Source organism: Hyphomonas sp. GM-8P, from assembly GCF_003263315.1.
Taxonomy (GTDB): Bacteria; Pseudomonadota; Alphaproteobacteria; order Caulobacterales; family Hyphomonadaceae; genus Hyphomonas.
The window spans coordinates 1-54,933 of the sequence record NZ_AWFE01000064.1; the positions used below are offsets into that span (position 1 = coordinate 1).

The window sequence follows — 54,933 nt, forward strand, 5'->3', positions numbered from 1 at the left end:
GCGGCAGGATCAGATGGCTGAAGTGGTGGATGGCTTTCCGCCATCGGGCGTGACGCCTGAGGGGGATACCGCATGACCAAACCGGACCGCGCCATGATCATGGACAACGACCCATGATCATACAGGACTATAACGGACTAAACCGGATCAGCCCTTCGCCCAGAGCGCTTTCAGGACGCCTGCAAACTGCTCGGCCCGTTCAGCACAGGCCCAGTGGCCCGCGCCATTTTCGACATGGAGCGGGACATTGTGGTTCTTCGAGAACCGTTCGGCGACGGAGAGGTCGACATAGGGGTCGGTCTCTCCCCAGAAGAGCTGGCCGGGACTGGGCAGGTTCGCAAGGTCGCTGACCCATGGGCCCGAGAAGCGCAGGCCAATGGCGGAGCGGTAGAGCTTCAGGATCGACTGGCGCATCGTCTTGTCTATCAGCGGCACTTCCTCCTTCGCGAGGTCTGCCGGCATGCCGCCCTGGACGAGGGAGGCTTCGAGGCGCGGTTTGTTGCGCATGTTCAGCATGACAAATTCGCCCATCAGGGGCGTTGCCCACATGCGCGCTGTCTGGTGGCCGCGATACTCCGGGTCGATCACGGCATTGGTGACACACCATGTGCGGATCAGGTCCGGCCGGAGGCTGGCGATGCGCAGCGAGAGGAGCGCGCCCCAGTCGTGGCCGACAAGGTCAATCTTCTGCCCTAGCTTCTCGATCTCTCCGATCAGGTGCGCGGTATAGGCATCCTTGGTACAGGAAAAGCCCTTCGGCAGGGGTGTGCCGAAGCCGGGCAGGGCAGGCGCGAAATACTCAGACGGCTGAAGGCCGAGCGCCGCGACGAGCGGCTTCCAGAGGTGGGGCGTGTCCGGCACGCCGTGGATGAAGACTTTCATGGCCTATTCCTCTGCAGGTGGAGGAGCAGTCGGGGGCGCCCAGTCCGTTTCGGGCGGGAACACCTCTTCCATCGATCCGGCCAGCGACGGGCCGTAAACCGGGTTCGGCAGGATGAACCAGCCATTGCCCCACATCGGGTCGAAGGCTGGGGCGGCGGTCAGCGCCTTGCGCTCCGGCGGGGTGAGCGCCTTGTCATTGAAGAGGTCGGCGATGTCGCCCAGCTGGTCACCCGCCAGGGCGATGACGCAGTAATCGTCAGAGATCATGTAGCGGCGCCCGTCCTTGCCGCTGCCTCCGGGGGCGTCGCCGCGCAGGTAAAGTGTCCGGCCGTGGGCGAACTCGCCGAGGCCGGCGGATTTCAGCGTGTCGGCGGAACCCTGGATGTTCGCATTGGAGCGGTTCGTGTTGACGATGATCTCCACCCCGGCATCACGGATGCGCTTAAAAGCATCCTTCACGCCGGGAATGGCGACCGCCTTGCCCGAGCCGGTTTTTTCCCATTCGTCCCAGATGGCGGGATCGAAGCCGACACCGATCCGGGTGAAATAGCCCATGGAGCCGAGGTTCCAGATCAGCGTCTCGTCGGCATCGAAGACGGCGGCGAGCGGCTGGTCGGCATCGCAGGCGAGGAAGTCGGCGGCCTCGGCCGTCGCGCCAGGCGCCAGCACGACGCTGGTATTCGGGCGGTTCGCGGCCTTCGCCGCGACATAGGACGCGATGGCGTTCCAGTCCTGCTTCAGCGCGATGCGGGATTCCGCCGAGCCATAGAGCCATTGCTGGCCCTGGGTGGGGGCGGCAGGGGCCGGTTCCGGGGCCGTCTCGATCACCTTTACGATGACCTTTTCCGTTGGGGCAGGCTCCGGCGGAGCGGTCTGGCAGGCGGCGAGAAAGGCGATGGTACTGAGGAGAATGCGATGTTTCATGGCGCATTTGTCCTTCAATCCGGCGGAGAAGTCTATCGCGCTCTCGCGACAATGGGCCGGGAAGGTTCCCTTTCGTCACTCTTGCCGGGGCGGGCCCGTTCGGCCATGGATATTGGCAAACCGTGACCGGAGGAGACGATCCATGAAAACCAAGATCACTGAAATGTTCGGCATCGAACGCCCCATCGTCCAGGGCGGCATGCACTATGTCGGCTTTGCCGAAATGGCAGCCGCTGTGTCCAATGCCGGCGGCCTCGGCATCATCACCGCGCTGACGCAGAAGACCCCGGCGGACCTCGCCAACGAGATCGCCCGCTGCAAGGACATGACCGACAAGCCGTTCGGCGTGAACATCACCTTCCTGCCGTCGACCACGCCGCCGGACTATCCGGGCATCGTCGAGGCCGTGATCAAGGGCGGCGTCAAAGTGGTTGAGACGGCTGGCAACAACCCCTCCGCCGTTCTGCCCGCGCTTCAGGGCGCCGGCATCAAGGTGATCCACAAATGTACAGCCGTGCGCCACGCGCTGAAGGCCCAGTCGATCGGCTGTGATGCCGTGTCAGTGGATGGCTTCGAGTGCGGCGGCCACCCGGGCGAAGACGATGTGCCGAACTTCATCCTGCTGCCGCGCGCAGCCGATGAGCTGGAAATCCCGTTCATCTCTTCCGGCGGCATGGCCGATGGCCGCTCGCTGGTCGCTTCGCTCGCCATGGGCGCGCAGGGCATGAACATGGGCACGCGCTTCATCGCCACGAAAGAAGCGCCGGTGCACGAGAACGTGAAACAGGCCATCGTTGCCGCGTCCGAGCTCGACACGCGCCTCGTCATGCGCCCGCTGCGCAACACCGAACGTGTGCTGAACAATGCCGGCGTCGAGCGACTGCTGGCAAAAGAGAAGGAACTCGGTTCCAACATCAAGTTCGAGGATATCATCGCCGAAGTCGCCGGTGTCTATCCGAAGATCATGGTGGAAGGCGAAATGGATGCCGGTGCGTGGAGCTGCGGCATGGTCGCAGGCCTGATCCACGACATCCCGACTGTCCAGGAACTGATGGACCGGATCATGAAGGAAGCCGAAGACATCATCTCCGGCACGCTCGCCGGCATGCTGGCAGGCAAGGTTCCGGCCTGATCCGCATGGGGTGGGGAAAATTGAAAACATCCGCCAGCCTGTTGGCCGGGCTCGCACTTGCGGCCTGTGCCAGCACGCCGGTGGAGGAACCGGCCAGGCAGACAGACAACGTGCTTGCCATCTGTCAGAAGATGACCGCGGATGATGTGGGCCTGACCGAGCGATTGGCCCGGGGCGGCGCTGACCTCGATGATTTCTGCGCCTGCTTCGTCACCTTAGAGGCCGGTCTCGACGGGGAAACGCGTCTCCATACAATTGCGCTGATGACGAAGATCATCGAGATGCGGGACGGGACAGATCTCACCACCGAGGATGTCGCCGAACTGATTGAGGATGATCGGGACGGCAGCCTCTATGGCTTTCCGGAAGAATTCCTGAAACAGGGCGCTCAACCGCTTGAGGATTCGCTGACCAAGGCGAGGCGAAACCCGGAGAGTTGCCGCGCGTCCTAGACGACGCTCACGCCCGGTGCGCCACCTTCTACCCGCCCGACAATGGCGGCGCCGTCATGGCCGTGGCGGGCGAAGAGGGCGAGCACATCGTCTGCCGTATCCGGCGCGCAGGAGACGAGCAGGCCGCCGCTTGTCTGCGGGTCGCAGAGCAGGTCGCGCTCGGTCTCTGACATCTCGCCGCTGACCATGTGTTTCACTGAGTCCCAGTTGCGGTCCGAGGCGCCGGTCTTCACGCCGTCTTCGGCAAGTTTCCGCGCGCCGTCGAACATGGGTACCTTCGCCTTCTCGATCACCAGCGACACGCCTGCGCCGCGCGCCATTTCGCTGCCATGGCCGAGGAGGCCGAAGCCCGTCACGTCCGTGGCGGCGTGCACGCCGTCCATGGCGGAAAGGTCCGTACCCGGCGTGTTGAGGCGTGTCGTTGAGGCGATCATTTCCTCATAGTGCGCGGGTTCCAGGATCTCCCGCTTCAGGGCCGCGGAATAGATGCCGATGCCGAGCGGCTTGCCGAGGATCAGCACGTCACCTGCTTTTGCATTCGAGTTCATCAGGATGCGGGCCGGGTCGACAAGTCCCATGGCGACGAGGCCATAAATCGGTTCGGCCGCGTCGATGGAATGCCCGCCCGCGATAGGCGCACCGGCTGTCTCAGCAACGGACTGCCCACCTGCGAGGATGGCGCGGATCGTCTCCGGTGAGATCTGCCCGATGGGCATACCGACAATGGCGAGCGAAAAGATCGGTTTGGCCCCCATGGCGAACACATCAGAGAGCGCATTCGTGGCGGCGATACGCCCGAACGTGTGCGGGTCGTCCACGATGGGGGTGAAGAAGTCCGTCGTCGCGACGAGCGCTGTCGTCTCGTTGATCTTGTAGACGGCCGCATCATCGCTGGTGCCTGCGTCCACCAGCAAATCCTTCGAGCCGATGGCGAGCGGCATTTCGGAGAGGATGTCGGCCAGCACGTTGGGCGCGAGCTTGCAGCCGCACCCGCCGCCATGGGCGAGGGAGGTGAGGCGGGGCTCAACAAGTGTATCGGCCATTCTGTTTTCTCCTGCTTTCCTCGCACTCTAGCGCTCTGGTGCGCCGGGGAAAACCTGATAGGTCTGTGACCGATGCCCTATCTTGAAACCGTCTCCGATCTCAGCCCGGAAAACCTGGCCCGCTATGACGACATCGTGGATGTGCGTTCGCCGGCCGAATTCGCGGACGACCACATGCCAGGCGCGATCAGCCTGCCTGTGCTGTCGAATGACGAGCGGGCGAAGGTCGGCACGATCTACAAGCAGGAGAGCCCGTTCCGGGCGAACCGCGTGGGCGGCGCCATTGTGGCCCGAAATATCGCCCAGCATCTGGAAACGGCGCTGGCCGACAAGCCGAAAAGCTGGCGGCCGCTCATCTATTGCTGGCGCGGTGGCATGCGGTCGAACGCGATGGCGACGATCCTGTCTTCGGTCGGCTGGCCGACGGGCGTGGTGAAGGGCGGTTACCGCACCTGGCGCCGGGAAGTGGTCGAAGGGCTCGATTGCGACGAACCGCTCTTGCCGGTGCACCTCATCGACGGGCAGACCGGCACGGGAAAGACGGCGCTGCTTCATGCGCTGGCGGAGCAGGGCGGGCAGGTGCTGGACCTTGAAGGCATCGCCAATCATCGCGGCTCCGCCTTCGGCGATGTGGACGGGGCACAGCCTGCCCAACGCTTGTTTGAGACGGAGATCTGGGATGCACTCCGCCGGATGGACCTGACGAAACCGGTCTTTGTGGAAGCGGAGTCGGCCCTTGTCGGCCGCCGCCGCGTGCCAAGGCGCCTGTGGCGCTCCATGCTGGCCGCGCCGCGCATCGAGATGCATATGAGTCTCGACGTGCGGGCGGATTATCTTTTTCGAACGTATGCGGACATTATCGCGGAGGCACCGCGACTCTCAGCGGCCATCGGCAAACTGAAGGGCATCCAGTCCAAGGAAACCATTGAGGACTGGCTGGCGCTTGCAGCGCAGAAGAACTTCACCGAACTCGCACGCCAGCTGATGCAGCAGCATTACGACCCGCTCTACGCCCGCAGCCGCAAGCGGCGGGAGGACAAGCCGGAAACGGTGATCGAGATGGCGGGAACCGGCAAGGAAGATTTCAGCGCCGCCGCCGCGCAATTGCTGGCGTGATTGAAAGATCCCGGGTCAGCCTGATTTCAACGCCGATACCTGGGCCGTGGCCCGGCGCAGGACAGTGAGGCCGCTGCCAAGGGCGATGACAAGCAGGGCGATCTGCAGGCTCTCGCCCTGCCAGTTCCAGAAAGGCTCAATCGCGGAGACGGCAAGGGCCGCACACAAAAGGGCCATGCGGTGCTGTTTGGCCATCGGTCCGCGATAGTCCGCAGGCGCGCCGACGGCCCGGCCAAGTTCGCGGACATAGGCGGTGGCGATGGCGAGCGCGGCGGCCGCCCAGCCGAGCGCGAGACTGCCAGCTGCGTATCCTGCTGCGACGAGGATGAGGGTGTCAGACACACGGTCCGGGAATTCGTTCCAGAACGGGCCGTCCTTTGCGGCCAGGCCACCTTCAATCGCCACCATCCCGTCAAAGAGATTGCACAGCAGGCGGCCCTGGCAGGCCACAATAGCGCCAATCAGCAATCCGGCCCGCAGACCGCCCAGCGTGTGGGCCGCGCCGTAAAGCAGGGCGGCGGCCAGCGCTGCGCAGACCATGCTGGCGACGGAAATCTGGTTTGGCGTCACGCCGGTGCGGGCCAGCCAGGCGGCGGTGCGCTTGGACCAGGCGGCGTCTCGTGAGGCGATTGGCCTGCGGGCGTCCGGTTCAGTCATGATTCCTGGGTCTCCTGGCGCCACAATCCGAACGTGTATAGGCACGCATAGGTGAATGCTACGCTAAATGGAACAGCGATCGTCGCAGCGATTTCGGGCGTTCCGGCCGCCACATGGCAGCCGATCAGCACGGACAAGGAAACGGCGCAGACGGTGAGCGGCGGAGCGATCAGCGCCAATATTCTGTTGTTATTGCGGAAAAAATAGGAAGACAGCGCTTCCAGGGACTTCTTCATGACCAGGGTGATGGTCGCGGAAAGGGTACCCTGAACCACGCCGGCGATCAGGGGATCCGGAAAGGCATGAGTGCGATTGGCGAACACGGCCCAACTTCCCATTGCAAGGAATGCGAAACCAACATGCACTAGCGTGTGGCTGAAAATGGATGGTCTGACGGACATGGTTGGCACTTGCCTTGCTAAGTAAGTTAGTGTTTACTCACATTCATATGCAAGAGATACGGTGATGTTGTCAACTCTGCCTTTGCCCCTGACCGTCGGATTTGCCGGCCTGCTTGTCCTGCTCGTACTGGGCAGTGTCGCGGCGATCGTGCTGCCTCGCATCAAGCCCGGTAAATGGGATGACCTGGTGCCCCGCATGCGCAGCTGGTGGGTCATCTGCCTGCTGGTCGGGGGGGCGCTTATCCTTGGCTGGCAGGTCTTCACCATCCTGTTTGCCTTCATCAGCTTCATTGCGTTGAAGGAGTTCATGACCCTCGCCCCGACGCGGCGGGAAGACCGGCTTGTCGTCCTGTTTGCCTATATTGCGCTGGTGGCGAGCTATTTCGCCGTCTGGATCAACAATTACGCCTATTTCCTCGTCACAATCCCGGTTTACGTCTTCCTGCTGACGGCTTTGCTGCTCACCTTGTCAGGCCGGACGGAAGGCTTCCTCGCGACGGCGGGGATCATGCAGTGGGCGATGGTGGTCTGTGTCTTCAATTTGGGACATGTCGCATTCCTGATGCGCGTTCCGGCAGAGGAAGTGCCGCAGGCCGGCCCGGCGGGCCTGGTCTTCCTGCTGATCCTGATCACGCAGCTCAACGATGTGACCCAGTATGTCTGGGGAAAACTGCTCGGCCGGCACAAGATCAGTCCACGCATCAGCCCCAACAAGACATGGGAAGGGGCGATCGGTGGCTTCCTGACAACGGCGCTCGTGTTCGTTTGCCTTGCGCCTTACTTCACACCGCTGACCCTGTGGCCCAGCATCTGGGTTGGCCTGACCCTGCCGGTGTTCGGCTTCTTCGGTGACATCACCATGTCGGCGATCAAGCGGGACCTGGGCGTCAAGGATACGAGCCGCCTGATCCCCGGCCATGGCGGCGCGCTGGACCGGCTGGACAGCCTGATGTTCACGGCGCCCTGGTATTTCCACATGCTCGCTTACTTTGCCCTGGAGCGCTTCTGATGATCCAGTTACTGCGCCGTCTCGTCCTTGTGCTGATTGCAAAGCCGTTTGCGCGGCTGGTCATCGGTCTTGATGTCCATGGTGAGGAGAACCTGCCGAAAAATGGTCCGGCCATCATTGCGGCCAATCACAACAGCCACATCGATACACTGATCCTGATCTGCCTGTTCCATTCCCGTCTGTTGCCGAAGATCCGGCCGGTGGCCGCGGCCGATCATTTCCTGTCCACACCGGTCTCGAGCTGGTTCTACAGGAAAGTCGTCGGCATTCTGCCGGTGAACCGCAAGGGCGGTGGGCGCGGTGAAGACGTGCTGGCCGGCTGCAAGGAGGCGCTCGCCCGGGGCGAGATCCTGATCATTTTCCCGGAAGGCTCCCGCGGCAAGGCAGAAGAGATGGGCGCGTTCAAGTCTGGCGTTGCGCGGCTTGCCGAGACCTTTCCGGAAGTGCCGGTCGTGCCGGTCTACATTCAGGGCGCAGGCAGGGTGCTGCCGCGCGGCGCGAAAGTCCTCGTGCCGTTCAATTGCAGTGCAATTGTCGGGTCGGCCTTCAAATGGTCCGGCAACAAGGCGGGTTTCATGGACCAGCTGAGATCCACAGTGGAGACTTTGCGCTCCGACGCGCCGCCGCTTCGCTGGCTCTAGCGGCCGCGGGCTTCTTCGGTACCGCGGCGGGCGAGTTCGTCAGCCTTTTCGTTGCCGGGGTCGCCGTCATGGCCCTTCACCCATTTCCAGGTAATATCGTGGCGCTGGCAGGCTTCGTCCATCGCCATCCAGAGGTCCTGGTTCTTGACCGGCTTCTTGGCAGCCGTCTTCCAACCATTGCGTTTCCAGCCATGGATCCATTTGGTCAGGCCGTCTTTCACATAGGTGGAATCGACGTGCAGCGTGATCTTTGACGGCTTCTTCAGCGCGTTCAGCGCCTCGATCACGGCCTGCATTTCCATCCGGTTATTGGTGGTGGCGCTGTCGCCGCCCCACAGTTCTTTCTCATGGCCGTTCCAGCGCATCAGCGCGCCCCAGCCGCCGGGGCCGGGATTGCCGCTGCAGGCGCCATCGGTCCAGATTTCGATCATATCGGTCATGGCTTTTCAGGTGGTTGGCTTCGGGACAGGCGTCAAGCGTCAGAAGACGTCGATGTCCACATCGGCAAGCTGGTTGGCGGGTTTCACGATGGCGTAGAAAAGCAGGCCGCAGAGCGCGCCTGCTATGGCACCGATAAAGGCGCCGCCAAGGAGGGCGCCGGTGCCGCTGACAAAGCCCGCCAGGAAACCGAACAGGCTTGTCGTGCCGCCGACAAGAATCGCACCCCAGATACTGCCCCAGCGGACGTAAGGCTTGCGGTGCATAATGCCGCGATAGGGCAGGCGACCGATGGAGAGGCCGAGCGCCAGCCAGGCGGCTGGCACGTTGATAAAAAAGAGCAGAAAATTATAGCTCGCCAGCTGGAACGCGCCGCTCATCCCGCCGAGAAAGCCACCGCCGCTCAGCATGCTGTAATTGGTCGCCGCGCCGGTGATGCCCATAGCCAGCATCAGAATGCGTGTGCAGACGACGCCGATAAGGGTGACGAACAGGCAGGCCGCCATCGAAGACAGGAATAGGGCGAGCTTGATGCGCCTGAAGCTGCGCCGCGCAGCCGGTCCGGCATAGCTGGGAAGCTCGGCGGGTTCGGGCGCCGGTGTCATGGCGCCGGGATTCGGCCGGGTAGGCGGATCAGCCAGAACAGGCTCGCAGCGAGGAAGCCAGTCAGCGGCCCGGACATTAGAAGCGGGCCGACATCCAGCGCCCGCAACGGATCCTGCAAGCTGCCCGTGGCAAGGAGATAGATCAGCATGGTGATTGTTCCGACGCCGAGGCCGATCAAGGCGTAGGGCATCCAGTCCGTCCGGCCCTTGCGAATCAGCCAGGCATGCACTGGCAGGCCGCCAAGGATCATGGCAGGCCAGCCGAGGACAATGCCAAGCGCCCCACCAATGGCACCGAAGCCGAACAGGCTGGCCATGATTTCGGGAGCCGTGGCCGGGCGGTAAGTTGCGGAATTGATCTCGGTCTGGAACACGAGTTCAGGCACCATGATCATAGCGAGGAGCGCCGCGACGAGGCCTGCAGCGAGGATGGGGGCAAACACGACGGCGAGGGTGAGCCTAAGCCACTGTTTCCAGTCTCGTGTCATGCACCATAGCCTTCCGCCGTTTCCACTTTGCGATGGAAGGCGAGGCGTCCGGCATATTCGAGGGGGTTTTTGGGCTTTACGAGGGCACCTTCCGGTGTCGACGACCAGTCGACGAGACGGGTGAGGAAGAAGCGCAGCGCCGCGCCGCGGGCTAGCACGGGCAGGGCATCGCGCTCCGAGGCCTCCAGCGGGCGCATGCTTTCATAGCCGGCGATCAGGGCCGCGCCCTTGGAGAAATTATAGTCGAGCGAGGCGCCGCCGCCATCTTCGAACGCCCAGGCATTGAGGCAGATGGCGAGGTCATAGGCGAGGGCATCGGTGCAGGCGAAGTAGAAGTCGATGGCGCCGGAAAACGTATCGCCGAGGAAGAAGGCATTGTCGGGGAAGAGATCCGCATGGATCGTGCCGCGTGGCAGGTCCAGCGAAGCGGGCTTCGCCGCGGCGGTGGCGGCAAGGTCGCCTGCGATGGCGTCCGCGAGACCGGGCTGCAATGCGTCGGCATCGGCTTCGCGTCCAGCCCAGAGCCGCGGCCAGGATGCCGGGCCAAGGCTGTTTGCGCGCTCCATGTCAAAGTCAGCGAGGGCGAGGTGCATGCGCGCCATGCCGGCGCCGAGTTCGCGGCACTGGGAGACGTTCGGTCTGCGGGGAGAGAGACCATCGATGAAGGTGACGACCAGCGCCGGGCGGCCTTCCAGTTCGCGCAGGGCCTTTCCGTCCCGCGCGGTGATGGGCGAGGGGCAGGGATAGCCCTTGGCGGCAAGGTGCTGTTTCAGAGCGACGAAATAAGGCAGCTCGTCCGCATTCACCCGCTTCTCGAACAGGGTGAGGATGTAGCGGCCTTTTTCGGTCTCAAGATAATAGTTGGAGTTCTCGACGCCCTCCGCGATCCCTTTGAAGGAAAGCGGGGCGCCGAGATCGTATTCGGTCAGGAAGGCGGCGAGCGCCTCGTCGGAAACCTGAGTGTAGACAGCCATACAGCCGGATTAAGCTGCCCGAGTGATCATGTCACGCTGGAGTGTCTTGCCGGCCCACAGATAATGCAGGGCCGCCCAGCCATACAGCGTGGCGAAGATGATGATCGACCATTGCAGGCCGCGGGCATTGGCGCTGTTGCAGGCCGCTGCCTGGGCGTCCGGCAGGCCGGTGACGTCCTTGCAGATTTCCAGCGTCAGGCCGAGATCGTGCCCGCCCAGCATCATCGTCTTCAGGACAGTCGACAGGATTCCGATCAGGGTCGGGCCGAGGCCGATGCCGATCAGGTTCACGGCAAACAGGGTGAGGGCGACGGCCGTGGCCCGGGTGCGGGCGTCAGCCACGCCGGTGGACACCGCATACATCGGGCCGAGATAGAAATAGTGCAGCGTTGCAGCCGCCATCAGCGGCGGCAGCATCAGCGGCACGGTCGGGGCAAGGTAGCCCAGCCAGTAAAGCGGGACGGACAAGCCCATGCCGAGCGCCGGCATCCAGGACAGGGCCTTCGGATGGCGCACCGACATCTTGTCGGCCAGGAAACCGGACAGGAAGACGCCGATGGCCGCCATCAGACCGATGACGAGGCTGAAGATCAGCGCTGCTTCCGTCAGGCTGAGGCCGTGCGTACGGCGCAGGAAGGAGGTCGAGAACTGTGCGATGCCGTAGCCGGCGAAGGAGGCTATGGCCGCGCCGGCGACGACATGTACATAGGTCGGCTTCTTCATCAGCGTCTTGAAGGCAGATACGAAGCTTGAGCGCTCTGTCGGCATGCCGGAAGCGTTGGGCGGGTCTGTATAGCCGCGCGGCGGTTCCTTGATGGTGAAGCCGATGATCGCGGCGATCAGCACGCCCGGCAAGCCGACGGCGACAAAGGCGATGCGCCAGCCTTCCATGCTTTGCCAGTCGATGGCGTCACGCGCCCAGGTCCAGCCCCAGCCATCCAGCAGATTGTGGACATTGTGGCCGGTGACATAGTCGTTGATCGGACCACCGGCGAGGCCGGCGACCATGCCGCCCAGCGGCACGCCGAGGGCGTAGATGGAAGCCGCGGTCGCCCGGCTGGAGGGCTTGAAATAGTCGGCAATGACGGACTGGGCCGGCGGGGTGCAGCCCGCTTCGCCGACGCCCACCATGAGGCGGAACATGAACAGCGACATGAAGCCCATGGCAAAGCCGCACAGCACGGTCATCAGGCTCCACAGGGTGAGTGCCACCACGATGATGCCGATGCGGCTGCGCCGTTCGGCAAGGCGCGCAATTGGAATGCCGAGCGTAGTGTAGAAGATCGCAAAGGCGAGGCCGCCCAACACGCCCATGTGCCAGTCTTCCAGCTGCAGCGAAGTCTTCATCGGCTCGGTCAGGATCGCGAAGATCGACCGGTCAATGAAATTGAAGATGTAGACAACGAGCAGAGCGCTGAGGACATAGGCACGGTATCCGGAGGATCCGTATCCCGTTTCGTGTCCCGGTCGGGTCAAGGCGGCGTCAGTCATGGGCGTCTCCTGTTATTGGGCCGGGTTCGAAATCATCCTTGTCCGGAAGGTGCGGCCGGATCGTAGCGGTCCCGCATGAAGGTGCGAGCAGCAAGGAAATAGAATGCGGCTGCGATGATGAAGATCATGACCGTGGCGACCATGGAATGGCGCAGGCCTTCGGCATAGGCCGAGCAGAGGGCCGGGCCGTCCGCGCCGAGCTGGTCGACATTCACGCCGCAGAATTTTGGCTCGAAGGTAGCGAACTGGTCCGAAAGGCCCTGGGCCGCCAGGCTCGAAGACATGAAATGCGTGCTCATCCAGCCGGTGAACATGGGGCCGATGCCGTTGCCGATCAGGGCCACGATGAACAGCAGCACCGAAATGGTGGTTGCGCGGGCGCGCGGGCTGACGATGCCAGTGCCCACCGTGTACTGGGCGCCGAGATAGGCATAGTGCGTGACGGCCGCGATGACCCAGAAGAAGATCGCCAGGGTCAGCGACGAGGTCAGGAACGCGAAGGAATAGGCCGGCACAGCGATCAGCAGGCCGACACCGGGCAGCCATGCCGAAACGGCCGGGAATCGGTGTGACAGTTTTTCGGACAGGTAACCGCCAAGGAATGTCCCGCCTGCGGCAACTGCGGACAGCGGCGCGCCGAACTTCACGGCGGCATCATGCAGGCTGACCCCGTGCACGCGCATCAGGAACGGCGTCTGGAAGGCAAACAGGCCATAGCCGACAAAGGCCACAAAGGCGGCGCCGAGCGATAGCGTCCAGAAGGTCGGCTTGCGCCCGAATTCCTTGAAGGCCTCCAGAATGCCGGCCTTCTCAATATGGAGTGACGGCGCGTCGGAGTGTCCGCGCGGCGGCTCCCTCATCGTGAACCAGATCAGCGCTGCGATGAGGACGCCGGGCGTGCCGATGACGACAAAGGCAATGCGCCAGCCTTCAACCGTTTCCCAGTTCAGGTGGTCGAACATGAAGCCGAGGCCGAGGGAATGCAGCCAGTCGCCCATGTCGGGGCCCTTGATGGAGGCGATCGTGCCGCCGAACAGCTGCGCCAGGACGCCGCCGATGGTGACGCCCATTGAATAGATGCCGAGCGCGTTGGCGCGGCTCTTCGGCGGGTAGTAATCTGTGATCAGCGAGTTGGCAGGCGGCGTACAGCCGGCTTCACCGATAGCCACGCCAACGCGGAAGAGGAGCAGCCAGATAAAGCCCGCGGCCAGGCCACAAAGCGCCGTCATGATCGACCAGATGATGATGCAGAGACCGATGATGAACACGCGGTTGCCGCGGTCGGCCCACATGGCGATCGGAATGCCCATCAGGGCATAGAAGAGGGCAAAGGGCGGGCCGTTCAGCAGGCCCCATTGCGCGTCGCTGAGGCCGAAGGAATCCATGATCGGCTGGCCGACCACGCCGATCAGCGACCGGTCGATGAAGTTCAGCGTGTAAACCAGCATGAGCGACATCAGGACGTACGTCCTGTAGCCACGAGAGCCAAAACCGGTGATGTGGCCAGGCTGTGCTGCCTGGCCGGCTGTCGTATCGCTCATGTAGTCTCCTCCGATGCAGCGTTGCCCTTCTGATCGGAGCATTTGCTGGCGATGTCACCACGGTAGTGCCCCGCGCGCCCGCTGCAAGCCTTATCGTAAGGGAACGGTCATATCAGCCCGGCCGAGCGGAAGCTGGTCACACAGCCCATTCCGGCGGTCAGATGTTCATGAACCTCAATCTCGAAGGGAATGCGTGCGTCGATGATTTCGCGTGTCATGTCGATGTCGGCGCGGGAGAACGTCGTGTCACCCGAAGGGTGGTTGTGCACCAGGATCAGACTGGACGCCGCCAGCTCCAGCGCACGCCGGGCGATCTCGCGCTGATAGACCGGCGCATGGTCGATGTGTGCCCTGGCTCATCACCTCATCGGCAATCAGCTGATGTTTTCCATCGAGGAAAAGCACGCGGAACTGTTCGCGCGTTTCGTGCGGCATCTCGCGGCGGACATGTTCCAGCAGGGCAGACCAGGACGAGATCACCTCGCGCCTGCGGATTTCCTGAAGACTGGCGCGGCTCTGCAGTTCGGCAACGGCTTTCAGATAGGCGGCAACGGTCTCACCGCTCCCATCTACCTTGACGAGATCGGCAGCTGGCGCAGCAAGGACACCGGAGAGACTGCCAAATTTCGCTTCCGGCGCCTTGGCGATGGCTTCACGTCCCGCCGGGGGAGGAAGGCTATCAGCAGGACTTCGAGAATCTCATATGCGTCGAGCGCCGCGGCCCCGCGCGCCAGCAGCTTGCCACGCAGGCGCTCGCGATGGCCCTGCCAGTGAGGTTTGTCTGTTCCGGTTTTCATCCTTAGCGGAGAAACCACGAAAATTCGTTTCGACAAAGTGGGTTTGGCGCGCTTGCCGGAGCCGGAATCCTGTGGAAGCGTCAAGCGCATGGCCCGCCAAGAGGCCTGTAGAAAAGAGAAAAAGGGGACACCAGCATGAAACTGACAAATGCAATCCTGCCAGCACTGGCCTTTGGTCTCGCCGCCTGTGCACACGGCACCCACCCGCACACGCATGCGGATGATGATGCCATGACCATAACGGACCATGCCGACCATCCCGACAAGCTGGTCCGGGCCGCCACCGGCGAAATGGTCGACAATCCGTTCCATCCGATCCGGCTCCTGCTGTCGAACGAGGAATCGTCTGGCGAGGTGACGATCTACGAATTCCTGCTGCCGCCGAAGAGCCCGGGCTCGCCGCCGCACACCCATAGCTTGGAAGACGAGTATTTCTACGTCCTCTCCGGCACGCTCGACGTGCTGTCGAATGGTGAGACGCTGCGCCTCAATCCGGGGGACTTCGCCGCCCTGAACCGGGGGCATGCCCACATGTTCTGGAATGGCAGCGATACGCCGACCGAACTGATCATGACCACGACCGGCAGCTCGTTCGAAGCGTTCATGAAGACCGCCGCACCGCGCATCGCTGAAGCGAAGCCAGCCAATGCGGAAGAGGCCGGCGCCGTCATCGGCCAGCTCGCCGCAGAGCACGGCATCATCATATCAATGGAACAGATGCCCGCCGAGGCCGCGCCGTACTATGCGCCGCCGCCGCCGCCGCCTCCGCCGGAACAGGAATAGGGGCCTAGAGCACCACCTTGTGCGGCTGGTGCCAGCCTTTCGGGCTGGCCGTGAAGATCTCCACGCCGTCTTCGGTGACACCGACCGAATGCTCGTATTGGGCCGAGAGCTGGCGGTCGCGCGTCACGGCCGTCCAGCCGTCCGGCAGGATGGCCGCGTCCTTGCGGCCGAGGTTCAGCATCGGCTCGATCGTGAAGAACATGCCAGGCTTCAGTTCCGGGCCGGTATTGTAGTCGGCGGAGTGGATCACGTTCGGCTCGTCATGGAAGAGACGGCCAAGGCCGTGGCCGCAGAAATCCTCGACCACGGACATGCGGTTCTTGCGGGCGATTTCGCTGATCGCGCCGCCGATGTCGCCGAAGCGATTGCCCGGCTTCACCTGGGCGATGCCGGCCATCATGGCTTCATAGGTGACGTCCATCAGGCGCTCGGCCTTCCGCTTCACTTCGCCGACGCCGTACATGCGGGAATGGTCGCCGTGCCAGCCATCGATGATGAGGGTCACGTCGATATTGGCGATGTCGCCTTCCTTCAGCGGCTTCGGCCCTGGAATGCCGTGGCAGATGACGTGGTTCAGCGAGATGCAGGAGGCGTGGCGGTAGCCGCGATAACCGATCGTCGCGGAGGTCGCGCCATGGTCCAGCACGAAGTCGCGGATCAGGTTGTCGAGGTGCTCGGTCGTCACGCCCGGCTTCACCTCCGGCACCAGCATGTCGAGGCATTCCGCGACGAGGCGCCCGGCCTTGCGCATGCCTGCGAAGCCTTCAGCATCATGGATGCGGATTTCGCCCGTGCGCATGGGCAGGAGGAGGTTTGTATCGGTCATCAGGAAACTTTCTGCTTAAGCGCTGCAATGTGGCAGCAAACAGGGGAAATTTCCACCCTTGCTCAGCTGTCGAGCTTCATCTCGAGCGTGATGTCGATGGCGCCAAGCGCAACGGAGACGGGACATCCGGCCTTGGCCTTGCCAGCGATCGCGTCGAACACGTCGGATTCAATGCCCGGGACCTTCGCCTCAAGCCCAAGCTCGCTGCGCGTAATCTGGAAGCCGCCGCCATCCTTGGGCTCGACCGAGACGGTGGCCTCGGTAAGCAACCGTTCCGCCGGATGACCCGCCTCGGCCAGCAGGTGGGAGAGCTGCATGGTGAAACAGCCGGCATGTGCGGCGGCCAGCAATTCCTCCGGATTGGTGCCGGACTTGCCGCTTTCATCCTCGAACCGCGCCTTGAAGGAATAGGGGTGGTCGGCAAGGGCGCCGCTCTGCGTGCCGAGCGTGCCGGTGCCTTCGCGCAGGTTGCTTTTCCAGACGGCGGTGGCGGTGCGTTTCATGGGGATCTCCTTTCGTTGCAGGATCTGGGGAAACAATGCGTGACATGCCGCAACGTTCCGGCTTGGCGCGCGGCGTCCGATTTCTGTAGGGTGCCCGCAACCAAGGAAAAAAGTCTCCGATGAGGGGCTGGGAGGAGCATCCTGTGAACTGGCGTCCAAGTGTCTTTCTGTCGTCTCTGGCCATTTTGAGCCTGACGGCCTGTCCCACCGCCGGGGCGGAGGAACCGGACGCCATCACGTTTGGCCAGCTGGAGGCAACGGAATCTCCAGCCGGATTTTCCGCCAGCGGACTGGCCGAGCTGGATGGCGCCATGCGTCAGGCGGTTGATGACGGGATGGTGCGGGGCGTTTCCACCCTGCTGGTGAAGGATGGACAGGTCATCAATTACGACCAGTACGGCATCCGGCGGGCCGCCGACGAGGCGCCGATTACCGAGGACACGATCTTCCGGATCTATTCCATGTCGAAGCCGGTCACCGGCGTGGCGCTGATGACGCTCTATGATGACGGCGCGTTCAGCCTGGATGATCCGATCACGAAATTCATTCCCGAACTGGCCGGCCTGAAAGTGTTCGAAGGTTTCGATGAGGCCGGGGAGCCTATCCTCGTCAATGCCGACCGGCCGGCAACGATGCGTGAACTGATGAGCCACACGGCGGGGTTCGCCTATGGCCTGTTCAGCGACGACCCGGTCAATAACATGTTCGCGGAGGCGGACGTGCTGGGGTCGCCGGATCTTGAGACCTACATCTCGCGGCTCGCCACCGTGCCGCTGCTCTACCAGCCAGGCACCAACTGGGCCTACAGCACGGCCGTCGATGTGCAGGGCTATATCGTCCAGAAGCTGAGCGGGAAGCCGCTGGGCCAATACCTTCAGGATGAAGTCTTTGCGCCGCTCGGTATGGTGGATACCGGCTTCTATGTGCCGGAGGAGAAACGCGACCGCTTCTCCGAAGTCTTCACGCCGGATGATGAGACCGGCAAGCTGGTGCCGCTGGAGGCGCCGGGCTTCGCATTCCGGGAAGGCGAGATCGGCATGGAAAAAGGCGGGCATGGCCTCGTCTCGACCATGGGTGACTATGCCCGTTTCTGCCAGATGCTGGTCAATGACGGCGAGTTGAACGGCGCCCGTATCCTGAAGCCGGAGACGGTGAAGCTGATGCGCACCGATGTCCTGCCGGATGGTGTGAGCCTGTTTTCCGATGGCGTCAGCCCCAATCCGGATATGGCCGGGATTGGATTCGGGCTGGACTTTGCCGTCTTTGTCGACCCGTCGCTAACCGGGGCCAGCCAGCCGCAGGGCGTCTATTACTGGGGCGGCGCGGCCGGGACGTGGTTCTGGATCGATCCGGAAAACGACCTCTTTTTTATCGGCATGATCCAGCGGTTTCCGGGCGGTCTCGACCGGTCCATGCGGGCGCAATCGGCGGATCTCGTTTATCGCGCGCTTGCAGAGTGACGCTGCTTGGGAGATGGAATGGCATGACTGAGCATAGTTCACCCACCGCCGCCGTCCTCCTGATCGGAGATGAAATCCTGTCCGGGCGGACCCGCGACATCAATCTCCAGCAGATCGCGACCTATCTGGCCCCGCTCGGCATCCCGGTGCGGGAAAGCCGCACGGTGGGCGATACCGAAGAGGAAATCGTTGCGGCGGTGAACGAGCTGCGGGTGAAATACACCTATGTCTTCACCACGGGCGGGATCGGCCCGACGCATGATGACATCACGGCGGACGCCATCGCCAAGGCTTTCGGGGTCGGCATTTCGGAGCATCCGGAAGTCACCGCCATGCTGGCCGAACGCTACAAGGCCATGGGCACCGAATACACGCCGGCCCGTCGGCGCATGGCGCGCATCCCGCACGGGGCGTCGGTCGTTGCCAATCCGGTGTCCGGCGCGCCAGGCTTCCAGACGGGCAATGTGTTCACGCTGGCCGGCGTCCCGCAAGTGGCCCGCGCCATGCTGGAAGACATCGGCCCTCGTCTCGAAACCGGCGCCGTCGTTCACAAGATCACGATCCGCGGCACGGGCCTCAGGGAAGGGGACATTGCCGAGCCGCTGGGCGCGCTGGCCAAGGAAATGCCGCAGGTCTCCTTCGGCTCCTATCCCTGGTTCCGGACCGTTGGCGACAATGGGGTCCACCTCGTTGCCTCCACCCTCCATGAAGAGCTGATTGAAGAGGTCGCCGCGAAACTGTCGGCGATCATCGAACAAGCGGGCGTAAGACCCGAACGGCTGGAGGATGCCAATACATGACACAATTCCTGAAGAGAACACCGGTCATCTGGACGCTGTTCGTCCTGATGCTCGCGATCGGTGCCGGATTCGGTGTGTTCAAGGAGGCCGTCGGCGGCACCTATCTCGACATGTCGTCATCCGCCGTGCAGGCGCGCGAGATCGTGGCGGGCATCACCGCAGAACAGCGCGATGTGCATTTCTGGGTGACCGTGTTGCTGGATACGGCTTACCCGCTGGCCTATGGCGGCTTCCTTGCCGGAATGGCGCTGCGTTTCTTCGGCAGCCTCGGTACCGCCGCCGCCATGCCGGCCTTTGCGACCATCATTGTGGACTTGACCGAAAACACGGTGCAGGCGCTGGCCCTGAAAGGCTCTGCCGACGTGCTGGACGCCAAGGAGTGGCTGACGCCGCTGAAGTTCGGTCTATTCTTCCTGGCTGCGGCGATAGCGCTCGTTGCCCTGATCATCGCCATCGTGAACCTGTTTCGCCGGAAGCAGGCCTGAATATTCCCAGACTGACGAACAAAGGAGGCCATCTTGGCTGACGACATCATTCTTGTTGAGCGCGACGGACCGGTTGCGCTCGTGACCCTCAACCGGCCGGACGCGTTGAATGCGCTCAGCCGCGCGCTGCGCGCCGAAATCGTGCGCGTGTTCACCGAGCTGAAGGACGATCCGGAGATCCGCGCTGTCGTGCTGACCGGTGCTGGCCGGGCCTTCACCGCGGGCGTCGACCTGAAAGAGGCTGGCCAGACCGGCTTCGCCCTTGGCGCGGATGAAGACTCCAAGGCGATCAATATCCTCGCTGCCATGGAAGCCTATCCGTGGCCAATCATTGGCGCGATCAACGGCTTTGCCATCACCGGCGGATTTGAACTCGCCTTGATGTGTGACGTGTTGCTCGCCTCCGAGAATGCGAAATTCGCTGACACGCATGCCCGCGTCGGCATCGTGCCGGGCTGGGGCCTGTCGCAGAAACTCTCGCGCCTCATCGGCATCAGCCGCGCCAAGGAACTCTCCTTCACCGGCAATTTCATCGATGCGGAAATGTCGGAACGCTGGGGCCTCGTGAATCGCGTCTACAAGGCAGACGAACTCGTGCCGGCGGCGATGAAGCTCGCCCATGAAATGTGTGGCACGCAGCCGGTGCTGCTGAAGAAATACAAAGCGCTGATCGATGACGGCTTCGGCATGCCGTTCGCTGATGCGATGAAGGAAGAAGTGCGCCGCTCGATCGAGCACGCAAATTCCGTCACCGCCGATTCCGTTGAAGAAGCCCGTAAACAGGTCACCGCCCGTGGCCGCGACCAGCAAGGATAGTTCCGATGAGAGACGTTGTAATCTGTGAGCCCGTACGTACCGCGGTCGGCGGCTTTGGCGGCAGCTTCAAGACCGTGCATGCCCATGAGATGGCGAGCCATGTCATCAGCGAGCTGATGAAGCGCACCGGCCTGCCGGCAGAGGCGGTCGAAGACTGCATTTTTGCGCAATGCTACCCGACCATGGAGGCCCCGGCCTTCGGACGCATGGTGGCGCTGGACGCTGGTCTTGCCACGACGACTGGCGGCTACCAGATCGACCGTCGCTGCGGATCAGGCCTGCAGGCGGTGATCAATGCGATCATGCAGGTCGGGTCCGGCGCAAACGACCTCGTCATCGCGGGCGGGGCAGAGAGCATGTCGAATGCGCCCTTCTTCTCCATTGATATGCGCTGGGACATCAAGGGCGACGGCCTGATGCTGCATGACGGCCTTTCCCGCGGGCGTTACACGGCGGGCGGCAAGTACCACCCGGTGCCGGGCGGCATGATCGAGACGGCAGAGAACCTGCGCCGTGACTACCAGATCACCCGCGAAGCACAGGACGAGTTCGCCTTCAACTCGCACCAGAAAGCCGCCGCCGCTCAGGCCGCTGGAAAGTTCGATGACGAGATCATTCCGTTCACGGTGAAAGGTCGCAAGTCCGATACGGTGGTGGACAAGGACGAGCATATCCGCGCCGATTCCACGCTGGAAAAACTTTCCTCTCTCCGCGCCATTCGCGGCAAGGCGGATCCGGACGCCACGGTCACGGCAGGTAACGCTTCCGGCCAGAACGATGGCGCGGCGGCCTGTATCGTCTGTACGCGCGAAGCGGCTGACAAGTATGGCCTGAAACCGCTCGGCCGGATGCTGTCCTGGCAGGTGGCCGGTGTCGGCCCGGAAGTCATGGGCATTGGCCCGGTTCCGTCTTCGGAGAAAGCCATGACGCGTGCCGGCCTGGAACTGAAGGACATCGACCTGTTCGAGCTGAATGAAGCCTTCGCTTCGCAGGTGCTTGCCTGCACCAAGGCGCTGAACTTCAGCGACGACGACATGACCCGCCTGAACGTCAACGGCTCCGGCATCTCGCTGGGCCACCCGGTTGGCTGTACGGGCGTGCGCATCCTGACCACGCTGCTGCGTGAGATGGACCGCCGCGAAGCCCGCTATGGCGTCGAGACCATGTGTATCGGCGGCGGGCAGGGACTGGCTGCTGTCTTCGAGCGCGTCGTCTAGAATATATCCTCAAGGCGTTCGTGGCGCGTGTTCAGCGCCACGATCAGCGCCAGGATGAAGACAATGCCGGCCAGCAGGTTGGCAAGGCCGCTGGCGGTGTAAGCAAAGCTGGCGGCCGTCATGTCTCCTGTGCCGGACAGGTACCGGTTGCGCTCCAGCGTGCCGACCGTCTGGCCGACATAAGCGGCGCTCGCCAGGAAGAAATGGCTGTAGCCGATAATCGCCACGGACAGCGAAGGCCGCGTGCGCAGGATCAGCAGGTAGACCAGTGCCATGCCGATCGTGCTGACGGTTGTGATAAGGACTGTGGACGCGGCGCTGATCAGCATTGTGCCCATGGCGTCTCCGCCCGCCATGCGTGCCACGAACAGCTGCGCGGCTGCGCCTAATGCTGCGAGCAGGAACCACAGGAAGGGCAGGGCTTTCAGCATCGTCTCCTCCTGCCGGCGGGGTGCGGCGTTCTTCGCGCAGCATCGCCCGGCAAGGTCCGCCAAGTCCACCCCCGGCCGGAAGGATTCCTTGACGGTGCGATGAAGCGGCCGGATTGACCTGTGGAAGCTGAATTTTGCGGGGATTATCCGGGCTTTGTCATTCTGAGACATGCTCAAAGTTCATGATGACACATGGTGTTGTCGCGGATTGGGCGTGTATGCCAGAAAGGCAACCACAAGGGTTCGCGCGCTTGGTGGAATGGTAGACACAGGGGACTTAAAATCCCCATCCTTCGGGAGTGTGGGTTCGAGTCCCACAGCGCGCACCACCCCGTTTTCCCGGTTTATTTTTTCAAAGCCTGATCTCCGCACGTTTGGCCCGGCTGCAGGCGGCTGTTTGGACGTTCTTTTTGTGGTTACCGGCCGGTTTACCAAAAACTCTTTTAGGCGCAGGGGCTTGTGACCGGAAAAACACAAGCAGGTCCGTATCGCTTCAGCCTGAAACAGAACTGTTTCGATGTGGCACAAAAGCCGCGCCTGATTCGGATTCGGCCGTTTCAAGAGGGCGGGTTCATGCGCAATCCGCATGATTACTATATAGTTACTCGGGGAACTCAGCGGGGTGGCACGCCATATGTAGTGTGTCGTTCAACCTGAAGGATTGAGTTTCATGATCCGCACGCTCATCGCATCCGCCGTCATCGCCCTGGCGCCGCTGCCGGCGCTGGCAGGCCCAGAGGCCGAGGCGCTGATTGCAGGCGCTGCGGCCGACATTTCCGATCCGGTGAAAGGCGAAGAAGCCTTTACCCGTTCGATCGATATCGCCGCCGTCGCCCGCTTCGCCCTCGGAAAGCACGCCCGCCGTGTCAGTGCAGACGAACAAGCCCGCTTCACCGAGGCGCTCAGCGTGTTCCTGTCAGACACGTTCCGGGATAATGCCGACAAGTTCCAGGAAGCCGAAATCGTTGTGCTTGGGTCCAAGGACCGCAGCGCGACCGACTCCATCGTCGCAACCCGGGTCACGCCAAAGGGCGAAGACCCGATGACCGTGCGCTGGCGCGTGATCGAGCGGAACGGCGAATGGCGCGTCGTGGACGTCGAAGTGCTCGGCCTGTGGCTGGCCATCGAACAGCGCGCCCAGATCAGCGCGATCCTTGATCGTCCCCGCGCCACGATCGATGACGCCATTGCGGCGCTGTCCTGACTTTGATTTGGTCTGTGTAAAAATTAAAAGCCGTCCGGTGCGTCCGGACGGCTTTTGCTTGTTTCCAGTCGGCTTCGGCCGGGATCAGGCTTTCAGCCAGGCCGGGCGGACATAGTCTTCCCCGAGATCATGGGCGACAGCCTCATGCGCGATCTTGCCGGCGTCGACCGTCAGGCCGTTGGCGAGGTGCGGGTTCGCATTGATCGCCTCACGCGCGCCGAGGTTCGCAATCTGCATCACGAAGGGCAGGGTGGCGTTGTTCAGGGCGTAGGTGGATGTGCGCGGCACGGCGCCCGGCATGTTGGCCACGCAATAGTGCAGCACGCCGTCGACCTCATAGATCGGGTCTTCGTGCGTGGTGGCGTGGCTGGTCTCGAAACAGCCGCCCTGGTCGATCGCGATATCGACGAGCACGGCGCCCGGCTTCATGGTCTTCAGCTGCGCTTTCGTGACCAGTTTCGGGGCGGCCGCGCCGGGGATCAGCACGGCGCCGATAACAAGATCGGCTTCCTTGATGGCTTCGGCGAGGGAATGGGCCGTGGAGTACATCGTCTTCAGGCTGCCGCGAAATTCACTGTCGAGCTCGTCGAGGCGGCGATTGTTGCGGTCGAACACGGTCACGTCTGCGCGCATGCCGACCGCGATCTCTGCCGCGTGGGTGCCGGAGACACCGCCGCCGATGATGACGACTTTGGAGGGCATGACCCCTGGCACGCCGCCCAGCAGGATGCCGCGGCCACGCTTGGTGCGCATCAGGGCCCAGGCCGCGACCTGCATCGACATGCGGCCGGCCACCTGGCTCATCGGGCGCAGTAGCGGCAGGCCGCCCTGCGCATCGGTGACGGTCTCATAGGCGATAGCGAGGCAGCCGGACTTTTTGAGGCCTTCGGCCTGCACGGGGTCCGGCGCGAGGTGGAGATAGGTGAAGAGCGTGTGCTCCGGCGTGAGGCGCGCGGTCTCTTCCGGCTGCGGTTCTTTCACCTTCACAATCAGTTCGGCGTCTTTGAAAACGGCGTCTGCGTCTGGCAGGATCTTGCCGCCGACCCTGGTGTAATCCTCATTTGGGAAACCGGACCCGAGGCCTGCGCCATCCTGAATGACGACCACGTGGCCAGCCCGGACCAGCTCGCCAACGCTTTCCGGTGTCAGGCCGACACGAGATTCCTGTTTCTTGATTTCTGTTGGAACACCAATGCGCATTTCAGCCTCCTGAGGGGAATGATGGTGCCTATAGACCTCATTTTACGCAATTTCCAGCCCGCACTTCCTCCGGGCGCCAGGCGCGCGCGTCAGGCGGCCTTGTCGAGGTCCGGCTCCGCGGGATCGAGGTCGTCATCATCCTCGTCAGACTTGGCTTCGCCAATCGCGAAGCGTTCGGTTTCGTAGCTGATCCAGGCGCTGACCTTTTCTTCAGGCACGCCAAGCGCGTTCAGCATGTCGATCACCATTTCGATGCCGCGCGGTTCGCCCATCGCGAAATGGGTGCGGATGCCGAGATTCGAAAACCGCTCCATGTCCTCGCCATTGTCGACGGTGACAAAACGTTTGAGATCCGGGAATCGCCGCTTCACGACCGGTGTCACTTCAAGCGAGACTTCGTAGCGCGGAATGCCGAGCACCATGGCACGGGCCTGGTTGCCGCCGATCGCCTCGATCAGCTTGTGGTTCGACGCGTCGCCGAATGAGACGCGGTATCCGTCCGCAACAGCAGACAGAAGCCGGTCCGGGTCGAACTCCGTCGCAAGATAGGGGATGCCGTGATCTTCCAGCGCGTCGACGGCGAGGCGGCCGGTCTGCGTCATGCCAACGATGATGACCGGGCGGTCGAGCAGCGGAGTGCTGGCCGGCGCCGCCTCCGTTCGGGACTGGGTCCGGCGCACGATCTCGCGGGAGAGGCGCGCGCCGAGGTCCGCCCAGACCGGCGCGATGGCCAGCGACAGCGCAACGGCGGCGACCACGCTGCTCATCAGCGGGCCGGGCATGCCGGTGACGATGGCGCCGAGCGACAGCACGACGAGCGTAAATTCCGACCCTTGCGCCAGCAGGAAGGCCATCTGCGTTGCGCCCGGCACGCTCCAGCCATTGAGACGCGCGGCGGCAAAGCCCAGCGCGGTCTTGAAGCCGATCAGGCCGCCGGCGGCCAGCAGGACCAGCGGCAGGTTGCGGAGGAGGGCAGGCACGTCGATGGACAGGCCCACGCTGATGAAGAAGAAGGAGAGGAGCAGGCTGCGGAAAGGGGCCATCTCGGTCTGCACTTCGTGGCGGTAGGGCGTGCCGGACACGGCGAGGCCGGCCAGGAAGGCGCCAAGCGTCAGCGACAGGCCGCTCATGGCCGTTGCGCAGGCGGCGGCCAGCACGAACAGCAGGGTAAAGGCCGTGAAGGCTTCCTCGTTGCGGATCGCCACCAGCGTGCGGAAGATCGGATTGATCAGGAACTTGCCGGCCAGCACCGCGGCATAGAAGGCGAGCCCCGCCTGCACCAGCGAGAGGGCCAAGGAGCCAATCAGCGGCAGGTCGGCCCCGGCAAGGAGGTGGGTGGAGATGACGCCCGCAAGGCCGGAGGCGCCGGTTTCCGCGCCGCCCAGCGATGTGGCGTAGATCATCAGGAAGATCGCCACCATGTCCTGGAAGATCAGGACATGCGTGGCGGCGCGCCCGATGGGGCAGGAATTCTGTTCCCGCTCTGTCAGGATACGGGCAACAACGGCCGTGGAGGACAGGCCAAGGCTGAGCCCGACGGCCAGCGCAATTGGCCAGGCGATCCCGATCATCCAGAGCGCGCCGGCGCTCATCAGGCCGGTCAGCATCAGGTGTGCCGGGGCAAGGCCCAGCAGGTCCCGCCGGCTTTCCTTCAGCTCGCGCATGGAGACATGCATGCCGATGTCGAACAGCAGGAACACAACGCCGAGTTCAGCAAGCAGGTGCGTGGCCGAACTTTCGTGAATCAGGTCCAGACCGTATTGCCCGATCAGTATGCCAACAATGAGGTAGCCAACGATGGGGCTCAGCCGCGCGGCTTTCGTCACCAGTGCGGATGCCGCGCCGAAACCCAGCAGCGTGATCGCCGGGACGAGCGCATCCACAGCTTGCACAGGGGTGAACTCGGCTGCCACGCAATCGTCTCCTTCTGGCCAATCTGGTTTTGGGGTACCCCCGTTATGCTACAGATAGGAAGGGAATGGGGTAAAACAAAGGCCGCCAGTTCCGGCGGGAACCAGCGGCCTTCACCTTGCTGCGCGTGGAGGAGGGCATGATCCCCGCGCAGTTGGAGGAATTCGAAGCCTTAGAGGGACTTCGCCAGTGTCAGGACAACGCGCTCGTCAGAGATGCCGACACCGTCCACATCCGTATCCCAGTAACGCACGTCGACATCGATGCCGATCGGCAGGGAGTAGGTGCCGCCGAGCGACCAGTTGGTGTAGTCGCCGCCAGCATCGAAGCTGTAGTTGCCGACCGTTGCATCCATCGAGAAGTTGTCGGTGAAGGAGTAACCGGCAGACCCTTCGACATAGATGTTCTCATTGTCCGGATCCCAGTACACGGCGCCGCCGACGGATACGCCGCCGGTGAATGTGTAGCCGAGCGCACCCTGCAGTTCGACGAAGTCGTAGTCTGCTTCTTCCGTGTCCGGATAGGCGTAGTAGATGAAGCCGACGTCCCAGCTGATCCCGCTTTCAGTCTCCCCCGCGAGACCTCCATACAGGTCCAGTTCCAGGTTGGCGTCTTCCGGCTCGTCGCCGAAATCAACGTTCGACGCCCAAGTGCCGGCGTAGAACATGCCATTGGAGTAATCGAAGCCGCCCTGGATGGCGAAATCTTCGTTGGACTGCGAAACCCCGCGCCAGACATAGTCAGTCGTCAGCGCGACATTGCCCGACCATTCGCCTTCCGCATAGGCGCCGCCGGCTGCGGCGGCGAGTGCTGCGAGGGCGACCCCCGCCCGTGTAAACTTGGATACCATTTTGAACTTCCCCGTTCTTGATAAGCGCGCTTCGTTGAGCGCCGGGGTCAGATTGCCGCGCCTTTGTGCAGCGGCGGACTGAAAAAGAAGTTATCCGGGTACCGAGTTAAGGATCGCCGCTGAATTGAGCAGACTTGAGGCAGTGCTGCCTCGAATTTGGGCGTCACGAATGGGTTAGCGAGCCGCCAAAGGTGCGTAACCGAGATGCATTCCGGCATCCACAAGCAGCGTTTCGCCGGTTACATGCCGACTCGCATCCGTGCAGAAGAAAACGGCCGAATCTGCAATATCATCGGGGCCACTGGCCACATTGAGCGGGACTGACGCGGCGACACCCGCCTCCATTTTCCGGTACTGTTCCTCACCCATCTGATCCTTGAACCAGCGCGTGCCGATGAATCCCGGACAGATTGCGTTAACCCTGATCGCCGGGGCGAGTGCCCGGGCCAAAGACAGCGTCATCGTGTTGAAAGCGCCTTTGGAGGCAGCATAGGCGACCGAAGAGCCGACCCCGGTGACGCCTGCAATGGAGGACACGTTCAGCACTGCGGCCGCCCGGCCCGTTTCCTCATGGCATTTCACCAGAAGCGACTTGCAGGCCTGCATCATCAGGAAGGGGCCTGCGACGTTGACGGCGTAGATGTCCAGAAAATCCTGCCGGGAGAGGGCGTCAAGGTCCGCATGATCGCGGGCGTGACGGGTGATTCCCGCATTATTGACCAGAATATCCAGCCGGCCCCAGGTGCTGGCGGCATCCGCAAGGGCCTTGCAGCCTTCTTCGGTGGAGACATCCGCCTGCACCAGCCGGGCCTGCGCGCCGGCAGCCTGGCAATCGGAAACAGTCTGTTCGGCATCGGTGACGGACTTGGTGCAGTTGATGATCACATCGGCACCGCGCTCGGCCAGCCGCAGGGCAATCGAACGTCCAAGCCCGGTGGCCGACCCTGTGACGATCGCCTTGCGCCCTGCGAGATCCTTGCTGTCTGCCATGTCCGGCCTCCCTGCCTGTTTTTGTGTGTCTTCTGCTGTGACTGCGCTTGTGGCGGCAGATTTTCGCTCCGTCAACGAAAGCTAAATGGCTGTTGGGTAAACAGGCGTGTACTTATGGAGGCTCAGGACATGATCCTGTTCCAGAATCTGGCTGTGGCGACAGTCATGGTCGCTATCACGTTCTCGATCCACTTTGCCGGGCTGGTCGGCCTGACAGCCCTGTTGCGCCAGCGGGGGCGGGAATTCCGGCGCCGGACGTCGAAAATGGGCGAAACCCTGGGCCAGGGGATTGGTATCCTGATCGTCGTGTTCAGCCTGTTTGCGCTGCATTCGTTGCAGATCTGGCTCTATGCCTTCGCCTATCTTTTCCTGGGTGAACTGCACCAGATCGAAACGGCGGTCTATTTCTCCACCTCGACCTTCACCACCGTCGGCTTTGGCGACGTGATCCTGTCGCACAAATGGCGGATGCTGGGCGTGGCGGAATCCATGAACGGCTTCCTGCTGATCAGCTGGTCGACCGCCTTCCTTGTCTCCCTGACAGCCCGCGTGCGGGCATTCGAAGCCAAGATCGAGGGTCTGGACGACTAGGTGTTCGCTGGCAGTTTCATAAGCTTCGCTGCGCCGACCGCCAGGCCCACCAGGACAATCCCGCCAACCAGCAGCGTCCACGGGTGGGCGCCGAACGTCTCGAAATACTGCGTATAAGCGTGGATCGCGAGGAAAACGGTCGATGTCACCGACAGGAAACCGCCATTCCGGCTGCGCGCCATGATCGCGACCAGCAGGACGGGCCAACCGATGGAAAACACGGCTTCAGGCACATGTGTGGTGGCCGCGCGCCAGGTTTCCCAGTCGGTCTCATCGGAATAGCGGTAGGCCGGGCCGAGGTCGTCGCCCCAGAGCGAACCGACCCAGAAGGCGAAATTGACAAGGAAGAAGGCTGTGCGGGCAGCGACGCTGGCCAGATTCTTCCAGGTTTCGGCGATCCGGCTGCGCAGCGCGTAAAGACCAGCCGTCAACGCGCCGAACACGGCGATTGTCATGATCGGCTCTTCGACGAACAGGCCGTAACAGGCATGCCAGTAGCCGGTACCGGTGCCGAAGACGGCGCCGAAGGCCAGGACGGACAGGACCATAAGGAACGCCGAGCGGAACCAGACGGCCCCGGCGCCCAGCAACAAGGTGATGAGCAGGGCCGGCATTGTTGTGTCGGGGGCGTCTTCATATTGCCAGCCGATCCAGCCGGCGAGGCCCAGAACCCCCATCAGCGCCAGACCCGCTGATAGCACCTTCAGAGACGCGCCGGGCGCGAACCGGCGAGTGATTTCGGCTGCGGCAACGGCCACGATGGCGAGCAGCAGACCTGTCGTAGCGTCAGGCACAAGGGCAATTGTCCCCGCCGCCACGGCCAGCGCGCCCATGATCAGGGACAGGTTCACGAACAGGCCGAACCGGGAATCCGGCAAGGCGTGCGCCGCAATCAGCTGGGCCATTTCGGCATCAATCAGGCCCGCGGCCTGTAATTGCTGCGGATCAATCCGGATCGTAGCCATGGCAGCCTCCTTTTCAATAGTGAGCGTTCACTAACATAAATCGCTGCAATTCTCAAGGCCTTTTGTCGCTCCGTCATGTGTGGACAAGTTCCGGTGTGCGGCGTAACTGCGGCAAGCTGTAAGTTTCAACAGGCCTGCCGGGGTAGAGATGTTCAAGAAGATCCTGATTGCAAACCGGGGCGAAATCGCCGTCCGTGTCATCAAGACTTGCCGCCGTTTGGGCGTGCAGACGGTGGTCGTCTATTCAGACGCCGATGCTGGCTCCATGGCGGTCGAAATGGCGGACGAAGCCGTTCATATCGGACCGTCCCCGGCTGCGGAATCCTACCTGGTTGCCGACAAGATCATCGAGGCCGTGAAGGCCACCGGCGCTGAAGCGATCCATCCGGGCTTCGGCTTCCTGTCCGAGAACCCCGGCTTTGCTAAGCGCCTCGAAGAAGAGGGGATCGGCTGGATCGGCCCGAACGCCTTCGCCATCGATGCGATGGGCGACAAGATCAGCTCCAAGAAACTCGCTGCCGAAGCCGGCGTGAGCACGGTGCCGGGCCATATGGGCCTGATCGAGGACACGAAAGAGGCCGTGAAGATCTCCAAGGACATCGGCTATCCGGTCATGATCAAGGCCTCGGCCGGCGGCGGCGGCAAGGGCATCCGCGTCGCCTATAATGACAAGGAAGTCGAAGAGGGCTTCCCGGCCGTGAAGGCGGAGGCGAAATCCTCCTTTGGCGACGACCGCGTCTTCATCGAGAAATTCATCCTCGAGCCGCGCCACATCGAGATCCAGGTGCTGGGCGACAAGCACGGCAACTGCATCTACCTGAATGAGCGCGAGTGCTCGATCCAGCGCCGGAACCAGAAGGTTATCGAGGAAGCGCCGTCGCCGCTGCTTGATCCGGAAACCCGCAAGAAGATGGGCGAACAGGCTGTCGCCCTTGCCAAGGCTGTGAACTATGACAGCGCCGGCACCGTTGAGTTCGTTGCGTCCGGCAAGGACAAGGGCTTCTACTTCCTTGAAATGAACACCCGCCTGCAGGTGGAGCACCCGGTCACCGAAATGATCACCGGCGTCGACCTCGTGGAGCAGATGCTCCGCGTCGCTTATGGCGAAAAGCTCAAGCTCAAGCAGTCGGATATCGGCATCAATGGCTGGGCAGTCGAAAGCCGTGTGTATGCAGAAGATCCGTATCGCAACTTCCTGCCGTCTATCGGCCGCCTGAAGCGCTTCCACCCGCCGGGTGAGGGTAAGCTGGGCGAAGGCGAAGTGCGCATGGACAGCGGCGTCCGCGAAGGCGACGAGATTTCCATGTTCTACGACCCGATGATCGCCAAGCTGATCACCTGGGGCAAGGACCGCGACACGGCCCTCGATGTCCATGGGGAAGCACTGGACCGGTTCCACATCGAAGGCATTCAGGACAACATCCCGTTCATCGCCGCCGTGATGGACGAGAAGCGATTCCGCTCTGGCAACATCACCACGGCCTATATCAAGGACGAGTTCCCGGACGGCTTTGACGGTGTGCCGCCGACGAAGGCGCAGGAAACCCAGCTGGTCTGTGCTGCTGCCTATGTACACGGCTTCCTGTCCCGCCGCGCGGCGCTGACGTCCGGCCGCATGGCGCCGGTGCCGGAAGCGCGCCGCGAGTGGATCGTCATTCTTGGCGACAAGCAATATCCCGTCACGCTGGATCTCGGCGGTGACGGCGATGCAGAAATCTCCATCAATGGCGGCAAGCCGCACGCGCTGGTTACCGACTGGGTGCCCGGCCAGCACCTCGTCGAAGGCACGCTGGACGGCAAGGCATTCGCCGTGAAGTTTGCGGACCGGACCGAAGGCTATGTCTTCCGTCATCGCGGTGTGTCTCTGCGTGCGCTGGTCTGCACGCCGCAGATCGCCGAGCTCCATGCCCGCCTGCCTGAGAAACCGAAGCCTGACACGTCGAAGTTGATTATTTCGCCAATGCCCGGCCTGGTTGTGTCCATCGATGTGGAGCTCGATCAGGAAGTGCAGGAAGGCGAAGCTGTCTGCGTTGTCGAAGCCATGAAAATGCAGAATATTATCAGGGCTGAAGCAACCGGAACGGTCAAAGCGATCAACGTGGCGGCGGGTGACAGCGTCGCGGCCGACGAAATTATGGTCGAGTTCTCCTAAATCGGGGGCGAATTAACCTCCCAATAATCAAATTGCCGCGCTATCCTGCCGCAGGGATGTCCGGGCTGGCCTAGATTGCCGCCCGGCAAGTCCTGCGGGGGGAGGGCAGATTTCCCCCTGTATCGAAAGATCATATCGGGGACCGGCAATGGAACTTCTTTTCAGTCCGAATGGACGCATCGACCAGCCCACCTATTGGCGGGCTGTCCTGATCCTGTTCGGCATCAGCGCGGTGCTGACGGTCGTTTCGGCCTATGTGTCGCCGTTCCTGGGCTTTGCGAGCATCATCTTCATCTGGCCGTGGATCGCCGTACACGTGAAACGCTTCCACGATGCCGGCAAGACCGGCTGGCTGACACTGGCCATGATCGTGCTCGGCATCGTCGTTTCCGCCGTCGCCAGTTTTATCCTGCCGGGCCTGTTCGGCGTGGATGTCGCCTCCATGCAGCGCGAAATGGAAGAGAACATGGAGGATTATCTCTCCTCCAATGATCCGGGTGCGGCGATGGCTTACGTCATGCAGGAATCCAAGCGGATGTCCCAGGCGCAGCTGCTGCCATCGATCCTGTCCACCGGCATTGTAACGGGTGTGGTCGGTTTTGTGATGAGCCTGTTCAAGACCGACCCGAACGACAACCAGTACGGCCCGGGTCCGGGCGGTGCAGCCACCAGTTTCAGTTAGTCAGTAGAGTTCTGCCGGCCCTTGGCGGGCGGCACCGAGTCAGAATGATCAACCGTACGGGTGCTTCAGAGGGGGGCCCGGCAACACAAGGAGACCTGAAATGGTCAGCTTTCCCGACGCAGTAAAAATGTTCTTTGCACGTTATGTCGACTTCCAGGGACGCTCGATGCGTTCGGAATACTGGTGGGTCTACCTGTTCAACCTCATCATCGGCATCGTCTGGGCGGTCCTGTTCTTCGGTCTGGGCGGCATCAATATGCGCACCGAGGAAGTCTCGCCGATCGGCTTCATCCTGATCGCGCTGATCGCCATCTATGGTCTCGCCATTGTCATTCCCAGCATCGCACTCTTTGTGCGTCGCCTGCACGACATCAACCAGACTGGCTGGATCTATCTCGGCCTTGTCGTTGCCAGCGTGATCCCGGTGGTTGGCTTTATCGCTTCCATCGCCATGATCGTCATCGCCTGTATCCCGGGCACCAAGGGCCCGAACAAGTATGGTCCGGATCCGGCGAACCCGACCGCTGGCGCTGCTGACACGTTCGTCTGATCGCGGCTTTCGCTTCGATCCCGGCCGCGGCCGGACGTAACCTTCCGAGCCGGGCCCTTTCGTGGTCCGGCTCTTTATTGTGCGGGTTTCTCTTGCGTAAATTTATCGTTTATTGATAAGAACGCGCCAGACGACCCGACCTGACGACAGGAGAATTACAAGTTATGGACATTTCCCATGTCCTGCTGAACCCGAGAGGCCGGATCGGCTCGCGCGACTTCCTGCGTGGCCTGATCCTGCTGACGGGTGCCGGAACGGTCATCCAGGTCCTGACAGTCGTTGCCTCTATCGGTGTGGCGATCCTGCAATATCCGATGTTGTGGGCCTATTTCTGCGTATTCGGAAAACGGCTGCACGATGCCGGACAGACGGCCTGGTTCAACCTGCTGTTCCTGTTCGGGTTCGTCGTGGCGTCATCCATCCTGAACGCGGTGCTGCTGCCGGTCCTGTCACCCGGCATGATGCCACTGATGACCCAGATCCAGGAGATTGGGCTGAAGGACGGTTTCAGCGGCATGTTGCAGGCCCAGCAGGAGCATGCCCTGCAGATCGCCCGCGGCACCGCCCTGACAACGCTCGCCAGTTTTCTGCTTACCAGCGCCGGCCTCGCCCTGGTCGGTGCCCGCCTGCCATCCGATCCGGATACCAACGCGCACGGACCGGCAACCGGCCGCTCTGACGCCCCCTGACTCCCCGCGCAAGGACCTGCCCACGCATGAAACCCTACTATCCCGACGCGATTGATCCGCACCGTCCCTGGATCAAGGATGCCCGTGACAACCCCCATGACATGAATTGGGGACAGGTCCTGTTCAATCCGCTCGGCTCCAGCCCGAAGCTGCATTTCACGCGCGCGTGGACCTTGATGTTTATGGGACGGCTCCTGTTGTTCATCGTGCCGGTGTTCGCCGTTTTTGTTGCGTCGCTCGCCGGGGCGAATTTGAGTGGTCTCTGGAAGCCGGTCGAAGCCCTGGTTCTTCCGATCCCGGAACTGCTGCTGCCGTTCTTTGTGTTCACGCTAGTGACGGAGCTGACCTCCTGGGTCGCGCATGTGCGCCGTTTCAACGAGGCACATAAATCCCCGATCTGGGCGATGATCGTCCTGCTGCCCCTGATGCTCGGTCTGGTAGGCTTTTATCTGGGGGCTCAGGGCGGCATCAAGAAGTACGAGGAAATGCATGCACCGAAGCCTGCCGTGACGGCTGAAGCCCCTGCCGGGGAAAGCGCCGCGGCTGCGAATACCGAGGCGAAGCCACAACAGCAGCAACAGCGCCGCCGGCCTGGTCCGCCGCCAAGCGAGCGGGACATGGCGGCCAGCAGCGGGTTCGGCTTTGCCACGATGCTCTGGGTGCCTACCTCTTTCCTTGTGATGTTGTGGTCGTTGCTCTATGTCGCCCGCATTCCGAATGGAGGCGTCGGCCGGTTCCGGACCGGCAGCGACATCGCACAGGGTGAGGAAGAGCTACCGCCGGCTTACGCGGCGGGCTGAAGCGGGCAGGGCACCGGCACGAGCTGGCTGCCGAACACCGTCTCGAACGCGTCGCGCAGGGCGATGTCGGCGTCCGCCATCGCGGCCGGGATGCCGAGGTCGGCGAGACTCGTCACGCCATAGCGCGGATCGGCGATGCCGCAGGGCGTGATGCCGGTGAAGTGCTCAAGGTCCGGTTCCACATTCAGGCTGATGCCGTGGAAGCTGACCCAGCGCTTCAGCCGGATGCCGATGGCGGCGATCTTGTCCTCGCGCGGCGGACCGCCAGCCTGCGTCCGGTCGACCCAGACACCGATACGGCCGTCGCGGGGGCCGGCTTCGATGTTGAAACTCTGCAGCGCCGTGATGATCCACTTTTCCAGGTTCTGGACGAAGGCGCGCACATCCTTGCCACGTTTGCCGACATCCAGCATCACATAGGCCACCCGCTGGCCGGGGCCGTGATAGGTGTATTGCCCGCCGCGTCCGGCATCGAAAACCGGGAAGCGGGACGGATCCCGAAGGTCGTCCAGCTTCGCTGAAGTGCCCGCCGTATAAAGCGGCGGATGCTCCAGGAACCAGACAAGTTCCGGCGCACTGTCATCATGAATTGCCCGCGCCCGCGCCTCCATGAAGGCCAGTGCATCTTCGTACGGAACCGGCCGATCAGACACGGCCCATTGGACAGGAGGAAAATTGTGCATCACGCCCCGCATATAGGGTGTATTCGGGGCTTCACAAAGCGGCAGGTGGGCCTTATACGGCGCCTTCGCCTCGAATGAGACAAGTGCGGTCGTGGCGGAATTGGTAGACGCGCAGCGTTGAGGTCGCTGTGGGGCAACCCGTGGAGGTTCGAGTCCTCTCGACCGCACCATTCATTCGCGATTGGCGCTCCGCGCCAAAAAATCGATCGAGGATCGGTTTTCGCGAATGAATGAATCCATTGATGTTTCCCGCTTCACTGCGTTCCGCGATGAAACAGGCTCAAGGCTGCTCGATCACCCAATTCGATCCGGTGGACCAATTTGAGTGATCGAATGAATCTTCGCGGTATGCTTGCTCACTCCACTGAAGCCACCTTGAACTGCCCGAGCGCTTCCTCGGCAGGCGCGAATCCCGGCTTGAGGGCAGCACTGGTGTAGAAGTCCCGATAGGCTTCTTCGGTCTCTTCCAGCGCCCAGTAGGCCAGCGCGCGGTTGTAGTAGGCGATGTGCTGGTTTTCCGGCGATACGGCATCGATGTCCGACAGTGCAGCAACCGCTTCTTCCGGCCGTCCGAGCCGGATCAGCGTGGCCGCCAGGCTGACCGACACGTCGCCGCGCTTCGGGCCGAGGTCGGAGGCTTCCTTCAGGCGGGTGAGTGCGGGCTCGAAGTCGCCGAGACGCAGGCTGACGATCCCGGAATTGGCGAGCGTGGCTGTCTTGTCCGCAAGCGTCAGGGAATCGTCCTTGAGGGCGTCCTCACAGATCCGTTTCAGTTCCGGAGAGGCTGCGCCGGGGATCGCCACGCCATCGGCGCAGGCTTCGGCGGGAGCAGGTCCATTGTAATAGATGTCCGGGGCGGCAAAAGCGGGGTCGGCGGCAAAGCCGAGAGCGAGCAGGCCGGCGGTGATGTTTCGGGAGGAGAACATGGGATGTGCCTTTCAGCGGCTATTTTAGTGTATATGCACGATACCAGCTGAGCCGGAGCGTGCGGGGAAAGATCCCGTCCGGCCGAGGAAAGCCGGACGGGGTGAGAGTGAGGCCGGCATACGGAGGTGTCTGAAAGGGTGATGCCGAACCTGTAAGTAGTGTATATGCACTATATTGAGTTTTCCAGATATGGCCTCTAAAGCGTGACCATAGTAAAACTAGGCGTGATTGGACTTCTTTTTAAAAGACTGCATATACACGGCATGATGCCCGGGAAGATCGACTCAGATGAACTCCTGTCCGAAGTGACGGGGACGTGCGTGGCGGGCCGCGTGCTACGCGCAGCACGCCTGATCACCCGTCATTATGACGATGCGCTGCGCCCGACCGGGTTGACCATCACCCAGTTTGGCCTGCTGCATGTGATCGGCCGGTACGAGCCGGACTCGATTTCGCGCGTGGCCGAATTGATGAATCTGGACCGGACGTCCCTGTCCCGGAACCTGAAGCCGCTGGAAAAGGCGGGCTACGTCCACCGCGGCAATGAAGGGACGGGCCGCAAGCGCCGCGTCCTGCTTACCACGCTCGGCCTCAAGAAACTGGAAGAAGCGCGGCCCTACTGGAAAGCCGCTCAGGCAAAGATGGAGGCTGTGCTGGGCGACACCCATCTCGGTAATCTGACAGAGGCCTTGCGGGAAGTCCGCCCGGACGTGTTGTCGGCCTGACCCGAAACAAACTGTCCGCATTGGCGACGTTGCGACAGGTCTTGTCCTCTGCTGACCTGACCGGCAGATACGCCGCGAGAGATCCAGTGCAGAGGTAACCCATGTCCTATCCCGATCAGGCGTTGGCCGAGGAAATCGGCGAGCGCGTCGAACGCTTCGTCCGCGAAACCGTTGCCAGCTATGAGCGTGACCCGCGTCTGGAGGATCATGGCCCTTCGGAGGACCTGGTCCGGGAACTCCGCGCCAAGGCCCGCGAGGCCGGCGTGATGACGCCGCACATCCTGCCTGACCACACGCACCTCACCCAGCGGGGCACGGCACACGTGCTGAAGAAGTCCGGCCTGTCGCCCCTCGGTCCGGTCGCTTGCAACACCGGCGCACCGGATGAAGGCAACATGTTCCTGTTGGGCAAGGTGGCCACCGACGCCCAGCGTGCCCGTTTTCTCGACAAGCTGCTGACCGGTGAAGCGCGCTCGGCTTTCTTCATGACCGAGCCGTCGGCCGACAACGGCGCCGGGTCGGACCCGTCCATGATGAAGACTGTCTGCATGCAGGATGGCGACGCGTGGGTGATCAACGGCCACAAGACCTACATCACCGGGGCGGAAGGCGCCTCCGTCGGTATCGTCATGGCGAAGGCGGAAGAGGGGGCCTGCATGTTCCTCGTCGACCTGCCGCACCCCGCCATCAAGATCGTCCGCCTGCTGGATACGATCGACTCCTCGATGCCCGGCGGCCATGCCGAAATCCGCATCGAGAATTTACGCGTCCCGGCGAGCGACATGCTGGGCAATCCCGGCGAAGGCTTTCGCTATGCGCAGATCCGTCTGGCCCCGGCGCGCCTGTCGCACTGCATGCGCTGGCACGGCGTCGCAACGCGTGCCCACGAAATTGCCACCACTTATGCCTGCCGCCGTCAGGCGTTCGGCAAGCTGCTGGTCGATCATGAAGGCGTCGGCTTCATGCTGGCCGAGAACCAGATTGACCTGAAACAGGCCGAGCTGATGATCGACTGGTGCGCCGACGCACTGGATGCCGGCGAGAACGGCAATGTCGAAAGCTCGATGGCGAAGGTTGCGGTGTCTGAGGCACTGTTCCGCGTGGCCGACCGCTGTGTGCAGGTCATGGGCGCCATGGGCGTGACCCGTGACACGATCGTGGAGCAATTGTTCCGCGAGGTCCGCGCCTTCCGCATCTATGACGGGCCGACCGAAGTGCACAAATGGTCGCTCGCCAAGAAGATCAAGAAGGCAGAACTCAGCCGGTCTGCCTGACGCCCTCTTGCCGCGGCGCAGCAACAGCGGCAAGACAGGCGCCATGACCGATGTGTCCACGCCTCCCAATCCGGCGCCAGAGCCGCCGAATGTCGATCCGGATCTGCTGGACGACCTCATCGACGCCATCGATGAGAAGGATACGCGCTGGCTGGCGCGGACACTGCAGCGTATGCACCCGGCCGACGCGGCCGACCTGCTGGAAGCACTACCATTCGACACCTTCTCTGAAGCGGTCGAACTGCTCGGTGGGGAGCTGCCCTCCGACATCCTGATCGAACTGCGCGATTCCTATCGCGAAGAGGCTGTCGACGTCCTGCCGGACACCGCCGTTGCGAGCGCCCTCGACGAACTCGATTCCGATGATGCAACCGTCATCCTGGAAGACCTTGAGGACGAGCGCCGCGAACGCATCCTCGAGGACCTGGAGCCGTTCGACCGGGCCCAGCTGGAACGCGGCCTGGCCTATGAAGAGGAATCGGCCGGCCGTCTCATGCAGACGGAATTCGTGGCCGTGCCGGAATACTGGACCGTCGGCCACGCCATCGACCATGCCCGCGAGCTCGGCGAGGAGCTGCCGGAAGTCTTCTACGAGATCTATGTCATCGACCCGGCCTACCGGCTGCAGGGCATCGTCCAGCTGGCGACGCTGATGCGCACGCCGCGCGAGGTACAGCTTTCCGACATCATGACCGATCCGCTGTCGGACATACGCACAGACATGGACCAGGAAGAAGTGGCCTTCCAGTTCCAGAAATACTCGCTGGCGTCTGCGCCGGTGAAGGACACTGCCGGGCGCCTCGTCGGGATGATCACGGTCGACGACATGGTCGACGTTATCCAGGAAGAGGCCGAGGAAGACCTGTTCTCGCTGCTCAACGTCAGCTCCGCTGACGGCGCAGACTCCGTCGTCGATACAGTGCGCGCGCGGGCGCCGTGGCTGGCTGTGAATCTCGTCACGGCGTTCATCGCTTCCGGTATTATCTCGCTGTTCGAAGGTACGCTGAACCAGGTCGTCCAGCTGGCGATCCTGATGCCAGTCGTCGCAGCGCTGGGCGGGAATGCCGGCAGCCAGGGCCTTGTGGTGGCCGTGCGCGCCATCGCCGAACGCCAGCTGGAAGGCGATGCCGTGCGCCGGGCCATCCTGCGGGAAGCGCTGAGCGGGGTGGTGAACGGCCTGCTGTTCGCCGTGGGCGTCGGACTGGTGGCGCTTGTCTGGTTCCACGATGTGGAACTGTCGATTGTATTGGGGATCGCCATGCTGGCGACGTTCCTGTGGGCGGCCTTCTCGGGCATCCTCGTGCCGCTCGGACTCAAGAAGCTGGGCGCCGACCCGGCGGTGGCCTCCTCGGTCTTCGTGTTGACGCTGACCGATGTGATGGCATTTTTCTCCTTCCTGGGGCTGGCGACACTGGTTCTGCTCTGACGTCCTGCAAAGGCGACGGACTCCCGCCTCAGGGGAAAAGGCGCGCTATTTGCACGGGTGCGGCATAGAAAAACACCAACTGTTTCAATACGGGAGCCACGTCTCTTGGCCCTGCCAATTCGCACGTCTGGAGCCGGGGTCGAGCTTATCAAGAGCTTCGAGGGCTTCCGCGCGCGCGCAACCCGCCTGCCGGATGGCACCTGGATCGTCGGATACGGACACACAGCCGGGGCCCGCGAAGGCCTGCGGGTCACCCGCGCGGACGCTGAACTCGTCCTGCGCCACCATGACCTGAAGCCGATCGAAACGCTGATCGGCGAGTCCGTCCTGACACCGCTGACCCAGAACGAATTTGATGCTCTGGTCTCCTTTGCGTTCAATATCGGGCCAAAGGCCTTTCTCGAATCCAATGTGCTGGCGCTGCTGAACAGCGGCGAGCGCCTGCAGGCCGCCGAAGGCATGTCGGCCTGGCGCAAAGGCCGGGTCGATGGCGAAGTCCGCGTGGTGGATGCGCTGGTGCGCCGGCGTGCGGCCGAGAAAGCCCTGTTCCTGGAACACCCATCGGGCCGTATCCCGGTGCCCGGCGCGCTGTTGCGCCCGCAATTCGACCCGGGCGCCGCACTGGCCATGTCCCGCGAGCGGGCCGTGGTGATCGAAGCCCGTACCGAAGATGGCCGCACATCTGCTGCGCCTCCGAGACCTGTCTCCGAATCCGCAGCGCAAGCCGCTGCCCGCGCCGTGGGCGAGCGTATGACGAAACTGCTCGGCGACGAAGCGGAACGCACGGCGTCTCCGGAAGCCACCGACACGAGTGTACCTACAGCCGACGAGATTACCCGCGCCGTCTCCGCTCTGGCAGAGCCGGACGGGGTAGGGGAAGAGCTCCCGGACGATACCGTGATCGAAGCCCGCCCGGCCCCTGCTGCGCCGCCGCGCCATCCGGCAAGGCCCGCGCCGGCTCGCCCTGTGCCCGTGCCGTCAGAAGGCCGCCGGGAAATCCTGCGTCCGCCGGCGCTTCCGCCATCGCGCAGCAATGGCCTGAATGGCGACATCAGCGTCATGCGCTGGCTGCCGTATGCGCTGCTGTCCGGGCTGGGCCTGTGGGGTGTGTTCGAAGGTGTGCGCCGTACGGCCCTGCCGGCTGCCCAGCGCTTTCCGGCCGGTGAAGGCGAGGCCTTTGTCGGGCCGCTTCTGGCCTTTGGCTCGGCCCTCCTGAGCGTGCTGGCCATCTACTATCTCTATCGCGCGATCACCCGGCAGGATTGACTGCTGACAGGCCGGGAACGGCCTGCTAGTCAGTCGCCATGATTGCGAACACATATCCCACCTTGAACTTCGACCTCGGCGAAACCGCCGACATGATCCGTGAAACCGTGGCAAGTTTTGCCCAGAACGAGATCGCGCCCCGCGCCGCCGAGATCGACCGGACGGACACGTTTCCACGTGACCTTTTGCCCAAGATGGGCGAGCTCGGCCTGCTTGGCATTACGGTTGAAGAGGAATGGGGCGGCACCGGCCTCGGCTATCTCGAGCATGTCGTCGCGATGGAGGAAATCTCCCGCGCGTCCGCGTCCGTCGGCCTCTCCTATGGTGCCCATTCGAACCTCTGCGTGAACCAGATCCGCCGCTGGGCCTCTGACGCCCAGAAGGCGCGCTACCTGCCGAAACTGATGACCGGCGAGCACCTCGGCTCCCTCGCCATGAGTGAGAGCGGGGCAGGGTCAGATGTCGTCTCGATGAAGCTGCGCGCAGACAAGAAGGGCGACCGTTATGTGCTGAACGGCACCAAGATGTGGATCACCAATGCGCCGGATGCAGATGTCCTCGTGGTCTATGCCAAGACGGAGCCTGAGGCTGGCTCGAAAGGCATCACCGCCTTCCTGATCGAGCGGGACATGAAAGGCTTTTCCGTCGCGCAGAAGCTCGACAAGCTGGGTATGCGCGGCTCGGAGACGGGTGAGCTTGTCTTCGAGGATTGCGAAGTGCCGGAAGAGAACATCATGGGGCCGCTGAATGGCGGTGTCCGTGTGCTGATGAGCGGGCTCGACTACGAACGCGCCGTGCTGTCGGCCGGGCCGACCGGCATCATGCAGGCCTGCATGGACGTCGTGATCCCCTACATTCACGACCGCAAACAGTTCGGCCAGTCGATCGGCGAGTTCCAGCTGATCCAGGGCAAAGTCGCAGACATGTATGTCCAGATGAACGCGGCCAAGGCCTATGTCTACGCCGTCGCCAAATCCTGCGACCGGGGCGAGACCACCCGCAAGGATGCCGCTGGCGCGATCCTCTATGCGGCTGAGACGGCAACGAAACTCGCGCTCGATGCGATCCAGATCCTCGGCGGGAATGGCTATATCAACGAATATCCGACCGGCCGCTTGCTGCGCGACGCGAAGCTTTACGAGATCGGGGCAGGGACGTCCGAGATCCGCCGCTGGCTGATCGGACGGGAGCTGTTCGGCGAAACCGCATGAGCCTGAAGATCCGCCTGGCGACGTCTGACGACGCCGGATGGATCGCCGGCATCTACGCGCCCTATGTGCGTGAAACGGTCATTTCGTTCGAGATGGAGCCACCTTCTGCGGAAGAGATGGCTCAGCGTATTGAATCCACACTGAAGACCTACCCCTGGCTCGTTGGGGAAGAAGGCGGCACGCCGCTTGGATATGCCTATGCCTCCCAGCACAGGGCGCGGGCGGCCTATCGCTGGTCCTGCGATGTCAGCGTCTATGTCGCGCCGGACGCCCAGCGCAAAGGCGCCGGGATGCAGCTCTATGTCCGTCTGCTGGACATGCTGGAAGGGCAGGGCTTCCGGAACGCCTTTGCCGGGATCGCCCTGCCGAATGACGCCAGCATTGCGCTGCATGAGCGTCTCGGCTTCACGCATCTCGGGACTTACCGGGATGTCGGCTACAAGCTTGGCGCCTGGCACGATGTCGGCTGGTGGCAGAAAATCCTGACCGACGCGCCCGGAATACCGGGCGATCCCGTGGCGCTGCCGGAATTCTTGAAGCGATAGAGAGCCGCCCCGTCAGGCCCGTGCGCGGCGTTCCTCGAATTCGGTTGGAACGCTCAGCACCTGTCCGATCACCGTGACGAGCGACCGCTCATCAATCGGCTTGGCGACGTAACCGTCAAAGCCTTTGGCGAGATACTTTTCCCGGTCGCCGCGCATGGAGTCCGCGGTCAGGGCAATGACCGGCACGACGCGGTTCAGGCTGGCGGAATTGCGCAGGCGCTTGAAGGCTTCCGCGCCATCGAGGCCCGGCATGTGAATGTCCATTAGGACGATGTCAAACGGTTCGTAATCAAGCGCTTCGAGCGCTTCGTTGCCGTCCCCGGCTTCCGATACGACGAGGCCATAATGCTCAAGGAAGGTACGCGCGACCCGGCGGTTGATGCCATTGTCGTCCACGACCAGAGCGCGGCGGCCGCCAAGGCCGACCTGTTTGGTCTGCGGCGCAGCAGGCTTCGGCAGCACGGCTTCGTGCAGATGGACCACTTCGCCGGCTTCCGCTTCGAACTTCAGGGTAAAGACAGATCCGCGGCCAGGTTCGCTGACAACCGTAACGTCGCCGCCCATCATCCGGGCCAGTTTCCGTGTGATCGGCAGGCCGAGGCCGGTGCCGCCAAAGCGGCGCGTTGTGGACCCGTCGGCTTGCGAGAAGCTTTCAAAGACACGGTCCATTTTCTCTGCCGGGATACCGCAACCGGAGTCGGACACGTGAACGATCACGCGCGTATGTCCGTTCTCGGTTGGTTCACAGGTGACCACGACCATCACTTCACCTTTTTCCGTGAATTTGATGGCATTGGAAACAAGGTTGCCGACACATTGGCGCACACGTACGGGGTCGAACTTCATTCGGGACGGCACGCTTGGGTCGATGAACAACTGGAGCTGGATGCCCTTTTCCTCAGCCGTTGCTGCATGCAGCTTGATCATGCGGCTCAACTTGTGGCGCAAGTCCCCGTTCACCGGCGTGACTTCCAGTTTGCCGGCTTCGATTTTCGACAGGTCCAGAATGTCGTTCAGGATCGACATCAGCGTCTTGCCGGAATCGAGGATCGTGGCGACCTGCTCGCGCTGGTCCGGCGTCAGGCTGGTGTGCGCCAGAACCTGCGTCATACCGAGCACGCCATTCAGCGGCGTACGGATTTCATGGCTCATATTGGCCAGGAATTCGGATTTCAGCCGGGTCGCCTGTTCGGCGCGGTGCAGGGCATCGCGCAGTTCGTGCCCCTGACGGCGTTCCTCGCGGATATCGCGGACATAGGTGATGAAGACGCGTTCGCCTTTTTTGCCCCAGCGGGCGCTGGTGAGCGATAGTTCCACCTGGTTGGTGCCGCCGGACTTTGTCGGCGTCTCAGCCTGGGTGACGTGACGCAGGACTTCGCCGCTGGCGAGTTTCATCGCCAGCTCGGGGTCCGGCTCATAGGTTTCATCACCCGTCAGGATGCCAACATCCTGGCCGATGAGTTCCTCTTCGGAATATTCGGACATTTCGCAAAGCGCACGGTTCACATAGGTGATTCGTCCGGCGGCATCGTTGAGGATAATGCCATGCAGGGCATGATCACACGCCGTTTTAGCGAGCTCATACAAGCGTACCGCTTCGTCCCGTTCTTCGGCGATATCCGTGATTTCGTGAGAAACAGACAGCGCGCGGCGTTCGCCATCGCGCTCGACCGGGATGATTGTCGTCTTCATGATCTTGCCGAGCATCCTGGCTGCCCGGCCTTTGGCGGTCGTGAAGGTGCGCGACTCTCCGGTCTCGATCACATGGGTGACCGCGCGGACCATTTCGGTATCTTTGTACGCCGGGTCGAATTCGAAGATGCGCATCCCGATAATGCTTTTACCGTCAGGCAGGATCGACTCATTCATGAGCCGATTGGAAGCGGTCCATTGAAGATCAATCAGCTTTCCGGATTCATCACGAACGGCGGCAGTCTCGCAAATGACCACCGGCAACATATCCCAAAGCGCCATATCCATGCGCAGCATCTCCCATCCTCCCCCTTCAGCCCTGATGGAAGCTGCCCGAATATGCTTAATACTGTATTGAAAATTACAGGTTTGTCAGAACCGCCGTTTCCGGCCGGATGGGTGATGCCAGACGAGCTTGATCCAGCGCGAGCAGGGCGGCCTGATAGCCGGACTCGACGCTGACGTCGTAGTTTTCCCAGTCGCGCAGCTCGGTTTCCGCCAGTTCAGGCAGGATCAGCACGTCCGTTATGTCCCGCCCGAACTGGGTATCGGCCCGGATCGTCGCCGCTCGCATGAGGACGCCGGCGATCGGCGGCGGATTGGAGAATCCATGCCGCGCGACCCAGCGGAAAAAGCCTGCGGGCTTTTCAAACTCGTCGATCTTCAGCCCCTCTGGCTGGCGTGTCACATCGGAACCGATGACAAAACCGCGATGCATGTCCCGCATCACATCGACCGGGAAATTGTTCAGCACGGCGCCATCGACCAGCAGTTCGTTGCCATCGACAACCGGCGGCAGGATTCCCGGAAGGGAGATCGTGGCACGCAACGCATCGCGCAGGAGGCCCGTCCGGTGAATGCGCTGCGTCCCGGTCATCAAATTCGTGGATGTGGCGAAGAAGGGCAGCTCCAGGTCGCCGATCTCCACGTCTCCGAAATGCTCCTTCAGGCGGGCATTCACGCGCACGCCTTTGACCATGCCGACCACGGGCAGTGTATAGTCGCCCAGTGGATTGCTCTCGACGAAGGCCTTGCGGATGCGCATGTCGATCTCGGCATCGTCCCAGCCCATGGCCACACAGGCGGCGATCACCGCGCCCATGGAAGCCCCGCCGACAAAGTCTATCGGGATACCGCGGTCGCGCATCGCCCGCACCACGCCGATATGCGAATAGGCGCGCGCGCCGCCGCCGGAGAGTATCAGCCCGACCGATACACCCGCCATGACCCGGGCGAGCCGGTCACAATTTGCGCCTTCCATGCCCTGCCAGTGGAACAGGCGGCTCGCGCCCGCCGCTTCCAGCCATTCGACCGGCTTGCAGGCGCGGCGATTGTCTCCCGGGTGCAGTAGCAGCACGTCGACCAGTTTCAGTTCGCGGGCAGGGGAGTCATCTTCCGGCATCAGCGGATTGGACGGCTTGGCATCGGCTCGGCCGACCACCCAGATCCGGTCTGCCTGGCGCACGGAGAGGCGGTACCAGCGCGTATCGCCGATGGTCGAGATCAGGATCACCACGTCATGGCGTTGTTCCAGGTCGTCGAAGAAGGCAGCGGGCTTGTCCTCGCCCATGCGCTCGCCCACGACGATGGCGGTCTTGCCGAGGGCCTCGACGCTTGCCTTCAGCGCTTTGGCACGCAATTCGAGGTCGATGGTCGGCGAGGTCGCCACCAGCGTGAAGACTTTCGGGGCGGCGCTGACATTGCGCTGTCCCTCCCGACCGACCCGGCGCAGGATGATGCGGATCATGTGCTCCAGCAGTTCCGGCTCGGACTTGACCAGTTGCCGCCAGCCTTCGCGCGAGAAGCCCACAACTTCGGAATCGCGCAGCGCATACACCGAACTCGTATGGGGTGCGTTATTGGGGGAGCCGTCTCCGTCGAGGTCAACGCCGCCCAGGAACAGCGCCATCTCGCCCACCGGCTCGCCGGGGCGGATATGGCCGACAAATTCGGTCTGCCCGTTGGGGTTCGCCCGGAAAGCGCCAAGTGCGCCCGACAGGACGAAATAGATCATGTCGGCCGGTTCGTTGCGCAGGAACAGCGTCCCGCCCGCCGGCACGCAAAACCATGAGGCTTCGCGCCCGGCCGCTTTCATCGCCTTGGCCGGCACATCCTTGAGGAAGGCAATCGCCTTCAGGGATGTCGTAATATCCAGCTTCATATTTCTGAACATGCGCATCGACTGCGGTCTTTCCTAGAGGGCTTTTTCGCCAGTCTGGTAAAAACCGGTGACACACGCGTGACACCTGACCCAGAGGCAGTTAAGCCTGCCAAAAACTTCTGAAGGGAGGCTGAATGCCCGTCCTGAAATCCAGTCTCGACGTGGCTGGCCCGCGCTTTGCCGCGAACAAGGCCTCCATGGAACGCCTGCTCGATGAGTTGCGCGAGCACACCTCCAAAGCCGCGCTTGGCGGACCTGAAGCCTCGCGCCAGCGCCATGTCGGCCGGGGAAAGCTTCTCCCGCGCGATCGGGTCGAACGCCTTCTGGATCCCGGCAGCGCCTTCCTTGAGGTTGGCGCGCTGGCCGCCCACGGCATGTATGACAATGAAGCGCCCGCCGCCGGGATCATCACGGGCGTTGGCCGGGTCGAAGGCCGGGAATGCCTGATCGTCTGCAACGATCCGACCGTGAAGGGCGGCGCCTACTTCCCCGTCACGGTGAAGAAGCATTTGCGGGCCCAGGAAATCGCGCTCGAAAACCATTTGCCCTGCATCTACCTTGTCGACAGCGGCGGGGCAAACCTGCCCCACCAGTCGGAAGTCTTTCCGGACCGGGAACATTTCGGCCGCATTTTCTACAATCAGGCGCAGATGAGCGCGAAGGGCATCCCCCAGATCGCCTCCGTCATGGGCAGCTGCACGGCAGGCGGCGCCTATGTGCCGGCCATGTCGGACGAGACGGTCATCGTCCGCAAGCAGGGCACGATCTTCCTCGGCGGCCCGCCCCTGGTGAAGGCCGCGACGGGGGAGGTGATCTCGGCAGAAGACCTCGGTGGCGCCGATGTGCATGCCCGCCGCTCCGGTGTGGCCGACCATTATGCCGCTCACGACTCCCACGCACTCGCCATCGTACGCTCCATCGTCCGTACACTCGCAAAGCCGAAACCCCAGCCCTTCGACCTGACCGAGCCAGCCGAACCGCTCTACGATCCGGCAGAGCTGCACGGCCTCGTCCCGCAGGATGTACGCGAGCCCTTTGATGCCCGCGAAGTCATCGCCCGTCTTGTCGATGGCTCCGAATTCCATGAGTTCAAGAAACTCTATGGCGAAACGCTCGTTTGCGGCTTCGCCCGGCTCTACGGCATGCCGGTCGCCATCCTCGCCAATAACGGCATCCTGTTCTCGGAGAGCGCGCAGAAAGCGGCGCACTTCATCGAACTGGCAGACCAGCGCCGCATCCCGCTCGTCTTCCTCCAGAACATTACCGGCTTCATGGTCGGCTCGAAATACGAGGCCGGCGGCATCGCCAAGGACGGCGCCAAGATGGTGACCGCCGTTGCCACAGCCAGCGTGCCGAAATTCACCGTCGTCACCGGCGGCAGCTTCGGGGCAGGGAATTACGGCATGTGCGGCCGGGCCTATTCCCCACGCTTCCTCTTCATGTGGCCGAACGCCCGCATCTCCGTCATGGGCGGCGAACAGGCAGCCTCCGTGCTGGCGACGGTCAAGCGCGACGGCATTGAGCGCAAGGGCGGGGAATGGTCTGCAGACGAGGAAGAAGCCTTCAAGCAGCCGATCCGCGACCTCTATGAGACCGAAGGTTCGCCCTACTATTCCACCGCGCGCCTCTGGGACGATGGCATTATCGACCCGGCGGACACGCGCCGCGTGCTGGGCCTCGCCCTCTCGGCCAGCCTCAATGCGCCATTCCCCGATCGCGGCTTCGGCGTCTTCCGGATGTAAGGATCGAAAATAGGGACGTTTGCGGATTGCGCAGCGTCGCAGGTCTGACATCTTTCTGTCGTACGATCCGGCAGAAAGAGGGACACGCCCATGACCACGAAATCGATCTGCATTATCAACGGCCATCCGGATAAAGACCCGAAACACCTGATCCATGAGCTGTGCGACGCCTATGCTGATGGCGCGGAAAGTGCGGGCCATACGGTCACCCGGATCGATGTTGCCGCACTCGACATACCATTGCTGCGGTCCGCGGAGGAGTTCGAGACCCCGCCGCCCGAGCCCATCCTGACAGAACGTGAAAAGATTGCTGCGGCCGAGCATTTGCTGATCGCATTCCCGCTCTGGATGGGCAGCATGCCGGCCATGCTGAAGGCGTTCCTGGAACAGGCTGCACGCGGCGAATTCTTCCTTGGGCAGAGCGATAATGGCTGGCCTGCCCAGATGATGAAGGGCAAGTCCGCCCGCGTACTCGTCTCCATGGGGATGCCCGGCCTCGTCTACCGGTTCGGCATGGATGCCGGGGCGCTGAAGGCGCTGGAGCGTGGCTTGCTTGGCCTTTCGGGCTTCCACCCGCTTCATCACACGATCATCGGCGGGGCGGGGGAACTTGGCGACGAAGGTTTCCGGTCGTGGGAAACCTTCTGCCGCAAGATCGGCGCCGAGGGCGTCTGATCCGTAGACGGTGTCCGTCCATTAAAATCACGTTGTGAAACCGATCATTAAAATCGTGTCGTGAACCCCTTTTCACGCAACATGAACGGCTCCCTGGCGTAGGCTCCTCGTGTCGCAGGTGATGAGGCGGCGCAGCACCAAAGGAGAGACGTCATGCAACGCACCCCATTCCTTGTGGTCGCCGCCTTTGCCACGGCCCTGATGGGCCATGCCGGGGAGATGCCGGACTTTTCCGGTCTCGATACCGATGCAGATGGCCGCCTCAGCGAAGCGGAATTCGTTTCCTGGAAGACGTCCCGAGGCCGGGCCACCGAAGCCGAGGCTGTCGCGAAGTTTTCTAAATTCGACGCCGATGCAGATGGCTATGTGCTGGAGGCCGAATACAATGCCGCAATCGACGCCTGGCGCGCCGGGCCCAAGCTGTTGATCCCCGAAAACGGCATTGACGATGAACAGGAACCGGACGGTAAAACGAGCTGAGCTTGAGCACTGTCCGACGACGGCCTCCCGCGCGCGGCGGGGGGCCGTCGGCTTTTTGGGGTATCCCCTGCGGCGGAACACCGGTTGCCGTGAGCGCGTCAGCGGTCCAAAAGACTCTCAGAAATTCAACGCGAGGGCCCCATGCGCGATTCCAATTACGATCTCATCAAATTCCAGGCCACCGAAGAGGGCCTCGCTGTCGTCACCATCAACCGGCCCGACGTGCACAATGCCTTCAACATGGAGCTGATCGCCGAGCTGACCGACGCGTTCAAGACGATCGCCGACCAGCCCACGATCCGCATGATGATCCTGCGCGGCAATGGCCACACCTTCAGCGCCGGGGCCGATCTCAACTGGATGAAGCGCGCCGCCACGCACACGAAGGACGACAATGTCCGCGATGCAGTGAACCTCGCCGAGATGCTGCAGTCGCTCTACGAGATGCCGCAGATGACGCTGGCCATGGTGCAGGGTGCGGCCATGGGCGGCGGGGCAGGGCTGGTGGCAGCCTGTGACGTGGCCGTTGCCATGTCGAACACCAAGTTCCGCTTTTCCGAAGTCCGCCTTGGTCTGACGCCGGCAACGATCAGCCCCTATGTGATCGACGCCATCGGCCCGCGCTGGGCCCGCGCACTGTTCACGACGGCCGAAAGCTTCGACGCCGCCTTCGCCGAGAAGATCGGCCTCGTCCAGTATGTCGTCGAAACGATGGAAGAGATGACGAAGATGGAAGAGCACCTCGCCAATCTTGTTTTCTCGGCGGCGCCGGGCGCCGTGGCCGATGCGAAGCGACTCGTCGCCGATGTCACAGGCCAGATCATCGACCGCGATCTTGGCCATGAGACGGCCAAGCGCATCGCGGCGCGGCGTGTGTCTGACGAGGGTAAGGAAGGCATCGCCGCCTTCCTCGAAAAGCGGCGCCCGACCTGGGTGCGCTAGGGCCTGGCGCCTCAGCCGCCGGTCGATTTGAGCCAGCTGCCCACAGGTATACCGATATCGGACAAAAGGTGCAGGGTCGCCTGAACGGGGTTTATACCGGTCAGCTGTTCGATCGGACCCTGGAAGACATAGATCAGCACGCCAAACATGATCAGATAGATCAGGAACTGCATCAGCGACTTCAGCAGGAAGGCGCCCGCGCTACCCGCAACGAGGCCAACGCCGCCAAGGATCAAGGCGCCGGCAAGAGGCGTCAATTCACTGACGTCTGCGGCTTGTGTGTAGCCGATATAGCCGCCGACAGCGGCTCCCACGAGGCCGGCGAGGCTGCTTACCCGGACGCCAGATGCATAGGCCATATGAATTCCCTCCGATTCAGGTTGTTAACCCTACAATCGCTTTACCCCCGCGCAAGAGGCCGCGACCGCCCGAACCCGGTCAGGCCCGGGCCGGGAAGGGTCACCAACCGGCCCGAAACCCGCCTTGAATCAATGTAAAAGCCAGACAATGCCCGCGCCCCCAGCCTTCGGCCCGAAGCCGCCCAATGCCGTCCAGCGGCGCCTGCATGCCGGGCGCGAAGCCTTGCGGGAGAGGTGGGTGAGGGGGCCGTGGAGCCTCGCCGCCTTCGAATTCGTCAGTTTCGGCATCAAGCAGGGCTGGGCCTGCCTGTTCGGCGGGGCGATGCTGGGATTCCTGCTGGCGACCTTCCTCTGGTATCCGGAGAGCGCAGCAGTCTCGCGCTACGATTTTCTGGTGATCGGCGCGGTGGTGATCCAGATACTGATGCTCTGGACGGGGCTGGAGACGCTGGAAGAGGCAAAGGTCATCCTCGTCTTCCACATCACCGGCACGATCATGGAATTGTTCAAGACGGCCCATGGCAGCTGGATCTATCCGGAGGAAAGCGTCCTCAGGATCGGTGCCGTTCCACTGTTCACCGGTTTCATGTACGCCGCCGTCGGCTCCTATCTGGCGCGGGTGTGGCGCATCTTCGAGTTCCGCTTCGAACGCCTCCCGCCGCTCTGGATCCAGGGCCTGCTCGCGGCAGCGATCTATGTGAATTTCTTCGCCCATCACTGGCTGCCGGATGTCCGGATCGCCCTGTTCGCGGGTACGGTGATGGTTTACGGGCCCTGCCTCGTCTGGTTTCGGCCGGACCGGTTTCACCGGCCGATGCCGCTGGTCATCGGCTTCCTGCTCGTCGCCCTCTTCATCTGGTTTGCGGAGAACATCGGCACCTTCGCCCGGGCCTGGACCTATCCAGGCCAGGAGGATGGCTGGCACCCGGTCTCTTTATCCAAGCTCGGATCGTGGTATCTGCTGATGATCATCAGTTTCGTTCTGGTCGCCGCCGTTCATCGCAGCGGGCACCGGGACACCGGAGGGCCCGGACATGAAAATCGAGAAGCTTCTCGTCGCGAATAGGGGCGAGATCGCGTGCCGCATCTTTGCCACTTGCCGTGACCTCGGCATCGCTACCGTCGCCGTCTATTCCGACGCCGATGCGCGCGCCAAGCATGTGCGCGAGGCGGGCGAGGCCGTACATATCGGCCCGGCGCCCGCCGCCGAGAGCTATCTGAAGGTCGAGGCGATCCTCGCCGCAGCGAAGGAGACCGGCGCGGACGCGATTCATCCCGGCTATGGCTTCCTGTCCGAGAATGCCGACTTTGCCGAGGCTGTGGTGAAGGCCGGGCTCATCTGGGTTGGCCCGCCTGCCTCCGCGATCCGGTCCATGGGGCCGAAGGATGAAGCCAAGCGCATCGCCGAGGAAGCGGGCGTGCCCGTGCTGCCTGGCTATCGCGGCGAGGCGCAGGACGCCAAGACGCTGACCGAAGCGGCGAAAGAGATCGGCTTCCCGCTGCTGATCAAGGCCGTGGCCGGCGGCGGAGGCCGGGGCATCCGCCTCGTCTCCAGGGCGTCCGAGCTGAAAGCCGAACTGGAAAGCGCCGTGCGCGAAGCGGAAAGCAGCTTTGGTGATGGCCGCGTCATGCTGGAGAAACTGGTCGAATGCCCACGCCATATCGAGGTGCAGGTGTTCGGGGATTCCCATGGCAACGCCGTGCACCTTTACGAGCGCGACTGTTCGCTGCAGCGCCGCCGCCAGAAAGTGATCGAGGAAGCGCCCGCGCCCGGCATGCCGGAAGACGTGCGGGAGGCGATGACGAATGCCGCCGTGGCGCTCACCAAGGCCGTGAAATATGAAGGCGCCGGGACGGTGGAATTCATCGTGGACGGATCAAGGCCGCTGGCGCTCGACACGTTCTGGTTCCTTGAAATGAATACCCGCCTGCAGGTGGAGCACCCGGTGACTGAGATGATCACGGGACAGGATCTGGTCGAATGGCAGCTGCGTGTGGCCTCCGGCGAATTGCTGCCGCTTCACCAGCAGGACATTCCGCTCCATGGCCATGCCATCGAGGCGCGGATCTGTGCCGAAGACCCCGCCGAAGGCTTCCGCCCCGGCGCGGGCCTGATCCTCGAATTCGGCATGATGGAACCCGCCGATGGAGAGATCGTGCGCTGGGATGCAGGCTTCGAGACGGGCGACCGCGTGCCGTCGAATTATGACTCCATGATCGCCAAGCTGATCGTGCATGAGGGTAACCGGCGCGCGGCCTGCGAACGGCTGATCGAGACGCTGTCTCACCTGCAGCTGGCTGGCGTGCCGTCCAATACGGGCTTCCTTCGCCGCTGCGCCTCGTCGGATGCCTTCCTCAACCATTCCCATCATGTGAACTGGATCGCGGAAGCGGGCGATGCGCTGACCCTTCCGCCTGCGGAACACCAACATGCCTCTGTCATGGCGGTTTGCGATGTGCGCCTGAACGAGGCGGGCGGGGCGACGCCGTGGGGGATTCAGGATGGCTGGCGGATGAATTCCGCGCCGGTGCACAAGTCGATGGTGGCAGTTGGCGCCGAAGCGGACTGGATCGATCCGGAAGACCATCCGGTGGATCCGGAGACGCCGCTGCCGCTGGTGACGGACATCTCGCCCCGCCGCTATGCGGTGACGACGGGCGGCGACACGGTGCTTGTGGAAGTGCCGGAATTCGACGCCGACGTCGAAGCCGTGCTCGGCGGTGACAATGTCAGCGCGCCGATGCCGGGCAAGGTGCTGTCGATTTCCGTGAAGGCCGGCGCCGAAGTGAAGCGCGGCGATACGGTCGCCGTCATGGAAGCCATGAAGATGGAGCACGCCCTCACTGCGCCGCGCGATGGCGTGGTGGAAGCCGTGACCGGAAACGTAGGCGACCAGGTCTCCGAAGGCGATGTGCTCGTCCAACTGGTGGCGGAGTAACCCTCACCTCCCGCGTCCGGGGGAGGTGGCAGCACCGTTCTGGCGCGGGCAGGAGGTGAGGGCCGCTGCGTAAATTCAGAGGCGCCGCGGATCAGGCTGCGACAGCGAAATCCATCCGTGCAGGGATATGTGTCTCAGCGCGGTAGGGGCGGCGCACGACCGGCGGGGCAACGATTTCACCAAGATGGTTGGCGGCGTAGGCAATGGCTTCGGTCTTCAGGATCCGCTCGCCATATTCGTTCTCGCCGAGGGTGACGCGGGCCATGGCGCCGTCCGGCCCGGCGGCCCAGAATTCGACGCCGGCATCTGCCAGTTCCATCGCCTTGTCGAGCTCCATGCGGAAGCTGTCGCCGTAAACGACATCCTTCACCTGCGCCGGATCGAACTCACATCCCTTGATCACCAGACGTACCATCACGCAACTCCCAGCCTATGTTTTGAACCCAGTTTGCGGGTGCGTTCCGTTTGCCCCCGCAACATGAGAACATAAGCAGAATATTCACGATTTGGAAAGGAAAAAGTTCCATTTTTGTTCACGTCGAACCAAAACGGAACAAAATCAGGAACTTGGCTGTTCCGGTATCAGCCGCCCAGCCGTTTCAGCGCCCGCTCGCGTCCGATCAGAGGCAGGATGGCGCCCATGTCGGGGCCGTGTTCCTGACCCGTCAGCGCCTTGCGGAGCGTCATGAACAGGCCCCGGCCCTTGCGCCCGGTCTCTGCCTTCACGGCATTTGTCCACTGGCTCCAAGTCTCGCCCGTCAGCTGACCTTCCGGCAACAGCGTTGCGGCCGTGGCGACGAAGTCCTTGTCCTCATTGTCCACCAGCGGGGTGATGTCGCCGAACACGGTGTCGACCCATTCGGCGACATCCGGCAGCAGGGAACAGTTCTCGCGTACTACGGTCCAGAAGGCTTCGTCAGCGGCGCGCGGGTCCACCGCCGCGAGGCGGTCCTTCACGGCGTCAAACGGCAGGGCGTGCAGGATCGACGCGTTCAGCCCTTTCAGCTCCGCCTCGTCGAAGCGGGCCGGGGAGCGGCCGATCTTGCCGAAATCGAACTCATCGGCGAGCTGCTCAAGGCTTTCGCGCGCCTCGACATTGTCGGACGTGCCAATTTTGGCGAGCAGCGAGCAGATCGACATCGGCTCATAGCCCTGCGCGCGCAGCTCGCCCATGGAGAGCGAGCCGAGGCGTTTTGACAGGCCCTGGCCGTCCGCGCCGATCAGCAGCGGCGTGTGCGCCATGTCCGGCGCGGTGCCGCCGAGCGCCTTGAAGATCTCGATCTGGGCGCCGGAGTTGGTCACATGGTCCTCGCCCCGCACGACATGCGTGATGCCGGCCTCGATGTCGTCGACGACGGAGGGGAGGGTGTAGAGATAGGAGCCGTCTTCG

General features: G+C 62.8%; 58 protein-coding genes, 2 tRNA genes and 1 pseudogene (1 of these 61 only partly in view). 33 read left to right on the plus strand and 28 right to left on the minus strand.

Translation table 11 applies throughout. The features are described 5' to 3' along the window. Positions 1–147: 147 nt before the first annotated feature. Together HY26_RS07915 and HY26_RS07920 are read right to left on the minus strand one after the other, a co-directional pair. Positions 148–882: an alpha/beta fold hydrolase gene (locus HY26_RS07915; RefSeq protein WP_034762028.1), complete on the minus strand. Its 735-nt coding sequence runs from the start codon at positions 880–882 to the stop codon at positions 148–150. 3 nt (positions 883–885) lie between these two features. Next, positions 886–1,806 carry an HAD family acid phosphatase gene (locus HY26_RS07920; RefSeq protein WP_112073323.1) on the minus strand — a complete coding sequence of 307 codons (921 nt, stop codon included), beginning with the start codon at positions 1,804–1,806 and terminating at the stop codon, positions 886–888. Between the two features lie 142 nt (positions 1,807–1,948). Here HY26_RS07920 and HY26_RS07925 point away from each other — a divergent pair, with 142 nt between their 5' ends. Next, complete coding sequence (locus tag HY26_RS07925; protein ID WP_034762034.1) at positions 1,949–2,938, plus strand: nitronate monooxygenase family protein; 990 nt, start codon at positions 1,949–1,951, stop codon at positions 2,936–2,938. 20 nt (positions 2,939–2,958) lie between these two features. Then, positions 2,959–3,390, plus strand: coding sequence for a hypothetical protein (locus HY26_RS07930; RefSeq protein WP_112073324.1), 432 nt, complete (start codon positions 2,959–2,961; stop codon positions 3,388–3,390). Here the strand turns inward: HY26_RS07930 and selD are convergent. Next, complete coding sequence (gene selD / locus HY26_RS07935; RefSeq protein WP_112073325.1) at positions 3,387–4,433, minus strand: selenide, water dikinase SelD; 1,047 nt, start codon at positions 4,431–4,433, stop codon at positions 3,387–3,389. The genes HY26_RS07930 and selD overlap by 4 nt on opposite strands. Positions 4,434–4,505: 72 nt before the next feature. On the opposite strand from selD, the gene mnmH reads away from it, so the two are divergent. After that, on the plus strand, positions 4,506–5,549 hold the full coding sequence (gene mnmH, locus HY26_RS07940; protein ID WP_112073326.1) for a tRNA 2-selenouridine(34) synthase MnmH: 1,044 nt from the start codon (positions 4,506–4,508) through the stop codon (positions 5,547–5,549). A 15-nt stretch (positions 5,550–5,564) separates the two neighbouring features. On the opposite strand, the gene HY26_RS07945 is transcribed toward mnmH, so the two are convergent. Together HY26_RS07945 and HY26_RS07950 are read right to left on the minus strand one after the other, a co-directional pair. Further along, entirely contained in the window at positions 5,565–6,206 is a 642-nt protein-coding gene (locus HY26_RS07945; RefSeq protein WP_112073327.1) for a CDP-alcohol phosphatidyltransferase family protein, read from the minus strand. Further along, positions 6,203–6,607, minus strand: coding sequence for a hypothetical protein (locus HY26_RS07950; protein ID WP_112073328.1), 405 nt, complete (start codon positions 6,605–6,607; stop codon positions 6,203–6,205). The genes HY26_RS07945 and HY26_RS07950 overlap by 4 nt, the downstream gene beginning before the upstream one ends. Before the next feature lie 64 nt (positions 6,608–6,671). Here HY26_RS07950 and HY26_RS07955 point away from each other — a divergent pair, with 64 nt between their 5' ends. Continuing rightward, entirely contained in the window at positions 6,672–7,616 is a 945-nt protein-coding gene (locus HY26_RS07955; protein ID WP_034764533.1) for a phosphatidate cytidylyltransferase, read from the plus strand. Further along, positions 7,616–8,257, plus strand: a complete 642-nt coding sequence (locus HY26_RS07960; protein ID WP_034764536.1) for a lysophospholipid acyltransferase family protein — start codon at positions 7,616–7,618, stop codon at positions 8,255–8,257. Before HY26_RS07955 ends, HY26_RS07960 begins: the two co-directional genes overlap by 1 nt. On the opposite strand, the gene rnhA is transcribed toward HY26_RS07960, so the two are convergent. The 8 genes and pseudogenes from rnhA to HY26_RS19210 all read right to left on the minus strand — a co-directional run bounded on the left by rnhA (position 8,254) and on the right by HY26_RS19210 (position 14,229). Continuing rightward, positions 8,254–8,697 (minus strand): ribonuclease HI, encoded by a 444-nt coding sequence (gene rnhA, locus HY26_RS07965; protein ID WP_034764539.1) that lies wholly within the window; start codon positions 8,695–8,697, stop codon positions 8,254–8,256. The two genes, HY26_RS07960 and rnhA, sit on opposite strands and share 4 nt — an antisense overlap. 39 nt (positions 8,698–8,736) lie before the next feature. Further along, positions 8,737–9,300 carry a hypothetical protein gene (locus HY26_RS07970; protein ID WP_034764543.1) on the minus strand — a complete coding sequence of 188 codons (564 nt, stop codon included), beginning with the start codon at positions 9,298–9,300 and terminating at the stop codon, positions 8,737–8,739. Next, positions 9,297–9,788: a hypothetical protein gene (locus tag HY26_RS07975; RefSeq protein ID WP_112073329.1), complete on the minus strand. Its 492-nt coding sequence runs from the start codon at positions 9,786–9,788 to the stop codon at positions 9,297–9,299. The genes HY26_RS07970 and HY26_RS07975 overlap by 4 nt, the downstream gene beginning before the upstream one ends. Next, positions 9,785–10,762: a homoserine kinase gene (gene thrB, locus HY26_RS07980; protein WP_034764548.1), complete on the minus strand. Its 978-nt coding sequence runs from the start codon at positions 10,760–10,762 to the stop codon at positions 9,785–9,787. The genes HY26_RS07975 and thrB overlap by 4 nt, the downstream gene beginning before the upstream one ends. Before the next feature lie 9 nt (positions 10,763–10,771). Next, complete coding sequence (locus tag HY26_RS07985; RefSeq protein WP_034764550.1) at positions 10,772–12,253, minus strand: MFS transporter; 1,482 nt, start codon at positions 12,251–12,253, stop codon at positions 10,772–10,774. Positions 12,254–12,285: 32 nt separating this feature from the next. Continuing rightward, positions 12,286–13,794, minus strand: a complete 1,509-nt coding sequence (locus HY26_RS07990; RefSeq protein ID WP_051599770.1) for an MFS transporter — start codon at positions 13,792–13,794, stop codon at positions 12,286–12,288. Positions 13,795–13,901: 107 nt separating this feature from the next. Then, a pseudogene (locus HY26_RS19205) lies at positions 13,902–14,123 on the minus strand (JAB domain-containing protein); the annotation flags it as partial. After that, complete coding sequence (locus HY26_RS19210; RefSeq protein WP_233351571.1) at positions 14,041–14,229, minus strand: JAB domain-containing protein; 189 nt, start codon at positions 14,227–14,229, stop codon at positions 14,041–14,043. The gene HY26_RS19210 and the pseudogene HY26_RS19205, both read right to left, overlap by 83 nt. On the opposite strand from HY26_RS19210, the gene HY26_RS19215 reads away from it, so the two are divergent. After that, complete coding sequence (locus tag HY26_RS19215) at positions 14,176–14,568, plus strand: hypothetical protein (RefSeq protein ID WP_233351572.1); 393 nt, start codon at positions 14,176–14,178, stop codon at positions 14,566–14,568. The two genes, HY26_RS19210 and HY26_RS19215, sit on opposite strands and share 54 nt — an antisense overlap. 158 nt (positions 14,569–14,726) lie before the next feature. After that, positions 14,727–15,374 carry a cupin domain-containing protein gene (locus HY26_RS08000; RefSeq protein ID WP_112073330.1) on the plus strand — a complete coding sequence of 216 codons (648 nt, stop codon included), beginning with the start codon at positions 14,727–14,729 and terminating at the stop codon, positions 15,372–15,374. A gap of 4 nt (positions 15,375–15,378) precedes the next feature. Here the strand turns inward: HY26_RS08000 and map are convergent, their stop codons facing one another. Then, the gene (gene map / locus HY26_RS08005; protein ID WP_034764553.1) at positions 15,379–16,200 is read right to left on the minus strand and encodes a type I methionyl aminopeptidase; all 822 of its coding nucleotides are present in this window, start codon (positions 16,198–16,200) and stop codon (positions 15,379–15,381) included. A 62-nt stretch (positions 16,201–16,262) separates the two neighbouring features. Beyond that, entirely contained in the window at positions 16,263–16,703 is a 441-nt protein-coding gene (locus HY26_RS08010; RefSeq protein WP_112073331.1) for an OsmC family protein, read from the minus strand. 143 nt (positions 16,704–16,846) lie between these two features. Between HY26_RS08010 and HY26_RS08015 the strand changes: the two genes are divergently transcribed. Genes HY26_RS08015 through HY26_RS08035 form a run of 5 tightly spaced genes read left to right on the plus strand, consistent with a single transcriptional unit; the run spans position 16,847 to position 21,481 of the window. Then, entirely contained in the window at positions 16,847–18,163 is a 1,317-nt protein-coding gene (locus tag HY26_RS08015; protein ID WP_158531452.1) for a serine hydrolase, read from the plus strand. A gap of 23 nt (positions 18,164–18,186) precedes the next feature. After that, a complete protein-coding gene (locus HY26_RS08020; RefSeq protein ID WP_034764559.1) occupies positions 18,187–18,963 on the plus strand; it encodes a molybdopterin-binding protein in 777 nt (258 codons plus the stop codon). Then, entirely contained in the window at positions 18,960–19,448 is a 489-nt protein-coding gene (locus tag HY26_RS08025) for a hypothetical protein (protein ID WP_112073333.1), read from the plus strand. Before HY26_RS08020 ends, HY26_RS08025 begins: the two co-directional genes overlap by 4 nt. A gap of 33 nt (positions 19,449–19,481) precedes the next feature. Next, a complete protein-coding gene (locus tag HY26_RS08030; RefSeq protein WP_112073334.1) occupies positions 19,482–20,264 on the plus strand; it encodes an enoyl-CoA hydratase in 783 nt (260 codons plus the stop codon). Positions 20,265–20,269: 5 nt separating this feature from the next. Beyond that, positions 20,270–21,481 (plus strand): acetyl-CoA C-acetyltransferase, encoded by a 1,212-nt coding sequence (locus HY26_RS08035; RefSeq protein ID WP_112073335.1) that lies wholly within the window; start codon positions 20,270–20,272, stop codon positions 21,479–21,481. Here HY26_RS08035 and HY26_RS08040 read toward each other — a convergent pair. Further along, positions 21,478–21,912 (minus strand): hypothetical protein, encoded by a 435-nt coding sequence (locus HY26_RS08040; protein WP_146740198.1) that lies wholly within the window; start codon positions 21,910–21,912, stop codon positions 21,478–21,480. The genes HY26_RS08035 and HY26_RS08040 overlap by 4 nt on opposite strands. Positions 21,913–22,157: 245 nt before the next feature. On the opposite strand from HY26_RS08040, the gene HY26_RS08045 reads away from it, so the two are divergent. Both HY26_RS08045 and HY26_RS08050 read left to right on the plus strand, forming a co-directional pair. After that, positions 22,158–22,241 (plus strand) — tRNA-Leu (locus tag HY26_RS08045). A gap of 341 nt (positions 22,242–22,582) precedes the next feature. Beyond that, entirely contained in the window at positions 22,583–23,116 is a 534-nt protein-coding gene (locus HY26_RS08050) for a phospholipid-binding protein MlaC (protein ID WP_051599783.1), read from the plus strand. A gap of 84 nt (positions 23,117–23,200) precedes the next feature. On the opposite strand, the gene ald is transcribed toward HY26_RS08050, so the two are convergent. The 4 genes from ald to HY26_RS08070 form a co-directional block, all read right to left on the minus strand. Next, on the minus strand, positions 23,201–24,316 hold the full coding sequence (ald, locus tag HY26_RS08055) for an alanine dehydrogenase (protein ID WP_112073337.1): 1,116 nt from the start codon (positions 24,314–24,316) through the stop codon (positions 23,201–23,203). Positions 24,317–24,405: 89 nt separating this feature from the next. Beyond that, positions 24,406–26,229, minus strand: a complete 1,824-nt coding sequence (locus HY26_RS08060) for a cation:proton antiporter (RefSeq protein ID WP_051599784.1) — start codon at positions 26,227–26,229, stop codon at positions 24,406–24,408. Between the two features lie 170 nt (positions 26,230–26,399). After that, complete coding sequence (locus tag HY26_RS08065) at positions 26,400–27,077, minus strand: TorF family putative porin (RefSeq protein WP_112073338.1); 678 nt, start codon at positions 27,075–27,077, stop codon at positions 26,400–26,402. 174 nt (positions 27,078–27,251) lie between these two features. After that, positions 27,252–28,067, minus strand: coding sequence for an SDR family NAD(P)-dependent oxidoreductase (locus HY26_RS08070; protein ID WP_112073339.1), 816 nt, complete (start codon positions 28,065–28,067; stop codon positions 27,252–27,254). Between the two features lie 129 nt (positions 28,068–28,196). Here HY26_RS08070 and HY26_RS08075 point away from each other — a divergent pair, with 129 nt between their 5' ends. Further along, a complete protein-coding gene (locus HY26_RS08075) occupies positions 28,197–28,658 on the plus strand; it encodes an ion channel (RefSeq protein ID WP_034764664.1) in 462 nt (153 codons plus the stop codon). Here HY26_RS08075 and HY26_RS08080 read toward each other — a convergent pair. After that, on the minus strand, positions 28,655–29,623 hold the full coding sequence (locus HY26_RS08080) for a hypothetical protein (protein ID WP_112073340.1): 969 nt from the start codon (positions 29,621–29,623) through the stop codon (positions 28,655–28,657). The two genes, HY26_RS08075 and HY26_RS08080, sit on opposite strands and share 4 nt — an antisense overlap. Positions 29,624–29,771: 148 nt before the next feature. Here HY26_RS08080 and HY26_RS08085 point away from each other — a divergent pair, with 148 nt between their 5' ends. The 5 genes from HY26_RS08085 (at position 29,772) to HY26_RS08105 (ending at position 34,496) form a co-directional block, all read left to right on the plus strand. Continuing rightward, positions 29,772–31,775, plus strand: a complete 2,004-nt coding sequence (locus tag HY26_RS08085) for an acetyl/propionyl/methylcrotonyl-CoA carboxylase subunit alpha (RefSeq protein WP_034764666.1) — start codon at positions 29,772–29,774, stop codon at positions 31,773–31,775. Positions 31,776–31,923: 148 nt separating this feature from the next. Beyond that, positions 31,924–32,457, plus strand: a complete 534-nt coding sequence (locus tag HY26_RS08090) for a DUF805 domain-containing protein (protein ID WP_034764670.1) — start codon at positions 31,924–31,926, stop codon at positions 32,455–32,457. A gap of 100 nt (positions 32,458–32,557) precedes the next feature. Further along, positions 32,558–33,007 carry a DUF805 domain-containing protein gene (locus HY26_RS08095; RefSeq protein WP_034764672.1) on the plus strand — a complete coding sequence of 150 codons (450 nt, stop codon included), beginning with the start codon at positions 32,558–32,560 and terminating at the stop codon, positions 33,005–33,007. Positions 33,008–33,171: 164 nt separating this feature from the next. Beyond that, the gene (locus HY26_RS08100) at positions 33,172–33,696 is read left to right on the plus strand and encodes a DUF805 domain-containing protein (RefSeq protein WP_112073341.1); all 525 of its coding nucleotides are present in this window, start codon (positions 33,172–33,174) and stop codon (positions 33,694–33,696) included. A gap of 26 nt (positions 33,697–33,722) precedes the next feature. Further along, on the plus strand, positions 33,723–34,496 hold the full coding sequence (locus tag HY26_RS08105; protein WP_112073342.1) for a hypothetical protein: 774 nt from the start codon (positions 33,723–33,725) through the stop codon (positions 34,494–34,496). Here the strand turns inward: HY26_RS08105 and lipB are convergent. After that, entirely contained in the window at positions 34,481–35,179 is a 699-nt protein-coding gene (lipB, locus tag HY26_RS08110; RefSeq protein ID WP_112073357.1) for a lipoyl(octanoyl) transferase LipB, read from the minus strand. The two genes, HY26_RS08105 and lipB, sit on opposite strands and share 16 nt — an antisense overlap. An 85-nt stretch (positions 35,180–35,264) precedes the next feature. On the opposite strand from lipB, the gene HY26_RS08115 reads away from it, so the two are divergent. After that, positions 35,265–35,349 (plus strand) — tRNA-Leu (locus tag HY26_RS08115). Between the two features lie 186 nt (positions 35,350–35,535). Here the strand turns inward: HY26_RS08115 and HY26_RS08120 are convergent. Next, the gene (locus tag HY26_RS08120) at positions 35,536–36,105 is read right to left on the minus strand and encodes a tetratricopeptide repeat protein (RefSeq protein WP_112073343.1); all 570 of its coding nucleotides are present in this window, start codon (positions 36,103–36,105) and stop codon (positions 35,536–35,538) included. 264 nt (positions 36,106–36,369) lie between these two features. Here HY26_RS08120 and HY26_RS08125 point away from each other — a divergent pair, with 264 nt between their 5' ends. From HY26_RS08125 to HY26_RS08150, 6 genes are all read left to right on the plus strand, one after another. Further along, positions 36,370–36,831 (plus strand): MarR family winged helix-turn-helix transcriptional regulator, encoded by a 462-nt coding sequence (locus HY26_RS08125; RefSeq protein ID WP_051599787.1) that lies wholly within the window; start codon positions 36,370–36,372, stop codon positions 36,829–36,831. A 101-nt stretch (positions 36,832–36,932) separates the two neighbouring features. Continuing rightward, positions 36,933–38,105 carry an acyl-CoA dehydrogenase family protein gene (locus HY26_RS08130; RefSeq protein WP_112073344.1) on the plus strand — a complete coding sequence of 391 codons (1,173 nt, stop codon included), beginning with the start codon at positions 36,933–36,935 and terminating at the stop codon, positions 38,103–38,105. A gap of 43 nt (positions 38,106–38,148) precedes the next feature. Next, a complete protein-coding gene (mgtE, locus tag HY26_RS08135) occupies positions 38,149–39,531 on the plus strand; it encodes a magnesium transporter (RefSeq protein ID WP_034764820.1) in 1,383 nt (460 codons plus the stop codon). A 105-nt stretch (positions 39,532–39,636) separates the two neighbouring features. Then, positions 39,637–40,797 carry a lysozyme gene (locus HY26_RS08140; protein ID WP_051599788.1) on the plus strand — a complete coding sequence of 387 codons (1,161 nt, stop codon included), beginning with the start codon at positions 39,637–39,639 and terminating at the stop codon, positions 40,795–40,797. 38 nt (positions 40,798–40,835) lie between these two features. Then, positions 40,836–42,008 carry an isovaleryl-CoA dehydrogenase gene (locus HY26_RS08145; RefSeq protein ID WP_034764696.1) on the plus strand — a complete coding sequence of 391 codons (1,173 nt, stop codon included), beginning with the start codon at positions 40,836–40,838 and terminating at the stop codon, positions 42,006–42,008. Further along, positions 42,005–42,553, plus strand: coding sequence for an arsinothricin resistance N-acetyltransferase ArsN1 family B (locus HY26_RS08150; RefSeq protein ID WP_112073345.1), 549 nt, complete (start codon positions 42,005–42,007; stop codon positions 42,551–42,553). Before HY26_RS08145 ends, HY26_RS08150 begins: the two co-directional genes overlap by 4 nt. Before the next feature lie 12 nt (positions 42,554–42,565). Here HY26_RS08150 and HY26_RS08155 read toward each other — a convergent pair whose 3' ends face one another. Together HY26_RS08155 and HY26_RS08160 are read right to left on the minus strand one after the other, a co-directional pair. Next, positions 42,566–44,542 (minus strand): ATP-binding protein, encoded by a 1,977-nt coding sequence (locus HY26_RS08155; protein WP_233351567.1) that lies wholly within the window; start codon positions 44,540–44,542, stop codon positions 42,566–42,568. A 64-nt stretch (positions 44,543–44,606) separates the two neighbouring features. Further along, complete coding sequence (locus HY26_RS08160) at positions 44,607–46,406, minus strand: patatin-like phospholipase family protein (RefSeq protein WP_233351568.1); 1,800 nt, start codon at positions 46,404–46,406, stop codon at positions 44,607–44,609. A 134-nt stretch (positions 46,407–46,540) separates the two neighbouring features. On the opposite strand from HY26_RS08160, the gene HY26_RS08165 reads away from it, so the two are divergent. The 4 genes from HY26_RS08165 (at position 46,541) to HY26_RS08180 (ending at position 50,245) form a co-directional block, all read left to right on the plus strand. Next, positions 46,541–48,148: a carboxyl transferase domain-containing protein gene (locus HY26_RS08165; protein ID WP_112073346.1), complete on the plus strand. Its 1,608-nt coding sequence runs from the start codon at positions 46,541–46,543 to the stop codon at positions 48,146–48,148. Positions 48,149–48,238: 90 nt separating this feature from the next. Beyond that, positions 48,239–48,823 carry an NAD(P)H-dependent oxidoreductase gene (locus HY26_RS08170; protein ID WP_112073347.1) on the plus strand — a complete coding sequence of 195 codons (585 nt, stop codon included), beginning with the start codon at positions 48,239–48,241 and terminating at the stop codon, positions 48,821–48,823. A 153-nt stretch (positions 48,824–48,976) separates the two neighbouring features. Beyond that, on the plus strand, positions 48,977–49,303 hold the full coding sequence (locus tag HY26_RS08175; RefSeq protein ID WP_051599789.1) for a hypothetical protein: 327 nt from the start codon (positions 48,977–48,979) through the stop codon (positions 49,301–49,303). A gap of 141 nt (positions 49,304–49,444) precedes the next feature. Then, positions 49,445–50,245 (plus strand): enoyl-CoA hydratase-related protein, encoded by an 801-nt coding sequence (locus HY26_RS08180; RefSeq protein WP_034764706.1) that lies wholly within the window; start codon positions 49,445–49,447, stop codon positions 50,243–50,245. 11 nt (positions 50,246–50,256) lie between these two features. On the opposite strand, the gene HY26_RS08185 is transcribed toward HY26_RS08180, so the two are convergent. Beyond that, positions 50,257–50,604, minus strand: a complete 348-nt coding sequence (locus tag HY26_RS08185; protein ID WP_034764708.1) for a hypothetical protein — start codon at positions 50,602–50,604, stop codon at positions 50,257–50,259. Positions 50,605–50,752: 148 nt separating this feature from the next. Between HY26_RS08185 and HY26_RS08190 the strand changes: the two genes are divergently transcribed. Together HY26_RS08190 and HY26_RS08195 are read left to right on the plus strand one after the other, a co-directional pair. Beyond that, positions 50,753–51,670 (plus strand): DUF817 domain-containing protein, encoded by a 918-nt coding sequence (locus HY26_RS08190; RefSeq protein WP_112073348.1) that lies wholly within the window; start codon positions 50,753–50,755, stop codon positions 51,668–51,670. Beyond that, positions 51,639–53,543 carry a biotin carboxylase N-terminal domain-containing protein gene (locus tag HY26_RS08195; protein WP_112073349.1) on the plus strand — a complete coding sequence of 635 codons (1,905 nt, stop codon included), beginning with the start codon at positions 51,639–51,641 and terminating at the stop codon, positions 53,541–53,543. The genes HY26_RS08190 and HY26_RS08195 overlap by 32 nt, the downstream gene beginning before the upstream one ends. 91 nt (positions 53,544–53,634) lie before the next feature. On the opposite strand, the gene HY26_RS08200 is transcribed toward HY26_RS08195, so the two are convergent. Beyond that, the gene (locus HY26_RS08200; protein WP_034764711.1) at positions 53,635–53,958 is read right to left on the minus strand and encodes a hypothetical protein; all 324 of its coding nucleotides are present in this window, start codon (positions 53,956–53,958) and stop codon (positions 53,635–53,637) included. A gap of 167 nt (positions 53,959–54,125) precedes the next feature. Then, a protein-coding gene (gltX, locus tag HY26_RS08205; RefSeq protein ID WP_112073360.1) for a glutamate--tRNA ligase crosses the window boundary here: on the minus strand, positions 54,126–54,933 show its 3' portion. The gene runs 533 nt beyond the window's last position; only the last 808 of its 1,341 coding nucleotides appear in the window; its start codon lies off the right edge, out of view — the gene reads right to left on this strand; the stop codon is at positions 54,126–54,128.

Bases quoted from the DNA above. Each gene is read 5' to 3' on its own strand.
- HY26_RS07920 (WP_112073323.1), bottom strand. From the start codon at position 1,806: ATGAAACATCGCATTCTCCTCAGTACCATCGCCTTTCTCGCCGCCTGC.
- HY26_RS07975 (WP_112073329.1), bottom strand. From the start codon at position 9,788: ATGACACGAGACTGGAAACAGTGGCTTAGGCTCACCCTCGCCGTCGTG.
- HY26_RS08090 (WP_034764670.1), top strand. From the start codon at position 31,924: ATGGAACTTCTTTTCAGTCCGAATGGACGCATCGACCAGCCCACCTAT.
- HY26_RS07990 (WP_051599770.1), bottom strand. From the start codon at position 13,794: ATGAGCGATACGACAGCCGGCCAGGCAGCACAGCCTGGCCACATCACC.
- HY26_RS08195 (WP_112073349.1), top strand. From the start codon at position 51,639: ATGAAAATCGAGAAGCTTCTCGTCGCGAATAGGGGCGAGATCGCGTGC.
- HY26_RS08085 (WP_034764666.1), top strand. From the start codon at position 29,772: ATGTTCAAGAAGATCCTGATTGCAAACCGGGGCGAAATCGCCGTCCGT.
- HY26_RS08040 (WP_146740198.1), bottom strand. From the start codon at position 21,912: ATGCTGAAAGCCCTGCCCTTCCTGTGGTTCCTGCTCGCAGCATTAGGC.
- HY26_RS08025 (WP_112073333.1), top strand. From the start codon at position 18,960: ATGACACAATTCCTGAAGAGAACACCGGTCATCTGGACGCTGTTCGTC.
- HY26_RS08000 (WP_112073330.1), top strand. From the start codon at position 14,727: ATGAAACTGACAAATGCAATCCTGCCAGCACTGGCCTTTGGTCTCGCC.
- HY26_RS07960 (WP_034764536.1), top strand. From the start codon at position 7,616: ATGATCCAGTTACTGCGCCGTCTCGTCCTTGTGCTGATTGCAAAGCCG.
- HY26_RS08095 (WP_034764672.1), top strand. From the start codon at position 32,558: ATGGTCAGCTTTCCCGACGCAGTAAAAATGTTCTTTGCACGTTATGTC.
- HY26_RS07985 (WP_034764550.1), bottom strand. From the start codon at position 12,253: ATGACTGACGCCGCCTTGACCCGACCGGGACACGAAACGGGATACGGA.
- HY26_RS08105 (WP_112073342.1), top strand. From the start codon at position 33,723: ATGAAACCCTACTATCCCGACGCGATTGATCCGCACCGTCCCTGGATC.
- HY26_RS07955 (WP_034764533.1), top strand. From the start codon at position 6,672: ATGTTGTCAACTCTGCCTTTGCCCCTGACCGTCGGATTTGCCGGCCTG.
- HY26_RS08120 (WP_112073343.1), bottom strand. From the start codon at position 36,105: ATGTTCTCCTCCCGAAACATCACCGCCGGCCTGCTCGCTCTCGGCTTT.
- ald (WP_112073337.1), bottom strand. From the start codon at position 24,316: ATGCGCATTGGTGTTCCAACAGAAATCAAGAAACAGGAATCTCGTGTC.
- HY26_RS08200 (WP_034764711.1), bottom strand. From the start codon at position 53,958: ATGGTACGTCTGGTGATCAAGGGATGTGAGTTCGATCCGGCGCAGGTG.
- lipB (WP_112073357.1), bottom strand. From the start codon at position 35,179: ATGCACAATTTTCCTCCTGTCCAATGGGCCGTGTCTGATCGGCCGGTT.
- HY26_RS08185 (WP_034764708.1), bottom strand. From the start codon at position 50,604: ATGGCCTATGCATCTGGCGTCCGGGTAAGCAGCCTCGCCGGCCTCGTG.
- HY26_RS08080 (WP_112073340.1), bottom strand. From the start codon at position 29,623: ATGGCTACGATCCGGATTGATCCGCAGCAATTACAGGCCGCGGGCCTG.
- HY26_RS08050 (WP_051599783.1), top strand. From the start codon at position 22,583: ATGATCCGCACGCTCATCGCATCCGCCGTCATCGCCCTGGCGCCGCTG.
- HY26_RS08065 (WP_112073338.1), bottom strand. From the start codon at position 27,077: ATGGTATCCAAGTTTACACGGGCGGGGGTCGCCCTCGCAGCACTCGCC.
- HY26_RS08160 (WP_233351568.1), bottom strand. From the start codon at position 46,406: ATGAAGCTGGATATTACGACATCCCTGAAGGCGATTGCCTTCCTCAAG.
- HY26_RS08155 (WP_233351567.1), bottom strand. From the start codon at position 44,542: ATGCTGCGCATGGATATGGCGCTTTGGGATATGTTGCCGGTGGTCATT.
- HY26_RS08145 (WP_034764696.1), top strand. From the start codon at position 40,836: ATGATTGCGAACACATATCCCACCTTGAACTTCGACCTCGGCGAAACC.
- HY26_RS08150 (WP_112073345.1), top strand. From the start codon at position 42,005: ATGAGCCTGAAGATCCGCCTGGCGACGTCTGACGACGCCGGATGGATC.
- HY26_RS08130 (WP_112073344.1), top strand. From the start codon at position 36,933: ATGTCCTATCCCGATCAGGCGTTGGCCGAGGAAATCGGCGAGCGCGTC.
- HY26_RS08010 (WP_112073331.1), bottom strand. From the start codon at position 16,703: ATGAAACGCACCGCCACCGCCGTCTGGAAAAGCAACCTGCGCGAAGGC.
- HY26_RS08075 (WP_034764664.1), top strand. From the start codon at position 28,197: ATGATCCTGTTCCAGAATCTGGCTGTGGCGACAGTCATGGTCGCTATC.
- HY26_RS19215 (WP_233351572.1), top strand. From the start codon at position 14,176: ATGTTTTCCATCGAGGAAAAGCACGCGGAACTGTTCGCGCGTTTCGTG.
- HY26_RS19210 (WP_233351571.1), bottom strand. From the start codon at position 14,229: ATGCCGCACGAAACGCGCGAACAGTTCCGCGTGCTTTTCCTCGATGGA.
- HY26_RS07925 (WP_034762034.1), top strand. From the start codon at position 1,949: ATGAAAACCAAGATCACTGAAATGTTCGGCATCGAACGCCCCATCGTC.
- rnhA (WP_034764539.1), bottom strand. From the start codon at position 8,697: ATGACCGATATGATCGAAATCTGGACCGATGGCGCCTGCAGCGGCAAT.
- HY26_RS07915 (WP_034762028.1), bottom strand. From the start codon at position 882: ATGAAAGTCTTCATCCACGGCGTGCCGGACACGCCCCACCTCTGGAAG.
- HY26_RS08180 (WP_034764706.1), top strand. From the start codon at position 49,445: ATGCGCGATTCCAATTACGATCTCATCAAATTCCAGGCCACCGAAGAG.
- selD (WP_112073325.1), bottom strand. From the start codon at position 4,433: ATGGCCGATACACTTGTTGAGCCCCGCCTCACCTCCCTCGCCCATGGC.
- HY26_RS07950 (WP_112073328.1), bottom strand. From the start codon at position 6,607: ATGTCCGTCAGACCATCCATTTTCAGCCACACGCTAGTGCATGTTGGT.
- HY26_RS08035 (WP_112073335.1), top strand. From the start codon at position 20,270: ATGAGAGACGTTGTAATCTGTGAGCCCGTACGTACCGCGGTCGGCGGC.
- HY26_RS08165 (WP_112073346.1), top strand. From the start codon at position 46,541: ATGCCCGTCCTGAAATCCAGTCTCGACGTGGCTGGCCCGCGCTTTGCC.
- mgtE (WP_034764820.1), top strand. From the start codon at position 38,149: ATGACCGATGTGTCCACGCCTCCCAATCCGGCGCCAGAGCCGCCGAAT.
- HY26_RS07970 (WP_034764543.1), bottom strand. From the start codon at position 9,300: ATGACACCGGCGCCCGAACCCGCCGAGCTTCCCAGCTATGCCGGACCG.
- thrB (WP_034764548.1), bottom strand. From the start codon at position 10,762: ATGGCTGTCTACACTCAGGTTTCCGACGAGGCGCTCGCCGCCTTCCTG.
- map (WP_034764553.1), bottom strand. From the start codon at position 16,200: ATGACCGATACAAACCTCCTCCTGCCCATGCGCACGGGCGAAATCCGC.
- HY26_RS08020 (WP_034764559.1), top strand. From the start codon at position 18,187: ATGACTGAGCATAGTTCACCCACCGCCGCCGTCCTCCTGATCGGAGAT.
- HY26_RS07945 (WP_112073327.1), bottom strand. From the start codon at position 6,206: ATGACTGAACCGGACGCCCGCAGGCCAATCGCCTCACGAGACGCCGCC.
- HY26_RS08170 (WP_112073347.1), top strand. From the start codon at position 48,239: ATGACCACGAAATCGATCTGCATTATCAACGGCCATCCGGATAAAGAC.
- HY26_RS08190 (WP_112073348.1), top strand. From the start codon at position 50,753: ATGCCCGCGCCCCCAGCCTTCGGCCCGAAGCCGCCCAATGCCGTCCAG.
- HY26_RS08175 (WP_051599789.1), top strand. From the start codon at position 48,977: ATGCAACGCACCCCATTCCTTGTGGTCGCCGCCTTTGCCACGGCCCTG.
- mnmH (WP_112073326.1), top strand. From the start codon at position 4,506: ATGCCCTATCTTGAAACCGTCTCCGATCTCAGCCCGGAAAACCTGGCC.
- HY26_RS08070 (WP_112073339.1), bottom strand. From the start codon at position 28,067: ATGGCAGACAGCAAGGATCTCGCAGGGCGCAAGGCGATCGTCACAGGG.
- HY26_RS08100 (WP_112073341.1), top strand. From the start codon at position 33,172: ATGGACATTTCCCATGTCCTGCTGAACCCGAGAGGCCGGATCGGCTCG.
- HY26_RS08125 (WP_051599787.1), top strand. From the start codon at position 36,370: ATGATGCCCGGGAAGATCGACTCAGATGAACTCCTGTCCGAAGTGACG.